The organism is Paracoccus saliphilus (genome assembly GCF_028553805.1).
Lineage (GTDB): Bacteria > Pseudomonadota > Alphaproteobacteria > Rhodobacterales > Rhodobacteraceae > Paracoccus > Paracoccus saliphilus.
In genome coordinates this window covers 4,330,677-4,378,448 of sequence record NZ_CP067140.1, presented here as the reverse complement: position 1 = coordinate 4,378,448, position 47,772 = coordinate 4,330,677, and the positions used below count along the sequence as shown (strand labels likewise).

At 57.8% G+C, this 47,772-nt stretch carries 53 protein-coding genes; 25 read left to right on the top strand and 28 right to left on the bottom strand.

Annotated features, from left to right (window positions below):
• Nucleotides 1–554: 554 nt before the first annotated feature.
• From rpsT to JHX88_RS20985, 8 genes are all read right to left on the bottom strand, one after another.
• A complete protein-coding gene (gene rpsT, locus JHX88_RS21020; protein WP_076522221.1) occupies nt 555–824 on the bottom strand; it encodes a 30S ribosomal protein S20 in 270 nt (89 codons plus the stop codon).
• 137 nt (nt 825–961) lie between these two features.
• Nucleotides 962–1,738, bottom strand: coding sequence for an enoyl-CoA hydratase (locus JHX88_RS21015; RefSeq protein WP_076522220.1), 777 nt, complete (start codon nt 1,736–1,738; stop codon nt 962–964).
• 102 nt (nt 1,739–1,840) lie between these two features.
• Complete coding sequence (locus JHX88_RS21010; protein ID WP_076522219.1) at nt 1,841–2,434, bottom strand: hypothetical protein; 594 nt, start codon at nt 2,432–2,434, stop codon at nt 1,841–1,843.
• Nucleotides 2,431–3,252 (bottom strand): ABC transporter permease, encoded by an 822-nt coding sequence (locus JHX88_RS21005; protein WP_076522218.1) that lies wholly within the window; start codon nt 3,250–3,252, stop codon nt 2,431–2,433. Before JHX88_RS21005 ends, JHX88_RS21010 begins: the two co-directional genes overlap by 4 nt.
• Complete coding sequence (locus JHX88_RS21000; RefSeq protein ID WP_076522812.1) at nt 3,249–3,971, bottom strand: ABC transporter ATP-binding protein; 723 nt, start codon at nt 3,969–3,971, stop codon at nt 3,249–3,251. The genes JHX88_RS21005 and JHX88_RS21000 overlap by 4 nt, the downstream gene beginning before the upstream one ends.
• A gap of 31 nt (nt 3,972–4,002) precedes the next feature.
• Complete coding sequence (locus JHX88_RS20995; protein ID WP_419182374.1) at nt 4,003–4,488, bottom strand: cupredoxin domain-containing protein; 486 nt, start codon at nt 4,486–4,488, stop codon at nt 4,003–4,005.
• Between the two features lie 118 nt (nt 4,489–4,606).
• Entirely contained in the window at nt 4,607–5,566 is a 960-nt protein-coding gene (locus tag JHX88_RS20990) for a YVTN family beta-propeller repeat protein (RefSeq protein ID WP_076522216.1), read from the bottom strand.
• A gap of 8 nt (nt 5,567–5,574) precedes the next feature.
• Nucleotides 5,575–6,765 carry an ABC transporter substrate-binding protein gene (locus JHX88_RS20985; RefSeq protein WP_084202688.1) on the bottom strand — a complete coding sequence of 397 codons (1,191 nt, stop codon included), beginning with the start codon at nt 6,763–6,765 and terminating at the stop codon, nt 5,575–5,577.
• A 189-nt stretch (nt 6,766–6,954) separates the two neighbouring features.
• On the opposite strand from JHX88_RS20985, the gene JHX88_RS20980 reads away from it, so the two are divergent.
• Complete coding sequence (locus JHX88_RS20980; protein WP_076522215.1) at nt 6,955–7,512, top strand: SRPBCC family protein; 558 nt, start codon at nt 6,955–6,957, stop codon at nt 7,510–7,512.
• A 156-nt stretch (nt 7,513–7,668) separates the two neighbouring features.
• Nucleotides 7,669–8,685 (top strand): YncE family protein, encoded by a 1,017-nt coding sequence (locus tag JHX88_RS20975; RefSeq protein WP_084202686.1) that lies wholly within the window; start codon nt 7,669–7,671, stop codon nt 8,683–8,685.
• On the opposite strand, the gene JHX88_RS20970 is transcribed toward JHX88_RS20975, so the two are convergent.
• The 9 genes from JHX88_RS20970 to gfa all read right to left on the bottom strand — a co-directional run bounded on the left by JHX88_RS20970 (nt 8,660) and on the right by gfa (nt 16,840).
• Nucleotides 8,660–9,193, bottom strand: coding sequence for a PQQ-dependent catabolism-associated CXXCW motif protein (locus tag JHX88_RS20970; RefSeq protein WP_076522214.1), 534 nt, complete (start codon nt 9,191–9,193; stop codon nt 8,660–8,662). The two genes, JHX88_RS20975 and JHX88_RS20970, sit on opposite strands and share 26 nt — an antisense overlap.
• Nucleotides 9,190–10,005, bottom strand: coding sequence for a substrate-binding domain-containing protein (locus JHX88_RS20965; protein WP_076522213.1), 816 nt, complete (start codon nt 10,003–10,005; stop codon nt 9,190–9,192). The genes JHX88_RS20970 and JHX88_RS20965 overlap by 4 nt, the downstream gene beginning before the upstream one ends.
• Nucleotide 10,006: 1 nt before the next feature.
• Nucleotides 10,007–10,594: a c-type cytochrome, methanol metabolism-related gene (locus JHX88_RS20960; RefSeq protein ID WP_076522212.1), complete on the bottom strand. Its 588-nt coding sequence runs from the start codon at nt 10,592–10,594 to the stop codon at nt 10,007–10,009.
• 126 nt (nt 10,595–10,720) lie between these two features.
• Nucleotides 10,721–12,628, bottom strand: coding sequence for a methanol/ethanol family PQQ-dependent dehydrogenase (locus JHX88_RS20955; RefSeq protein WP_084202684.1), 1,908 nt, complete (start codon nt 12,626–12,628; stop codon nt 10,721–10,723).
• A gap of 350 nt (nt 12,629–12,978) precedes the next feature.
• Complete coding sequence (gene fghA / locus JHX88_RS20950; RefSeq protein WP_076522211.1) at nt 12,979–13,812, bottom strand: S-formylglutathione hydrolase; 834 nt, start codon at nt 13,810–13,812, stop codon at nt 12,979–12,981.
• Nucleotides 13,802–14,323, bottom strand: a complete 522-nt coding sequence (locus JHX88_RS20945) for a GNAT family N-acetyltransferase (RefSeq protein WP_076522210.1) — start codon at nt 14,321–14,323, stop codon at nt 13,802–13,804. The genes fghA and JHX88_RS20945 overlap by 11 nt, the downstream gene beginning before the upstream one ends.
• A complete protein-coding gene (locus JHX88_RS20940; protein WP_076522209.1) occupies nt 14,320–14,949 on the bottom strand; it encodes an ATP-dependent Clp protease proteolytic subunit in 630 nt (209 codons plus the stop codon). Before JHX88_RS20940 ends, JHX88_RS20945 begins: the two co-directional genes overlap by 4 nt.
• A 79-nt stretch (nt 14,950–15,028) precedes the next feature.
• The gene (locus JHX88_RS20935; RefSeq protein WP_076522208.1) at nt 15,029–16,156 is read right to left on the bottom strand and encodes an S-(hydroxymethyl)glutathione dehydrogenase/class III alcohol dehydrogenase; all 1,128 of its coding nucleotides are present in this window, start codon (nt 16,154–16,156) and stop codon (nt 15,029–15,031) included.
• Nucleotides 16,157–16,255: 99 nt separating this feature from the next.
• The gene (gene gfa, locus JHX88_RS20930; RefSeq protein WP_076522207.1) at nt 16,256–16,840 is read right to left on the bottom strand and encodes an S-(hydroxymethyl)glutathione synthase; all 585 of its coding nucleotides are present in this window, start codon (nt 16,838–16,840) and stop codon (nt 16,256–16,258) included.
• Between the two features lie 427 nt (nt 16,841–17,267).
• Here gfa and JHX88_RS20925 point away from each other — a divergent pair, with 427 nt between their 5' ends.
• The gene (locus JHX88_RS20925; RefSeq protein ID WP_076522206.1) at nt 17,268–17,729 is read left to right on the top strand and encodes a GNAT family N-acetyltransferase; all 462 of its coding nucleotides are present in this window, start codon (nt 17,268–17,270) and stop codon (nt 17,727–17,729) included.
• Nucleotides 17,730–17,802: 73 nt separating this feature from the next.
• On the opposite strand, the gene JHX88_RS20920 is transcribed toward JHX88_RS20925, so the two are convergent.
• Together JHX88_RS20920 and hrcA are read right to left on the bottom strand one after the other, a co-directional pair.
• Nucleotides 17,803–18,345, bottom strand: coding sequence for a nucleotide exchange factor GrpE (locus JHX88_RS20920; RefSeq protein WP_076522205.1), 543 nt, complete (start codon nt 18,343–18,345; stop codon nt 17,803–17,805).
• An 8-nt stretch (nt 18,346–18,353) separates the two neighbouring features.
• Nucleotides 18,354–19,409, bottom strand: coding sequence for a heat-inducible transcriptional repressor HrcA (hrcA, locus tag JHX88_RS20915; protein ID WP_076522204.1), 1,056 nt, complete (start codon nt 19,407–19,409; stop codon nt 18,354–18,356).
• A gap of 72 nt (nt 19,410–19,481) precedes the next feature.
• Here hrcA and rph point away from each other — a divergent pair, with 72 nt between their 5' ends.
• From rph to JHX88_RS20890, 5 genes are read left to right on the top strand one after another with little or no spacing between them, the layout of a single operon-like run.
• On the top strand, nt 19,482–20,195 hold the full coding sequence (gene rph, locus JHX88_RS20910) for a ribonuclease PH (protein WP_076522203.1): 714 nt from the start codon (nt 19,482–19,484) through the stop codon (nt 20,193–20,195).
• A complete protein-coding gene (gene rdgB / locus JHX88_RS20905) occupies nt 20,192–20,800 on the top strand; it encodes an RdgB/HAM1 family non-canonical purine NTP pyrophosphatase (RefSeq protein WP_076522202.1) in 609 nt (202 codons plus the stop codon). The genes rph and rdgB overlap by 4 nt, the downstream gene beginning before the upstream one ends.
• Nucleotides 20,793–21,167 (top strand): RidA family protein, encoded by a 375-nt coding sequence (locus JHX88_RS20900; protein ID WP_076522201.1) that lies wholly within the window; start codon nt 20,793–20,795, stop codon nt 21,165–21,167. The genes rdgB and JHX88_RS20900 overlap by 8 nt, the downstream gene beginning before the upstream one ends.
• On the top strand, nt 21,164–22,360 hold the full coding sequence (gene hemW, locus JHX88_RS20895; RefSeq protein WP_076522200.1) for a radical SAM family heme chaperone HemW: 1,197 nt from the start codon (nt 21,164–21,166) through the stop codon (nt 22,358–22,360). The genes JHX88_RS20900 and hemW overlap by 4 nt, the downstream gene beginning before the upstream one ends.
• Nucleotides 22,361–22,714: a YbaN family protein gene (locus tag JHX88_RS20890; RefSeq protein ID WP_076522199.1), complete on the top strand. Its 354-nt coding sequence runs from the start codon at nt 22,361–22,363 to the stop codon at nt 22,712–22,714.
• Nucleotides 22,715–22,769: 55 nt separating this feature from the next.
• Here the strand turns inward: JHX88_RS20890 and JHX88_RS20885 are convergent, their stop codons facing one another.
• The 7 genes from JHX88_RS20885 to JHX88_RS20855 all read right to left on the bottom strand — a co-directional run bounded on the left by JHX88_RS20885 (nt 22,770) and on the right by JHX88_RS20855 (nt 30,018).
• The gene (locus tag JHX88_RS20885) at nt 22,770–23,651 is read right to left on the bottom strand and encodes a ParB/RepB/Spo0J family partition protein (protein ID WP_076522198.1); all 882 of its coding nucleotides are present in this window, start codon (nt 23,649–23,651) and stop codon (nt 22,770–22,772) included.
• Complete coding sequence (locus JHX88_RS20880) at nt 23,651–24,436, bottom strand: ParA family protein (RefSeq protein ID WP_076522197.1); 786 nt, start codon at nt 24,434–24,436, stop codon at nt 23,651–23,653. Before JHX88_RS20880 ends, JHX88_RS20885 begins: the two co-directional genes overlap by 1 nt.
• Nucleotides 24,429–25,025: a 16S rRNA (guanine(527)-N(7))-methyltransferase RsmG gene (gene rsmG / locus JHX88_RS20875; RefSeq protein WP_076522196.1), complete on the bottom strand. Its 597-nt coding sequence runs from the start codon at nt 25,023–25,025 to the stop codon at nt 24,429–24,431. The genes JHX88_RS20880 and rsmG overlap by 8 nt, the downstream gene beginning before the upstream one ends.
• Nucleotides 25,022–26,890 carry a tRNA uridine-5-carboxymethylaminomethyl(34) synthesis enzyme MnmG gene (gene mnmG, locus JHX88_RS20870; protein ID WP_141225708.1) on the bottom strand — a complete coding sequence of 623 codons (1,869 nt, stop codon included), beginning with the start codon at nt 26,888–26,890 and terminating at the stop codon, nt 25,022–25,024. The genes rsmG and mnmG overlap by 4 nt, the downstream gene beginning before the upstream one ends.
• Nucleotides 26,891–26,892: 2 nt before the next feature.
• Nucleotides 26,893–28,161, bottom strand: a complete 1,269-nt coding sequence (gene mnmE / locus JHX88_RS20865; RefSeq protein WP_076522195.1) for a tRNA uridine-5-carboxymethylaminomethyl(34) synthesis GTPase MnmE — start codon at nt 28,159–28,161, stop codon at nt 26,893–26,895.
• A 10-nt stretch (nt 28,162–28,171) separates the two neighbouring features.
• On the bottom strand, nt 28,172–29,443 hold the full coding sequence (rho, locus tag JHX88_RS20860) for a transcription termination factor Rho (RefSeq protein ID WP_076522194.1): 1,272 nt from the start codon (nt 29,441–29,443) through the stop codon (nt 28,172–28,174).
• Nucleotides 29,444–29,571: 128 nt separating this feature from the next.
• Nucleotides 29,572–30,018, bottom strand: a complete 447-nt coding sequence (locus tag JHX88_RS20855) for a CopD family protein (RefSeq protein ID WP_076522193.1) — start codon at nt 30,016–30,018, stop codon at nt 29,572–29,574.
• 505 nt (nt 30,019–30,523) lie between these two features.
• On the opposite strand from JHX88_RS20855, the gene JHX88_RS20850 reads away from it, so the two are divergent.
• The 4 genes from JHX88_RS20850 to JHX88_RS20835 are packed head-to-tail and all read left to right on the top strand — an operon-like array spanning nt 30,524 to nt 33,572.
• Nucleotides 30,524–31,366 (top strand): shikimate dehydrogenase, encoded by an 843-nt coding sequence (locus tag JHX88_RS20850; RefSeq protein ID WP_141225732.1) that lies wholly within the window; start codon nt 30,524–30,526, stop codon nt 31,364–31,366.
• Nucleotides 31,363–31,950: a dephospho-CoA kinase gene (coaE, locus tag JHX88_RS20845; protein ID WP_076522191.1), complete on the top strand. Its 588-nt coding sequence runs from the start codon at nt 31,363–31,365 to the stop codon at nt 31,948–31,950. The genes JHX88_RS20850 and coaE overlap by 4 nt, the downstream gene beginning before the upstream one ends.
• On the top strand, nt 31,943–32,644 hold the full coding sequence (gene dnaQ, locus JHX88_RS20840; RefSeq protein WP_076522190.1) for a DNA polymerase III subunit epsilon: 702 nt from the start codon (nt 31,943–31,945) through the stop codon (nt 32,642–32,644). The genes coaE and dnaQ overlap by 8 nt, the downstream gene beginning before the upstream one ends.
• 55 nt (nt 32,645–32,699) lie before the next feature.
• Nucleotides 32,700–33,572: a YihY/virulence factor BrkB family protein gene (locus tag JHX88_RS20835; RefSeq protein ID WP_076522189.1), complete on the top strand. Its 873-nt coding sequence runs from the start codon at nt 32,700–32,702 to the stop codon at nt 33,570–33,572.
• Between the two features lie 60 nt (nt 33,573–33,632).
• Here the strand turns inward: JHX88_RS20835 and JHX88_RS20830 are convergent, their stop codons facing one another.
• Entirely contained in the window at nt 33,633–34,436 is an 804-nt protein-coding gene (locus tag JHX88_RS20830) for a response regulator (RefSeq protein ID WP_076522188.1), read from the bottom strand.
• Here JHX88_RS20830 and JHX88_RS20825 point away from each other — a divergent pair.
• From JHX88_RS20825 to JHX88_RS20775, 11 genes are all read left to right on the top strand, one after another.
• Entirely contained in the window at nt 34,435–34,680 is a 246-nt protein-coding gene (locus tag JHX88_RS20825) for a NepR family anti-sigma factor (RefSeq protein ID WP_272848137.1), read from the top strand. The two genes, JHX88_RS20830 and JHX88_RS20825, sit on opposite strands and share 2 nt — an antisense overlap.
• 3 nt (nt 34,681–34,683) lie before the next feature.
• Complete coding sequence (locus JHX88_RS20820; protein WP_076522187.1) at nt 34,684–35,283, top strand: RNA polymerase sigma factor; 600 nt, start codon at nt 34,684–34,686, stop codon at nt 35,281–35,283.
• Between the two features lie 13 nt (nt 35,284–35,296).
• Complete coding sequence (locus tag JHX88_RS20815) at nt 35,297–37,093, top strand: sensor histidine kinase (RefSeq protein WP_272848136.1); 1,797 nt, start codon at nt 35,297–35,299, stop codon at nt 37,091–37,093.
• An 80-nt stretch (nt 37,094–37,173) separates the two neighbouring features.
• Nucleotides 37,174–37,875, top strand: coding sequence for a paraquat-inducible protein A (locus JHX88_RS20810; protein ID WP_076522802.1), 702 nt, complete (start codon nt 37,174–37,176; stop codon nt 37,873–37,875).
• On the top strand, nt 37,872–38,564 hold the full coding sequence (locus JHX88_RS20805) for a paraquat-inducible protein A (protein WP_076522185.1): 693 nt from the start codon (nt 37,872–37,874) through the stop codon (nt 38,562–38,564). The genes JHX88_RS20810 and JHX88_RS20805 overlap by 4 nt, the downstream gene beginning before the upstream one ends.
• A complete protein-coding gene (locus JHX88_RS20800; RefSeq protein WP_076522184.1) occupies nt 38,561–40,918 on the top strand; it encodes an MlaD family protein in 2,358 nt (785 codons plus the stop codon). The genes JHX88_RS20805 and JHX88_RS20800 overlap by 4 nt, the downstream gene beginning before the upstream one ends.
• A 7-nt stretch (nt 40,919–40,925) precedes the next feature.
• A complete protein-coding gene (locus tag JHX88_RS20795) occupies nt 40,926–41,570 on the top strand; it encodes a PqiC family protein (protein WP_272848135.1) in 645 nt (214 codons plus the stop codon).
• Between the two features lie 86 nt (nt 41,571–41,656).
• The gene (locus tag JHX88_RS20790) at nt 41,657–42,571 is read left to right on the top strand and encodes a thioredoxin family protein (protein WP_084202680.1); all 915 of its coding nucleotides are present in this window, start codon (nt 41,657–41,659) and stop codon (nt 42,569–42,571) included.
• The gene (locus JHX88_RS20785; protein WP_076522181.1) at nt 42,571–43,197 is read left to right on the top strand and encodes an LON peptidase substrate-binding domain-containing protein; all 627 of its coding nucleotides are present in this window, start codon (nt 42,571–42,573) and stop codon (nt 43,195–43,197) included. Before JHX88_RS20790 ends, JHX88_RS20785 begins: the two co-directional genes overlap by 1 nt.
• Nucleotides 43,194–43,388 carry a Trm112 family protein gene (locus JHX88_RS20780; RefSeq protein ID WP_076522180.1) on the top strand — a complete coding sequence of 65 codons (195 nt, stop codon included), beginning with the start codon at nt 43,194–43,196 and terminating at the stop codon, nt 43,386–43,388. The genes JHX88_RS20785 and JHX88_RS20780 overlap by 4 nt, the downstream gene beginning before the upstream one ends.
• Before the next feature lie 7 nt (nt 43,389–43,395).
• Nucleotides 43,396–44,037 carry a rhomboid family intramembrane serine protease gene (locus tag JHX88_RS20775; protein ID WP_176011371.1) on the top strand — a complete coding sequence of 214 codons (642 nt, stop codon included), beginning with the start codon at nt 43,396–43,398 and terminating at the stop codon, nt 44,035–44,037.
• Nucleotides 44,038–44,091: 54 nt separating this feature from the next.
• On the opposite strand, the gene JHX88_RS20770 is transcribed toward JHX88_RS20775, so the two are convergent.
• Complete coding sequence (locus tag JHX88_RS20770; RefSeq protein ID WP_272848134.1) at nt 44,092–45,441, bottom strand: MFS transporter; 1,350 nt, start codon at nt 45,439–45,441, stop codon at nt 44,092–44,094.
• Between the two features lie 123 nt (nt 45,442–45,564).
• Between JHX88_RS20770 and JHX88_RS20765 the strand changes: the two genes are divergently transcribed.
• Together JHX88_RS20765 and JHX88_RS20760 are read left to right on the top strand one after the other, a co-directional pair.
• Nucleotides 45,565–46,350: an exodeoxyribonuclease III gene (locus JHX88_RS20765; protein ID WP_076522178.1), complete on the top strand. Its 786-nt coding sequence runs from the start codon at nt 45,565–45,567 to the stop codon at nt 46,348–46,350.
• Nucleotides 46,351–46,863: 513 nt separating this feature from the next.
• Nucleotides 46,864–47,715, top strand: coding sequence for a flagellin (locus tag JHX88_RS20760; protein WP_076522798.1), 852 nt, complete (start codon nt 46,864–46,866; stop codon nt 47,713–47,715).
• Nucleotides 47,716–47,772 lie beyond the last annotated feature (57 nt).

Sequence of the window (47,772 nt, the reverse complement as noted above, 5' to 3'; positions counted from 1 at the left end):
CTCGTCGCCCAGCCTTTATCCTGTCTTGTTCCCCACCACATCGAGTGGCAAGAACCCCCTGCTTTTCCTTGAGGGATTTGACAGGCAACAGAACACCGAGCGACCGCGCTGCGGTCGCTGCACCGGGTTCTGACCCGTACCAATCAAACGACAAGGACATACAGAGGCCGGTGGCAGCCGACCGCCGTAGGTCCGAGGGCAGAAGAGGTGGTCTCTTTCAGCGCCCGATCACACAAGAAACACCGAATCAATTTCCGGCTTTCAGTGCGACCTGTCCCCCAAAGTGCGATGTGAATCGCAGGCTAAAATTTGCATCAGTGAAGCCGATCGTGCAACTGAACTATGCGCTTGACAGACATTGTTCGTCAGCGAATCTGCAAGGCCTTTGACTCATAAGTGAAAAATTCAAAACCGTTCAAAATGAACGATTTAGTCATTTTCTGCAGGTGCACAAGCGAACAACGGGCGCGCAGGAGAACTGCGCGCCCGTTGTTGGAAACAGGGTCTTACTGTGCCGTATCAAAGCGTTTTTTGCGTATCGTGCAACGCACGATTCAGGCAGCAGAAAGCGCCTTCACACGGGCTGACAAGCGCGACATTTTCCGCGATGCAGTATTCTTGTGGTAGACACCCTTGGTGACACCCCGCATCAGTTCAGGCTGAGCGGTTTTCAGGGCTTCGCGAGCGCCTTCGGCATTGCCAGTGGCAATTGCCTCTTCGACCTTGCGCACAAAAGTACGAATGCGCGACCGGCGGGCTTTGTTGACCTCGGTGCTGCGCAGGGTCTGGCGTGCGCGCTTTTTGGATTGGGGCGTATTGGCCATGTGTATGCGGTTCCGACTGTTTTCGGGTAAATTCTTGAAGCCGCGCTTCTACGCCCGGCCCCGTTTCAAGTCAACAGTTGCTGGCTGATTCTTTTACCTGTCCCGACTACCTGGCCAACCCCTTCGTGAAATGCGACTTATTTGTCGCGGAATTGCGCTTCGCGTTTTTCCATGAAGGCGGCCATGCCCTCTTTCTGATCTTCGGTCGCGAACATCGAATGGAAAGTGCGGCGCTCGAACAAGAGCCCTTCGCGCAACGTGGTTTCATAAGACCGATTGACCGATTCCTTGACGGCTTTGATCGTGACGGCAGATTTCTCGGCAATCTTATGCGCCGCCGCCATGGCCTCGGGAATCAGTTTCGGCGTCGGCACGACGCGGCTGACAAGGCCGGAACGTTCGGCCTCGGCGGCATCCATGAAACGCCCGGTCAAGTTCATATCCATCGCCTTGGCCTTGCCAACGAATCGGGTCAGCCTTTGAGTGCCGCCGATTCCCGCGACAACACCGAGATTGATCTCCGGCTGCCCGAACTTGGCGTTCTCGGCACAGATGATGAAGTCACAGATCATGGCCAATTCGCAGCCACCGCCCAAGGCGTATCCACTGACTGCAGCGATGATCGGTTTGCGCACACGCTGAATCGCATCGATCTTTTCGCCAAAGAGATCTTCGCCATAGGCTTCGACAAAGGTTTTCTCGGACATTTCCTTGATATCGGCGCCGGCAGCGAAAGCCTTTTCACTGCCGGTCAGCACGATGCAGCGCACCTTGTCGTTTCGGTCGGCCTTGGTCAGCGCCTCGGACAGCTCGTCAAGCAGCTGACTGTTAAGCGCATTGCGAGCCTCGGGACGATTGAGCCGAATCAGGGCAATCTCGTCCTCGATTTCCACGATAATCGTTTCGTAAGCCATTTGAGTGGCCCTCGTTGCTGATGAGCATTGCTGCGAGTCCTAGCAGGAGGTTAACCACGAGGCCAGTATTTGAATTCCTTTCGCCACGCTGGAATGATCTTGTCAGTCGAGATGGCTGGCGATTGCGCGTGCGATAGCGAAGGCTCGTTGTTCGAGAATCACCGGCGTTTCACAAACATAGGTCAGCGATTGCTGACGCTCGGTAAAGATGCGCTGATCCCAATCGAGGGCCTCCTCCTCGGCATCGATTGCATCGAAATCCGGATTGTCGGCAGCTTCCAATTCAGCCATCTTCGCGCGGTGGTTCTCGATCCTGTCGGACAGTTCGACTTGTTTCTGTCCATAGCGCGCGATACCCGCGATGAGCGCACTCCGATCCGGTTCAATCCGGTTGAAGATCGCCAGCATCAGCGCTGTCAGCTGCGCGGAATCGGCCTCCTCGGCGAATTCGGCAATTTCAGCCTCGGCCTCTTCCAGCGGAAGTCGTCGCTGTTCCAGCCGATCTGCCAGGGTGGCGATTTCCGGATCGCTGGCCAGTTTCTCGGTCGTCTCATCTGGAACCGGGCCAGACCAGACCTGACCCAGGGACAGGTGAGGCTGCTTGCGCTGGATGCAAGGCCAGGTCGGATCGGTCCCGCTTGCGGCCAGCGCCGGTCCCGCTGCCAGAAGGACAATCAGTGTCAGAATATGTTTCATGCCACTCCCTTTCTTCGGGCCCATAGACCCTTGGCCGGATCATACATGAACACGGCTGCCCCGAAGAACCCCGCCAAACAGCCTAGGACCACTGCCAGGGATAGCCAATTCACCTGCATGTAGAGTCCGAAACGGATCAGTTCGACGGCATGGGTGAACGGATTCGCGGCGCAGATATCATGCAAAAGCGTCGAACTTTCCTGCATCCGCCAGAGCGGATAGAGCGCGGAAGAGGCGAAAAACATCGGGAAGATGACGAAATTCATAACTCCCGCAAAGTTTTCCAGTTGCCTGATGGCCGAGGACAGGAACAGTCCCATCGCGCCAAGCATGAGTCCTGACAGGATCATCGCGGGCAGGACGGCCAGGTAGCCCAGGGCAGGCGGACGCACACCCCAGAACCAAGCGATTGCAAGAAAGGTATAGACCTGAATGATCGACACGACGACCCCGGCCACAAGCTTGGACCCCAACAGGAACCAGCGTGGGAAGGGACTTACCAGAAGCGTTCTCATGGCCCCTGTTTCACGGTCGTAAACCATCGAGAGCGAGGACTGCATGCCGTTAAAAAGCTGGATCATCGCGCAAAGGCCGGGCGTCACATAGACTTCGTACAAGACATAGGTCTGGTAGGGTTCGGTAATCGACAGCCCTAGGACCGCACGGAAACCAGCAGCGAAGATGAACAACCAGACCAGCGGGCGGACCAGCGCGGCAAGAAACCGGCCGCGCTGATTGACGAAGCGCAAAGTCTCACGGTGAGCGATCCCGAGAAACGCCGTTATCCAGGCGCGCGAGGGGAAGGCGATATCGCTCATACCGCAACCCCCGTCAGGTCCAGAAATGCCTGGGTCAGCCCCTGCCCTGAAGCGATCTCCGACGCCCGCCCCTGCCGCAACACCTGCCCCTGATGCAGAATCACGAGGTCGTCGGCGGGCTGGATCTCGTCCATGATGTGGGTGGCCCAAAGAGCCGAAACCCCATTTTCAGCGATCAGCCGTCGGGTCAGGTCCAATACCTCGGCGCGTGATTTCACATCCAGCCCCACGGTCGCCTCGTCTAGAAGCAGGATGTCGGGGCTGTGGATCAGGGCACGGGCGATCTCGGCCCGGCGCTGTTGCCCACCCGAAAGAGCCGAGACGCGATCACCCGATTTCTCGCTTAGCCCGACCTGCGCCAACACATCTTCGATCCGCGCAGCTGAATCCCGGCGAGAGATGCCGTGCAGACTGGCGTGATAGGCAAGATTCTGGCGCACAGTCAGATCGGCATCCAGGGCGCGGCTTTGAAAAACTACGCCTAAGCGGGCCAGTGCCTGCGCAGGCTGACGACGCAGATCATAGCCCGCGACCCGGATACTGCCCGAACTGTTGTTGTAAAGCCGGGTAATCAACGAAAATAGCGTTGTCTTGCCCGCCCCGTTCACCCCCAGAAGCGCCGTGAACCCGCCGCGTGGCACGGTCAGCGTTACATCCTTCAGCGCCTCGATGCGTCCGAAACTGTGGCTGACCTGATCTATTTCCAGTGCGGTTGTCACGACTTCTTCTTTGTCCAAATACCTGCTTCACCTATTGAATGTTGAACACGGCTTGCTGTGTTTCGCCAGAGGATCCTGGGATCGACAAGATGTAGCGGCCCGGAACGATGGCGATAAAGCTCATGCTGGCGGTGCCGGCATCGTCGAATTCAAGGCTGTGCACACCCACGGGCCGCACTTCGATATCGTTGATGACGATCTCGTTGACCCAAACCGCGCGGAAGAAATCGCCCCCCGAAAGCGCCAGCTCCTGGCTGCCATCCGCATTGATATCGATGCGATAATAACCGCCCGATTTCAGCGTGTATTCACCGCCCGCGACCGGCTGTCCAGAGGCCAGAGTCAGTGGTGCCAGATCGCTCCGGTTATCATGCGCGAGCACGCCCGCAAAACCAAAGTCATATTTTCCCGTGGCTTCGTAAACACCTTCTCCGCCGCCGGATTCTTCCTCCTCGTCGTCGTCGTCGTCACCCTCTTCGGCTGCGATGGCCTCGGTTTCCGCGGTCTCGGATGCCACCGAATCGTCGGTAGCCGTGTCTTGCGCGGCGGCCGGCACAGTCAGACCAGCCATGATCATCAGGATCGTCAACAAACGGGTCATGTTTTTTCCTCCTCGATTTCTTGCAGGCCGTCGATCACTCCGGTGCGACGACAACACCCCATGGCTGTTGGCCCACGGGTACGGATTTCACCACTTCGTTGCCCTCGACATCGATCACCGAGACGTCGTTCGAATTACCATTCGTGGTGAATAGATATTTCTCGTCCGGAGTGAAGGCCATCTGCCAGACACGCTGTCCGACCAGAAGATAATCAAGCACCTCGTCCGTTTCTCCATCGATAACGGCGACGCGGTTCGAGGGGCCGAGGGCCACGAACACCTTCTTGCCGTCCGAAGTCACACGAACCCCCACGGGTTGGATGGCCTCGGGCAGGACACCGGCAATCTCGAAGTTGATCTTGTGGACGATTTCTTGCGTCGCCGGATCGATCACACTGACCGTTCCGCCAATCTCGGAACTGACGTAAAGCTTGCTGCCATCGTGGTTGTATTCGGCAAAGCGCGGACGGGAATCGACCAGCACATTGGCAAAGATCTCGAAGGTTTCACTGTCGATGAAATGTGCCATATTGGTGGTTTCCGAAGTGTTGATGACCACCTTGCCATCTGGGCTGACCCCCATACCCTCTGGCTCTACCCCCACGGGGATCTCGGCCAGAACCTGGTGGGTTTCCGTATCCACCACGGTCACCAGGTTGTCGTCCTCATTGGCGATATAGAGCGGATTGCCCGACGGATGCAGCACGAACAACTCCGGGTCGGGGCCGGATGGCAGTGTATGCAGCTCTTCCATTGTTTCAGGATCAAATACCCGCACCAGGTCATCATCCGATGCGCAGACATAAAGCTCCTTGCCATCGGGGCTGATAGTGATGCCGCGCGGACGGTTGCCAACTGGATAGGCACCAATCACTTCCAGCGTTTTGCTGTCCAGAACGGTGACGTCATTGCCTTTCTCGTTGGTCACAAAGACACGATTGGCCAGCACGGGCGTGGCGGCAAGGCACAGGACAAGGGTCAGGATATGTTTCATGTTGCCTCTCAGAATTCGCATTCGGTTTCGGGGCGATCGATTCCCAGGGTGTCAAGCTGGCTGACCCGATGCAGATATTGCTCCTGCGGGCTGACAGACGCCATCAGAAGTCCCGTGGTCAGCAAGATCGGCTGACGAAGTTGATGGTCCCAGTCACGCATGGTCAGCTTTTGACCCTTGAAGCCTGCCACCTCGAAATTCTCGGACAGCATGAACTCCTTCAGTTCCTCTGGATCGGCGGACTGGCTGCGCGTCGCAGCTTCGCCAATCATGCGCAGTGCCAGCCATGTCTGGTAATCCTCTTCCCGCATCGGACGGTTCGCCAACTCTTCAAATCGGTTCTGGAATTGACTGGCACCCCAAGCCTCCATCGCCGGATGCCATGTGCGTGGCACCAACCCGGCCGAACCTGTTATGGGGCGCGGCTCCCATGTCTGATACGGCAAATAGGCGGCAAAGACATCCGTCTCGTCGGCGGCCACGACCACGTCATGATCAGAGGCGCGTTGGGTAAAGACCGGCATCTGCTTTTGTACCTGCACATGGCCGGAATCGGTGCGACGGGCACCGCCGGTATCCTCATAAACGCGTTCTTCGACAATCCGGGCTCCGAATTTCACGGCGGATCGCTTGAGGGCAGCGGCGAAGGCCGTGTCCTCGGGGTGACTGCCTTCGATCAGGAACCAGCGAGACCAGTCTTTCCACATCAGGAATTGGGCCAAACCATCCGCCAGCATCGCATAGCTGGGCGCGACATGAATGGTGTTCGCCCTGCAATCCTCGCCCCGCAAATTGTCACCGCGAGCAGCAGCATTGAACAGCATCGCCCGGTCACCCGCCTGATCGGCAAGCGCCAGCATGATCGGGTCATCGGCCAGGATCACGATGAAAACGACGCCCTCGCCTATCAGGCGTTCCAGTTCATCCGACGCGGTCTCGGGCGTCGCGGCAACCTCTTCGGCCTCGAAATCCTGTCCCATGAACTGCCCGGTCGTATCGTTGTCCTCGATCGCAAGCCGTGCGCCGGCGAAGCCCAGATCCTCCACCGGCAGTTCCAGTCGGGATATCGGCGGCAGGCCGGGATCGTCCACACGAAGAACCGCAGCGCCGATCACTGTCGGCTCTGGCTGTTCCTGCGCCGGGGCCGGGGTGGCGATCAGCCAGACACCAGCCAAAAGTCCTATGATTCCCTTGAACATTTCTTTCCTCTCCCCGCCAGCATGTTGAGTGTCACGACGCCCTTCGGCAACCCGTTTTATCTTCCCGGCCCGACCGGGAAGATTTGTCTACAGCTTTCGTCTGATAGACGCGGCGAAGCGGCGCGGGGCATGGTTGCTCCGTCAAGACACCCGCCCATGGTGCGGGCTTTCGTGGGAGGAATTGGGAATATGAAGTTGAACCTGCTTGCTGTCACCCTTGGCGCGGCCCTGGCCTTGACGGGGATGGCAAACGCGCATGGTCCGTCACGGCAGAAAGCGCAGATGAGCGTTACACTGGATGCCAGCCCCGACGAGGTCTGGGAGGCGATCGGGCATTTCGACGATATGGGCTGGCACCCCGCAGTTGCCTCGACCGAGATGACACCCGAGGGCGCACCCGTTGATATTCCTGACGAATCCACGCGCGTGCTGCATCTGAAGGCCGACGAAGGCGACCCGACGATCACCGAGCAACTGATCGGGTGGGACCCGGAAAAACGCACGTACAAATACATGATCACCGATGTCGCGGTCGAGGTTCTGCCGGTGACGAATTACTCTTCGACGCTGCAGGTCAAGGACAAGGACGGCAAGGCCGAGGTGATCTGGAAAGCGGGCTTTTACCGCGGTTTTCCGAACAACGATCCCCCTGCGGAGCTGAATGACGAAGCCGCGGTCGCAGCGGTAGAGGAGATCTATCAGGCCGGGATGGACGCGCTCACCGAAAGGTTCGGCAAAGTCGAATAGCCCCGGATAGGCGGTGCAACGCCATCGTGCGTTGCACCGTTGCGCCGGATGCAATAGCTGGTCGTTCCTGACAAGCAATTACTGGGAAATCCGGCCGTGACATCCGTACACCGCACGTGCACAACGCGTACACAGCGCGTACACAGGCAACGCGCGTTGCACCGCGATTTGCGGCAGATCGCCGCAAACTGGCCCCCAGCCATCGCGGGGCGCAATCCACTGGCCTTGGCGATGCACGGTGCCGCCATTTTCCTTTTGGCATCACTTTTGCCGATCTCCTCCGCGCTGGCGGCGGATCTCGCCTTCATCACCTCGCAGAACGGCAATGCCGTCTCGATTCTCGATCTTAAAAGCCACGAGATCGTCGCACAGACCCCCGTGGACGGTGCTCCCGCCCCGGTCGCCTATGATCCGAAAACCGGGCGCGCCTATGTTATTTCCGCCGATACCGGGCGATTGAGCGTGTTGGACGAGAAAGCCCGCATCATCGATCGCAGGGAACTGGGCGAAGGAGCTTTCGGTGTCGCCGTCGCACCGAATGGCGGGGTTTTCGTCACCGACTGGTTCAACGGAAAGCTGATGCGGCTGGATGGCGAGCTGAAACAGGTCTGGATCGCCGAAACGGGGACCGCGCCGGCGGGTGTCGCTGTCAGCCATGATGGCCTGCTGGTCGCCACCGCAGATCGCGACGACAATCAGGTCAGCATCTTCGACAGCGGGACGGGACGGCTTATCCGGCGGATCAAGACCGCAGGTGAGCATCCCTTTGCCGTAACCTTTCATGGCGGACGGCTTTGGACAGCGGATGTGATGGGCGATGCCATGTCCGTCATAGATCCGATCGGGGGAAAGCTTGTCGGGCAGATCGAAACCGGCAGTCATCCATATGGCATCGCCTTCGCAGAGGGGCGCGGTTTCGTCACCAATCAATATGACAGCACCCTTACGGTATTCGACCCGGAAAGCCTGGAGGTCCTGGGCGAGGTCGAAACCGGGGACTATCCCGAGGGGATCGCCCCCCTGCCCGATGGCAGCGGTATCGTGGTCGCCAACTGGGATTCCGATACGGTCACGGTGGTGGATGCAAAAAAGCTGGAGGCGACAGCCGAGATCGAGATGCCAGCAGGGCCCCGCGCCTTCGGCCAGTTCACGGGGCGACAGGTCGAGCCCTGACCAGTTCAGGGCCCATCATCGCCGCCTGCCAGTCATCCGTGCCGCCGGGAAACCAGATGACCCGGCTATATCCCATCGAGACGGCCCGCTTCGCCGCGTTCCAGCTCATCCAGCAATCGGCGCGGCAGAAGATGACGACCGCTGCGGCCTGGTCACCGTCAGTCGCCTGTTCCAGACCGTTCCGCAAACGCGCCTGTTCGGCCTGCGATAATTCCTGGTAGCCGGTATCCCATAGCCAGATCGCTCCGGGGATGGTGTCGTGAGGCGGTTCGCGCCAGACCACATCCTCGGGCAGATTATCGGGTTTGCGGGTTCGGGGAAGAACGTCGATGAAGGCGACCCCGTCGGCCTGCAATTCGATGGCACGCTCGGCGCCGATCACCTCCGCCCCCGCAAGCGTATCGGGAACAGGGGCCCTGTAAGGCTCGCCCCGGTACTCCACCGGTTCGGGCACCTCGGCAAGAACCGGGGTGGCCGCAAGCATCAATGCAGCCACCCACCGGATCATTGCAGAAGCTCCTTGCCATAATCATCAACCAACGGCACGCCCGCCCCTTTCAGGATGGCGTTGATCTCGTCCTGGTGGCGGCGGATCAGGCTATTGAGTTCCCGCTTCCATTCCTGTTCGCCGGGCCTCACGCCCATGGTGATGCGGTAGAACATCTTGGGCCCCGACGTCTCTTTCAGAAGCGGCGTGAACTGCAAATCGGGATCGTCCTTGATCCTTGGTCCGGCCATGGGTCCCCACAACACGGCGGCATCCAGTGTTCCGTCCCGGACGCCGTCAAGCAGATCTCCGACCGGATCCTGAACCCGGCGATCGACCATCAGGTCGGCGCCGCGCATATCCTTGGCCAATCCGGCCCGCGCCATGATCGTGGCCGGAGGCGTACCCGCGACCACCCCGATGGGATGATCCTTCAGCGCCGGGTCGGTCAAGTGATCGACCGAGGCAAGATCGCTGTCCTTGCGGGTCACGATCCCGTAGACCGAAGTGTAATAGTGGTTCGTGTTCTGCACCAGCTCGTCGCCCTGCGCATAGCCCATCACCACGTCGCAAGTGCCTGCCCGCAAGGTCTTGGTGATAAAGCCCATGCCCGAGGGAAACCAGCTATAGGTCACTGGCCTGTCCAGAAGCTGGCCGAACAGATCGGCCAACTCGTTCTCGAAGCCGTCGCCATCCTTGACGGACATCGGCGCATTCGCGGGATCCGCACAGACGCGGAACTGCGTCGTCGAACGCAGATCGGCCACCTGTGCGGTTGCCAGCCCGGAAGAACAGAGCCAGGCGATCAGAACATATGAGACAAAGGTCCTCATTCTACATCGACATACAGGAATCTTCGGCTGCGGCAAATTCCTCGGGCTTGTCGGCCTTATCTGCCGGACGCCCCCGCGGGATCGAATCGGTGCCACGCGCCAGCAGGTAGACATAGATATCGTCGATATAGCACCACACGTTCTTGTTGGTGCCAAAGGCGGGCATCACCTGGTTTGCAGAATTGCTCACCTCCTGCTTGCCGGACGCAACGACTTGCTGGAAATCGTAATAGTCCATCCGCAGGACCGAATTCTTCAGCGCCGGCGCATAGGTCGAGCCCTCGCCATCCGGACCGTGGCAGACATGGCATTCCGCATGATAGCGGCGGAAGCCCGAGAAGGTGGCGTAATCGACAGTACCGTCATCCTCGACCTTGAAGGTCGGGATGCCTTCCTCGTTGTACCAGCGCCCGTCCATCATCTCGGACGGGGTGATGTCATGGCCGCTTGGCATGACGGTCTGGTCTTCCTTGATTTCGACTTCCTCATCGGCTGGCGCAGCGTTTTCGCCGGTATCCTCTTGCGCAAAGGCCATGCCGGCCACGGTTGCGCCAAGGACCAGCGCCGCAAGGCTGGTAATGGTTCTCATTGTCGGACTTCCTCCAAATAACAATGTCTGCTCTCCTCAGACAGAACCGCCCCAGTCTATCGCTGGGGCGGTCCTTTCACAGATCACTTTTGCTCAATCGGAACGAAAGTATGAGCCTTTGTCCGATTATTCAGTGGCTGCTTCCTCGGCAGGAGCCTCTTCTTCTGCCGATGCTTCTTCAGCAGGAGCTTCTTCGGCAGATGCCTCTTCGGTTCCCGCGTCAGCCGGGGCAGATCCCGGCACTTCGAACACGGTCAGCTGGCCACCGAGCTCGGTGTAGTCGCTGAGCGAGGCATAGCCACCCACGGCACCCAGACCGTCATTCGGGTTGGTCAGACCAGCCGCAAGACCGATACCGGCCCAGCCACCAACGCCCGACAGGATCGCGATATACTGCTTGCCGTCATGCATGTAGGGGGTGACGTTGCCGATGATGCCCGAAGGGGTCTTGAACTTGTAAAGCTCGTCGCCCGTCTCAGCATCGATTGCCTTCAGGTAGCCTTCCAGCGTGCCATAGAAGACCACGCCGCCAGCAGTTGCCAAAGCACCCGACCACACCGAGAATTGCTCGGGCAGCGACCACTTGATCTCGCCATTGATGTTGTCCCAGGCAATGAAGTTGCCCATGCCGCCATGGCTTTCAGGTGCGGGATACATCGCCAGGGTGGCGCCGACATAGGGCTGTCCGGCGGTGTAGGCCACGCGGAACGGCTCATAATCCATGCAGACGTGGTTGGTCGGCACGTAGAACAGGCCGGTATCGGGCGAATAGGCCGCCGGTTGCTGGTCCTTGGTCCCAAGCGCCGCCGGGCAGACGCCGGTGGTGTTGGTGTCCTCGCCGTTCTGTTCGGTCGAGTATTCGGCAACCACTTCCGGACGCCCGTAGTTCTCGGATTCCGGATCCATGTCGACGCCGGTCGTCCAGTTCACCGCCGGATCGTATTTCTCGGCCACCAGCAGCTCGCCGGATTCGCGGTCAAGCGTATAGGCAAGGCCGTTCCGGTCGAAATGGGTCAGAAGCTTGCGCATCTCGCCATCGACTTCCTGGTCGGTCAGGATCATCTCGTTGACGCCGTCGAAATCCCATTCGTCATGTGGCGTCATCTGGTAGAACCACTTGGCCATACCGGTATCGGCATCGCGGGCCATGATGGTCATCGACCACTTGTTGTCGCCCGGACGCTGAGACGGGTTCCAGGTCGAGGGGTTACCCGTGCCGTAATAGATCAGGTTTAGCTCGGGATCATAGGAATACCAGCCCCAGGTTGTGCCGCCGCCGATCTTCCACTGATCGCCTTCCCAGCTATTGAGCGAGCTGTCAGCGCCGATGGGTTCTCCCAGATGCGTTGTAGCTTCGGGATCGACCAGCATTTCCTCGTCCGGACCGGTCGAATAGGCTTTCCAGACTTCGGAACCGTCAGCAATATTATAGGCCGTCACACGGCCACGTACGCCGTATTCACCGCCGGACACGCCGACAATGACCTTGTCGCCAACCGGCATCACGGTGGCGGTATTGGTTTCGCCGACCGACGGGTCGCCGGTCTTGACCTTCCACTTTTCCTCGCCGGTCTTGGCATCCAGCGCGACCAGCGTGGTATCGGCCTGATGATGCAGGATCATGCCATCGGCATAGGCCACGCCACGGCTGACGGTATCGCAACACATCACCGCGATGACCTCGGGGTCTTGCTCCGGCTGGTATTTCCACAGGATCTTGCCCTCGTCATTCAGATCCAGGGCATAGACATTGTTCGGGAAGGGCGTATGGATATACATGATGTCGTCGATGATCAGCGGACCGCCTTCATGGCCGCGCAGCACGCCGGTCGAGAAGGTCCAGGCGACTCGCATATCGCCGACATTGTCCTTGTTGATCTGATCCAGCTCCGAATAACGGGTATTGGCATAGTCACCGGTCTGGATTGCCCATTGACCGGTATCGCCGGCCTCGGTCGTGACGCTTTCATTCGCATAGGCCGCTGCGCCCGAAAGCAGCAGCGCGACCGCAGCGCTGTTCAACAGTTGTTTCATGGATGTGTTCCTCCGCTTCTGGATCATCCGCTACGGTCAAGTCCTCCCCCGCAGCTCGTCCATGAAGCCAGTTTTGGACGCGCACCCGCCTGCGTCAATCTGCCGCCCTGCCACTTGCCCCTAAAGTCTGATGGTTATTCGGCAGGATGATCGGGAACGATCGGCAATCGCGTAAATCACTCCGGTTTCTGCCAGAATCGCCCGTCCCCAACCGGCACAGCTTCTTCTTCATGGAAATATCCCACGGGGGCCCGGGGGGTGTGAAACCCCCCGGCCATCGCGGGACGCAATCATCAACGGTTTCCATCCGGATCGGAACAAATCAGGACGAATCCTGAGAAACCAAGCCTTCAGATCAACCGTTCCGCATGCCACATGACATGATCGGCCATGAAGCTTTGAACGAAGAAATAGCTATGGTCGTAGCCCGGCTGCATTCGAAACTGCCCTGGCTGTCGGCGGGCCATCATCGCATGGGCCAGTGATTCCGGCTTGAGCAGGTCGAGGAACTGGTCGCTGCTGCCCTGGTCGATCAGGATCTCGCCGGGGAACCCCCTTTCCGTCATCAGGATGGTCGAATCATGCGCGCGCCACGCGTCGCGATCATCCCCCAGATAGGCGGTCAGTTGTTTCTTGCCCCAATCCGACTCGGTCGGGTTCGCGATCGGCGCAAAGGCCGATACGGATTTGTAGCGCTCGGGATGGGTCATTGCGATGGTCAAGGCGCCGTGACCACCCATCGAATGGCCGGTGATGCCCATCGCATCGCGGTCGATGGCAAAATTATCGCTGAGCAGTTCGGGAAGTTCATGCACGACATAATGCCACATCTGGAAATGCGGCTTCCATGGATCCTGCGTGGCATTCACGTAAAAGCCCGCGCCCTTGCCCAGATCGAAAGCCTCGTCATCGGCCACGTCATAGCCACGGGGCGAGGTGTCGGGAAAGACGATGGCGATGCCCGCCTCGGCGCACCATTCCTGCGCGGCGGCCTTGCTCATGGCATTTTCATGGGTGCAAGTCAGGCCCGAGAGATACCACAGCACCGGCACCCGGCCATGCTGAGCCTCTTCCGGCAGGAACAGACCGAAGGTCATCTCGGTCCCGGTGGCCTGCGATTTGTGGCGATATACGCCCTGCGTGCCGCCAAAGCTGCGGTTCTCAGATATGGTCTCAAGGCTCATCTGGCCCTCCCTTCAATTCGTGAAACATAACCAGCGCATCGACCGGCCCCTGCTGCGGGTGAAGAAACGCGCCCGGCAGGCGGCCGACAATCTCGAATCCGACTTTCTGCCACAAATGGACGGCATCGGCATTGGTCGAAACGACAAAGTTGAACTGTATCGCCCGGAAACCCTGTTCCTTCGCCCATCTCTTGGAATGTTCGCCCAATGCGCGGGCAACGCCCCTGCCCCGTGCCCGTTGATGCGTGGCAAAGGAGGCGTTGGCGACATGCGCCCCGCCTCCGGGTCGATTCGCGCCGATATGACTGGTGCCGAGGATATTGCCGTCGATTTCCGCCACGAAAACGGAAAATGGAGAAGCGAACCAATCCGCCAAGGCATCCTCGCGGCCGATATCGCGCGGGATGCAATAAGTCTCTCCCGCGCGATAGACCGGTTCGAGGATCGCCCAGATGGCGTCGCGATCGGCATCATGGGCGGGGCGGATCCTGACCTCCCCGCACAGATTCATTTCAGCTCATCCACGCTGCGGATGATCTTGCCCAGCAATCCGTATTCCAGCGCTTCTTGCGTGTTCAGCCAGAAATCGCGCTTGGTGTCCTGCTCGATCCGCTCGGCCGTCTGGCCGGTGGCATCGGCAAAAATCTCGTTCAGGCGCTGGCGCATCTGGCGGATCTGCTCTGCCTGGATCATCATGTCCGAGGAGGTTCCACCGATCCCGCCCGAAGGCTGATGCAGCAGAAAGCGGGTGTTGGGCAGGCAGAAACGATTTTTCTTCTGCGCACCAACGAAGATCAGCGCCCCGGCACTTGCCACCCAACCCGAGCCGATGGTGCGCACGGTGGGGCGGATGAACTTGATAACATCGTGGATCATGTCGCCAGATTCGACATGCCCGCCGGGAGAGCTGATCAGCATGTTGATCGGATCGTCGCCGTCCTCGGCCAGCGCGAGCAGGTGCGCGACGGTGCGCTGCGCCAGCTTGTCGGTGATCGTGCCCGCGACAATCACGGTGCGCGACTTGAAATACAGCTTGCCGATATTGTCGCCTTCGGGAAGGCCAAGTCCCTCCTTGTCACCCTTTTGCGGTTCGTCCTCTTCCTGATCGTCGTCATCGTCCAGCCACTGGTGCCGCATGGGACTGCTCTCCTTCATTCGCATGGCAACGGCGGGACCGATGGCCCCGCCGTTTCATTACCTAAGCAGCCGTGACGGATCAGTAAAGCACGACCGAACGAATCGACTCGCCGTGATGCATCAGGTCGAAGCCCTTGTTGATGTCATCCAGCGGCATGGTGTGAGTGATCATCGGGTCGATCTCGATCTTGCCGTCCATGTACCAGTCAACGATTTTCGGCACATCGGTACGGCCCCGCGCGCCACCAAATGCGGTGCCTTTCCAGACCCGGCCGGTGACCAGCTGGAACGGACGTGTGCTGATCTCGGCCCCTGCGGGGGCGACACCGATGATGACCGACTGGCCCCAGCCACGATGGGTGCATTCCAGCGCATCGCGCATGACCTGTACATTTCCGGTGGCGTCGAAGCTGTAATCCGCGCCGCCGATCTGGTCGAAGGGAGTTTTCGTCAGCTCGACGATTTCCTGTACAGTATTCTCGACATTCTTCGGGTTGACGAAGTGAGTCATGCCGAAACGCTCGGCCATTTCCTTCTTGTCGTCATTGAGATCGACGCCGATGATCATGTCGGCACCCGCCAGACGCAGGCCCTGGATGACGTTCAGGCCAATGCCGCCCAGGCCGAAGACCACGGCTTTCGCGCCGATCTCGACCTTGGCGGTGTTGATCACCGCACCGATGCCGGTAGTCACGCCGCAGCCGATATAGCAAATCTTGTCGAAAGGTGCGTCGTCGCGGACCTTGGCGACAGCGATTTCGGGCAGCACAGTATGGTTCGCGAAGGTCGAGCAGCCCATGTAGTGGTGGATCTTCGTCCCGTCATCGAGACTGAAGCGAGACGTTCCATCAGGCATCAGCCCCTGCCCCTGAGTGGCGCGAATCCGGGTGCAAAGATTGGTCTTGCCCGACAGGCAGGACGCGCATTCGCGGCATTCCGGCGTGTAAAGCGGGATGACGTGATCGCCGGGTTTCACGGATGTCACGCCGGGTCCGACCTCGACCACCACGCCTGCGCCCTCATGGCCCAGGATCGCCGGGAAGATGCCTTCCGGATCGGCGCCCGAGCGGGTGAATTCGTCAGTATGGCAGATGCCGGTCGCCTTAATCTCGACCATGACCTCGCCTTCTTTCGGCCCTTCGAGATTGACCTCCATCACTTCCAGCGGTTTGCCAGCCTCCATGGCTACGGCGGCACGGGTTTTCATCGCAATTCTCCTATCAATCTCAACAGGTTCATATCATGTTCGAAAGGGCCGCCTTTTCGCAGCCCCTCCGAATTTCGGGTTCAACCGGCACGGATTCCGTCAAGCGGGAAGCGCACCGGATCGTTTCGCCACATGAGTCGCAATCGCATCCATCAGGGGTGGAGACAATGCGTCATAAGGTTCTAGTCCCAGCTCGCGCAGGCGCGACCGGATGGCGTCCATCTCCGACGGATCGACGCCCGATTCGATGATCGAACTGACGAAGGCCGCGAATTCCGGCGCGGACCAGCCGTCTTCCGACGAAAGCTCGGTATGCACGAAATCGAGGCCGTAGAACGGATGGTCCTTGTTCTCGATGCGGCCATACATATGCACGCCGCAATCGCGGCAACGATAGCGCTGGATCGGCGCCTCGGCATTGACGACTTCCAGTTTATCGGCGTTTTCAAGAACTTCGACCGCATCGCGCGACACGACAGCGATCTGGCTGAAGGTCGCGCCGTCAGGTTTCCAACATTTGGTGCAGCCGCAGACATGGTTATGCGCGGTCTGCGCACCAACCCGCACCTTGACCGGATTGCTAGCGCAGCGACAACTGAGCGTACCACCGGAAAAATTCGGGTTTCCTGATTTGACGCCGCTATCGACGGCGGGATGAATTTTCACCCCTGCTGTATTTGTCATGGTCCCCTCCTCCGATGACCGAGTCTCTTACCAAGCGTCGCGCGGACGGGAAGAATCGGCAAGTCAGCGGAAGGTTGTAGCGTCGCGGAGTTGGGGGGCGCAGAACGGAGCGGCAACGGCTGCGCGCGTTGCATCGGTGACAGTGCGCAACAGAAAGGCGCCTTGACACAGCGGATGCTGGGTTTTCGGATGCACAAGGCGTACACCGAACGTGCACAACCCGTACACAGGGCGTACACAGGCAACGCACGCCGCCAAGGTGACCTAACGTCATGCATGAATCCATGCTTAAGCCTTCGTTTCATTAAGGTTAACGCGGGAGGATATCGGAGAGGTTGAAGCGGCGCCGGGATGAGAAAGAATCGGGCTTAGAGGCCTCACAGACATGTGCTAGACAATCGAGAACAGTCACCGCTAATCTAGCGGCATGAGCGACATCATATCCCGGCCCTACCTGCCCGGCGATTTTTCTGCCTGTTTGGCCATATTCGATAGCAACCTGCCGACCCTCTTTGCACCGGAAGAGCGCGCGCAGTTTTCCGAGTTCCTGGAAAATCTGAACGCCAGGGGCAGCACCTACCTGGTTCTCACGCGCGAGGATTCTGTGATCGCTTGCGGAGGGCTGCTTGCCGACGAAGTGACGGGGAAAGCATCGCTCGAATGGGGAATGGTCGAACATGCTCTGCATGGGCAGGGGTTTGGTGCCAAGCTGACAGAGGCCAGACTGACATTGGCGCGCGCCATTCCAACTATCGTCGAGTTAACGATAGAAACGAGCCAACATTCCCGTGGTTTCTATGAGCGACTTGGCTTCACCGTCTCGAAGATCATACCTGACGGGTTCGGTCCGGGGCTGGATCGCTGGGATATGACATTGCCTCTGAGATAGGCGCAGTCAACACTCGCCCGGTGAGCCTGCGGCCCCCGGTTCCGGGCAAGTGCGTGGTGTGGCTGAGAACGCCTCAGCTTTCCTGTGTCGAGGAAACGCCGACCTTGGCCGGGCGCAGCAGGCGGTCATGCAGGCGGAAACCGTTATCCATGACCTGGATGATCTCTCCGGCCTTGGTGCCGGGGACGGCGGCCTCGAACATCGCCTCGTGGTAGGTCGGGTCGAATTTCTCGCCGGGTTCCGGCCGGATCACGGTGATTCCATGCTTGCTGAAGACATTCGACAATTCGCGCAGGGTCAGATCCACCCCTTCGATCAGCGCCTTGGCGGCCTCTTGCTGTTCATCCCCGACAGCGTCGAGGGCACGGGTCAACGCGTCATGGACGGGCAGCAGATCGCGGGCCAGGCGCGAGCCGCCATATTGTTCGGCGTCGCGGCGGTCCTTGTCGGCACGCTTGCGCGAATTTTCCGCGTCGGCCAGCGCACGCATGAACTTGTCGCGGAATTCATCCCGTTCGGCGGTAAGCCGCGCTATCTCGTCGGCCAGTTCCTCGATTTCGGCCAGCTGATCCTCTTCGGTGATGTCTTCGGTCGGCTGTTCGTTCTGCTCGTTCATTCCAAATCTCATCCTTTCCGGCCGGACAGCGCCCGCCCGACCAGCTGCGCGGTATAATCGACAATCGGCACGATGCGGCCATAATTCAGCCGAGTCGGTCCGATGACGCCAACCGCGCCTACAATCTTTCGGTCGGCATTCATATAGGGTGAAACCACCAGAGCGGAACCCGAAAGTGAAAAAAGCTTGTTTTCGGCGCCAATAAAAATGCGCACACCGTCACCATGTTCGGCCAGTTCGAGAAATTCGACGATATCACGTTTGCGTTCGAGGTCGTCGAACAGCACGCGGATGCGGTCGAGATCGGCGGCCTCGCTGTCCAGCAGATTCGCCCTGCCCCGCACGATCAGGCGTGGATCGGTTTCCTCGCTGTCCCATAGGGCGAGACCGGACTGGACCAGCTCGGCGGCCAGGATATCCAGTTCGCGCCGCCTTTCCGCGAGTTGCCGGGTCATGTGGCCGCGCAACTCGGCTAATGTCTTGCCTTCGGCCATGGCGTTCAGGAAATTCCCCGCCTCGCGCATCGAGGACGGGGTCTGCCCTTCTGGCGGGATGAAGATGCGATTCTCGACATGGCCATCGGCGAAGACCAGCACGACAAGGGCACGGTCCGGAGCAAGGCTGACAAATTCGATATGGCGGATCGGGGCCTCGTGTTTGGGCATCAGGACAAGGGATGCCCCATGTGTAATCGAACTTAGCGCCGTACTGACCCGGCCAAGCAACGCGCCGGTATCCGAATCGTCATTGCCAAGCGTGCGGTCCATCATCGCCTGATCGTTGGGATTGACAGTATCTACCTCCATCATCCCGTCCACGAAAAGCCGCAAGCCCATATGCGACGGCAGGCGCCCCGCCGAGATATGTGGACTATCCAGCAGGCCCATGAATTCGAGGTCCTGCATGACATTGCGGACAGTGGCGGCGCTTACCCTTTCGGACAATGCCCGCGTTAGGGTACGCGAGCCCACCGGTTCGCCGGTTTCAAGATAGGTCTCGACCACCCGGCGAAAGATTTCGCGGGAGCGGTCGTTCAGTTCTGACAGCAGCGTTTCCTGACTCATGACCTTCACGGGCTTGCGTGACCGGGGCGCGGGGCGGTATTGGGCAGCCAATCATCATTGAAAGGATAGCCCATGCGCCCTTCTGGCCGAAACTTAAGCCAAATGCGCCCGATTTCAATCGAAACCGGAGTAATGCGGCACGCCGAGGGGTCGTGCCTGATCCGTTGCGGCAACACCCACGTGCTGTGCAGCGCCTCGATCGAGGATAATCCGCCGCGATTCCTGAAGGGCTCGGGCCTTGGATGGGTGACGGCGGAATACGGGATGTTGCCGCGCGCGACCAATACCCGCAACCGGCGCGAAGCGGCGCAGGGCAAGCAATCGGGGCGGACGCAAGAGATCCAGCGGCTGATCGGGCGCAGCCTTCGTGCCGGTGTCGACCGGGTCGCACTGGGCGAGCGGCAGATCACCGTGGATTGCGATGTGATCCAGGCGGATGGCGGCACGCGCTGCGCCTCGATCACCGGGGGCTGGGTGGCTCTGCGGCTCGCGGTGAACAAGTTGCTGGAAGCCGGGGCACTGACCAGCGACCCAATCGTGGATCACGTGGCGGCAGTGAGTTGCGGCATCTATGCGGGCCAGCCCGTGGTCGATCTGGATTATGCCGAGGATAGCGAGGCGGGAACGGATGGCAATTTCGTCATGACCGGTGCAGGCCACATGATCGAGGTGCAGATGTCGGCGGAGGGCGCCACATTTTCACGCGATGAGATGGGGCAGCTTGTCGATCTTGCCGAGGCAGGCGTAGCCGAGTTGGTGGCGGCGCAGAAGGCTGCATTGGAATGAGGAAGTTCGCTGAAAAGCGCCTGCTGGTGGCGACGCATAACGCCGGAAAATTGGCCGAGATGCGGGCGCTACTGGCCCCTTATGGCGTCGAGGTCGTGGGCGCTGCCGAGCAGGGCTTGGGCGAGCCGGTCGAGACCGAGGATAATTTCCTGGGCAATGCGCGGATCAAAGCGCGGGCTGCGGTCGAGGCGACCGGCTTGCCGGTGCTGGCGGATGACAGCGGCATCAGTGTCGATGCACTGGACGGTGCACCGGGGGTTTATACGGCAGACTGGGCCGAGACCGACAATGGCCGGGATTTCGGAATGGCCATGGCGAAGACCTGGCAGGCATTGGAAGAACGGCAGGCGCCCGAGCCACGCAGCGCACAGTTTCGCTGCACGCTCGTCCTGATGTGGCCTGACGGGCATGAGGAGGTTTTCGAGGGGGTGTTGCCGGGACGTGTCGTCTGGCCTCCTCGCGGGGCTGAGGGGCATGGCTATGACCCGATCTTCATGCCGGATGGGCATGAGATCACGTTGGGGGAAATGGCTCCGGAGATGAAGAATCGCCTCAGCCATCGGGCCCTGGCGGTCGAGAACATGATAGGAGATTGTTTTGAATAGAATTTCTACCGGGTCACCCTTTGAGGCCTCGATGGGTTACAGCCGTGCCGTGGTGAAGGGAAACTGGTGCTTCGTGTCGGGCGTCACCGGATACGACTATACCACGATGACCATTCCGGAGGATGCGGCCGAGCAGGCGCAGAACTGCTTTGACACGATCTTCGGGGTTCTGGATGAAGCCGGCTTTTCCGCCGACGACATCGTTCGGGTGCAGTACACGGTCACCGACGCGGCACTGGTCGAGCAAATTGCACCGGTTCTGGGAAAAGCCTTGGACGAGGTTCGCCCGGCAGCAACCATGGTGGTTTGCGGTTTGATCCGACCGGAAATGAAGGTCGAGATCGAAGTTACCGCAATGCGCGAATGAGCGATGTGGCGCTGACACGGTCATATTTGGCCCCGGAGGAAGAAGACTGGCGGGCCGGAGGTTTCGGCCTGTATGTCCATTGGCCGTTCTGCGCCGCCAAGTGCCCCTATTGTGATTTCAACAGCCATGTTGTCGAGCGGGTCGATCAGGCGCGTTGGGCCAAGGCACTCTGCGCTGAAATCGCCCGTTTGGCCGAGGAGTTACCAAACCGGCATCTGGGCAGCATCTTTTTCGGTGGTGGCACGCCTTCATTGATGCAGCCCGAAACCGTGGATGCGGTGATCCGTGCCGCACGGACGGGCTGGAGCTTTGCAAACGATATCGAGATCAGCCTTGAGGCCAACCCGACCAGCGTCGAGAAGGAGCGATTTCGGGGTTATGCCCAAGCGGGGGTCAACCGTCTCTCGATGGGCATACAGGCACTGAATGACGAAGATCTGCAGCGCTTGGGACGGCTGCATTCCGTTGCCGAAGCCCGAGCGGCCTTTGACGTGGCCCGGGATTGCTTTGGCCGGGTCAGTTTCGATCTGATTTATGCGCGGCAGGGTCAAAGCATCAAGGCATGGCGAACCGAGCTGCGCGAAGCACTGGGCATGGCTGTCGATCATCTGTCGCTTTACCAATTGACGATAGAGCCCGGCACGGCTTTCGGGGCGCGGGCCGAGGCGGGCAAGCTGCGGAACCTGCCCGATGACGATCTGGCCGCCGACATGTATCTGGAAACGCAGGAAGTCTGTGCCACCGCCGGAATGGCTGGCTACGAGATCTCCAATCATGCAGCTACAGGATCGGAAAGCCGCCACAACCTGGTTTACTGGCGGCAGGGAGATTGGGCCGCGGTCGGTCCCGGCGCGCATGGCCGGATCACCCTGCCCCATGGCCGAATGGCAACCGAGGCACATCGCGCGCCCGGCGCGTGGCTGGATGCCGTTGAACGGAATGGAACAGGGGAACTGCCAAGGGCGTTGCTTTCTTCCGAGGATCGAGCGGTGGAGTATCTGTTGATGGCAATGCGACTAGCTGAGGGCTTGGATGAAGCGCGATATGCGCGGCTTTCCGGGAAGCCTCTGGATGCCGGGGCGCTGATCCGGTTGGAGGATTGGGGTATGGTTGAACGGTCGGATGGCCGACTTCGTGCCAGTTCTGCCGGACGCCCCGTACTAAATGCAATTCTGCGCGAGTTGGCCGGTTAAATGAACATTATCTGGTATTTTATTGGTCTAGTAGCCCTAGGTTTAGGGGGCGTGGGTGTTGTTCTACCCGTGTTGCCGACTGTGCCATTTCTTTTGATCGCTGCATGGGCATTCGCCAAATCCTCTCCTAGATTGCGGCAGAAGATACTGGATCACGCGACCTATGGCCCTCATGTCCGGGCATGGCAGGAGCGTGGCGCCATAGGCCGAATTGCCAAGCTATGGGCTGTTGGGGCAATGAGCGCCGGAATCGCAATTGCAATATGGATCGGTCTACCGCTTTGGCTGATTGCGATGCAAATTACGATTTGTGCGGCGGTTGGTACCTATGTGGTAACACGTCCCGAGACCTAGCTAATCTGCCGATGTCGTCCGGCACCCCGCATGCGAAATGCCGTACGAAGCTGCGTTATCTGTTTCCGCCCAAAAGCTGGCATAGCTGGTCGAGCTGGTCCAGATCCCGGTATGTGACGGAGAGCTGTCCGCCATCCGTACCAGCGTGTTTGATCGCCACTTTCATCCGCAGATGCGCAGACAAGTCGGATTCCAACGCGCGTGTATCGGCGTCTTTCTCCTGTTTCTGCGCCGCAGTCTTGCTTTCCTTGGTCGCGGGCTCTGATTGTTTGCGCACCAATTCCTCGGTTTCGCGTACAGACAGGCCCTTTTCAACAACTTTGCGTGCAAGCTGTGCCGCATTTGGTGCGGTTATCAGCGCGCGTGCGTGACCGGCACTTAACTGCCCGCCTTTGACCAGTTCTTGCACCGGATCCGGGAGGTTCAGCAAGCGCAGCAAGTTGGCAATATGACTGCGGCTTTTGTTTAGTGCTTCGGCAAGCTTTTCCTGGGTATGTCCGAAACGATCCATCAACTGGCGGAACGATGTCGCCTCTTCAATCGCGTTCAGATCCGCACGCTGGATATTTTCGATGATCGCAACTTCGAGCACTTCAGCATCCGATAGCTCGCGTATGATGACCGGCAGTTCGTGAAGTTGCGCCATTTGCGCCGCTCGCCAGCGACGCTCGCCGGCAACGATCTGATACAGGCCCTGGTCCTTGGGGTGCGGGCGCACGATCAATGGCTGCAGGACCCCACGACTCTTGAGAGAGTCGGCAAGTTCGCTCAGTGCCTCGGGTTTGAACTGGCGCCGTGGCTGATCGGGGTTCGCGGTGATCTGCTCGATCGGGATCATAGAGCGATCATGAGTTTCCGGCGCAGAAAGATCCACATCGGCCATCAAGGCTGAAAGACCGCGGCCGAGACCCCGTTTGGCGGTTTTACTGTCGGACATCAGGCGGCCTCCGGAGTGAGGTTGAGACGAGCGGCGAATTCAGCCGCAAATTGGCGATAGGCGGCACTGCCCTTCGAGTTTGGATCATACATCAGAACGGGCTTTGCATGTGATGGAGCTTCGGAGACGCGAACATTGCGCGGGATGACCGTCGGATAGATCAATTCGCCAAGAGTGGCGCGCGCATCAGCTTCGACCTGTTGGGATAGGTTGTTCCGGTAATCGGACATTGTCAGCAAGACGCCGTTGACGCGAAGTCCCGGATTAGCAGTTTGACGAACCTGACGGACAGAAGTCAACAATTGAGAGAGACCCTCGAGCGCATAGAACTCTGCCTGAAGCGGAACCAGCACACCATTAGCTGCAACCATCGCATTGACGGTAAGCAGACCGAGCGCGGGCGGGCAATCTATGAGAATGATCTTGCCCGGGGCCGCGTTCTGGAGCTTGCTACGTAAAAGACGGGTTCGGTCCGCAGAACTGGACAACTCGACATCGGCGGAAGCGAGATCAGATGTGGCTGGGACAATCTGCAAATTCTCAATATCCGTGTCTTGGATTACAGTCTCAAGGGGTTCTTCTCCGACCAGCAAATCATAGACGGTATGACGGCGCCTATCCGAATCTATACCGAGACCGGTTGATGCATTTCCTTGGGGATCCAGATCTATGAGAATTGTTTGATGCCCTGCCTGGGCCAGCGCCGCACCAAGGTTAATTGCCGTAGTGGTTTTGCCGACCCCTCCTTTTTGGTTTGCAATCGCCACGATATAGTGATCAGGCATCCGAAACCTCGCTTATCTTGAGAATAGCAGCCCCCGTTTGAGTTCTGCTTGCTATCGGTTCTATCCGGAATTTCCAATGCTGTCGCGCTTCATCCACTTCGGCCTGCCATTTTTCGCCTTTCATCAGCCATGCCTGCCCGTTCCTTGCCAAATGCCGATCAAGATATGGCATAAGGCGCGGCAGTGGAGCAAGCGCGCGGGCACTCAGATAGGCGGCATTTAGCGGTTCGACAGCCTCGATACGGCTATTCCTAACCTCAGCATTACTCAAGCCAAGATCGCGAATTGCGGAACGAAGAAAGGTTGCTTTTCGTTGATCGCTTTCCAGAAGGATAAAACGTATCGGGCGGGAGGCGAAGATTATAGAAAGCACTATCCCGGGCAAACCGCCCCCACTCCCCAGATCAGCCCATATTCCCTTATCCGGCTTCGCATATGCGGAAATCTGCAAACAATCATCTATGTGGCGAGATTTCAGTTGTGGAATACTTGAAGGTGAAACGAGATTTATCTTGGTGTTCCAGCGTATCAGGATCTCCTGATACGCATCCAACAGGCCCTGTGTTTCACGTGAAACATCGCCGATCATGCGTGCTTTCGCTCCGCTTGCCTTGCGATCGCCATCAGTAATGTTAACGCGGCAGGTGTTATACCCTCGATTTTTGCCGCTGCTGCCAAAGTGGTCGGACGTAGCTGTGAAAGCTTGCTGCGCAACTCAGATGATAGGCCTGCGATCATCGTGTAATCGATATCAGGAGGTAACGTTATCGCTTCGTCCGCCCTCAGCGCCTCTGCATCCCTACTCTGCCTATCAATGTACTGATGATACAAGGAATCATTCATAAGCTGTTGTATTGTTTCTGGCGCTATATCATCAAGCCAAGGAGCAATATCGAGTATTTTCCGCTTCGGAACATCTCCCATACCTAGCATTGCAAATACAGACCGTGACTGGCCGTCAAGCCGAACCTGGATATCTTTGCGCTTCAGTTCCGTTGGTGAATAGCGCTCTTCTTCAGCGCGCTTTCTGGCGTTGTCATAACATTGCTGCCGAACTGTAAATGACGCTCTACGAGTATCTCCGACGCATCCAATTGCTATGCCAAGTGGAGTAAGCCGTTGATCTGCATTATCAGCCCTAAGTGTAAGCCGGAACTCCGCCCGTGATGTAAACATCCGATAGGGCTCGCTGACACCACGCGTGACCAAATCGTCAATCATTACACCGATATAGCTATTGGTTCGGCTAAATGTGATCGGAGCTTCTTTTCTTGCGGCCAGCGCTGCATTGACGCCCGCCACCAAGCCTTGAGCACCGGCTTCTTCATAGCCCGTGGTGCCGTTGATCTGCCCCGCCAGATAGAGGCCTTCAACGGTTTTCAGACGTAATGTTGCATCAAGCGCTCGTGGATCTACGTAGTCATACTCCACCGCGTAGCCTGGCTGAATAATATCAGCGCGTTCCAAACCGCGAATGGACCGCACATATTCCAGCTGAATTTCAGTCGGTAAAGACGTTGAAATACCATTGGGATAGACTGTGTAATCGTCCAGGCCTTCTGGCTCAAGAAATATCTGATGGGAGTCCTTGTCCGAGAACCGTACCACCTTGTCTTCTATCGAAGGGCAGTAGCGCGGCCCTTTGCCAGATATACTTCCTCCATACATGGCGGATCGGTTCAGATTTGCGCGAATGATATCATGCGTTTTTTGATTAGTATGTGTAATGGCGCAGCATACTTGGTGTAGCGAAGGCGCCTTGCTAAGATATGAGAACATAACAGGATTGTCGTCACCAGGCTGCTGCTCCAATAGCCTCCAGTCTATGGTTCGACCGTCAATTCGCGGTGGTGTTCCGGTTTTGAGACGTCCAAGCGGAAGTTCGAATCGTTGAAGTGACTTCGCAAGATCCGTTGAAGCATCATCACCCCAACGGCCGGCGACACGTGTCTCATCACCAATATGGATCTTCCCATTCAAAAACGTACCCGTGGTCAAGATCACAGCAGATGCACTGATCTCAGTTCCGTCGGCTAACTGCACGCCGTTAGCCTGTCGTGAATCTCCTGAAAGAGCCATGACTTCACCGAAGATCAATTCTAGGCCGTCAGTTTCTGAGACTTCGCGATAGGCGGTTTCGCGATAAACCCGTCGGTCCATCTGAGCCCGGGGACCTTGTACCGCTGGCCCTTTACGGCGATTCAAGAGACGAAACTGAATCCCAGCCCTATCGGCTAGCCGTCCCATCAGCCCATCCAGTGCGTCGATTTCTCGCACGAGATGCCCTTTTCCAAGACCGCCGATTGCGGGGTTGCAAGAAAGCGTACCAATATCCTCCTTGCGCATTGTCACCAATGCCGTCCGCACACCCATTCTAGCGGCGACCGCAGCAGCCTCTACCCCAGCGTGTCCGCCTCCGATAACAACTACATCGAAATGTTTCACGTGAAACATCCTCATTTTCCAATACAGAATGACGTAAAGATTACATCCAAATACTCTTCTGCGCCGATTCTGCCAACTAGTCTGTCCAAAGAAGCAGCCGTTTGCCTGATCGCTTCAGCCAATAGTTCCGGTGGAATTTGCTCTGTATCGGAAAGAGCCTTTCGCGCCTCCACCAAAGCACTCAACTGACGTTCATGGCTGACAATACCTGCCCCGGCAACTCGTAACGACAGCCTATCATGTATATGTGAGAGAAGCTCATCTATTCCTTCACCTGTAACAGAAGAAACGGAATTTCCGCTTACCTTATAGAGCTCCAAGTCCATCTTGGTTGCGACGGATAAATCACCATCCCGCCATAGTTCCTGGTCGATTTCATTGGTTTCTGACAGGTGTAGCCTCATGTCCGCAGCCAAGGCTCTTCGTTTAGCTCGATCAACCCCCATTTGCTCAATTTCATCGGTGGATGATCGCAATCCCGCAGTATCAAGAAATGTCACCGCCAAGCCGTTAAGATCCAGCCGCACCTCTATAATATCGCGCGTCGTACCGGCAATATTTGAAACCAGCGCAACATCTCGACGTGCAATTCGGTTTATGAGACTTGATTTTCCCGCATTTGGAGGTCCAATAACAGCAATTTCAAATCCCTTCCGCAAACGTTCGGCTGCAGGAAACCCGCCGATTTCATTATCAAGATGAGTTCTCAGTTCCGCGAGTATGGAATAAACATCCTCAGGAACCTCTTCGGGAACCTCTTCATCGGCAAAATCGACACTGGCCTCAACCAAGGCGCCAGCACGTATCAACAATCCTCGCCAGATTTCGGCTTTTTTTCCAAGCTCTCCATTCGCTGCGCGAATAGCCAACTGCCTCTGCGTCTCAGTTTCAGCTTCCAGAAGATCGCCAAGACCTTCAACTTCAGCCAAATCCATACGGCCTGATTGGAATGCTCGGCGTGTAAACTCGCCAGCCTCAGCCTGTCGTGCCCCACATCGAGTCAGCGTTTGTGTGACACGCCGTACAACAACCGGAGCACCATGCAAATGAAATTCTGTAACCTCTTCGCCGGTAAAACTATGTCCCTCCTGAAACCAAATTACCAGCGCCCGGTCGAGCACTTCCTCACCATCCCGGATAGAACGAAAATATCCATTACGAGCAATAGGCAATGGTCCGGCCAATTGCTCAGCAACTCGCCTAGCTTTATGACCGCTTAGTCTAATGACTGAAACACCACTCCGCCCAGGCGGGGTGGCTTCAGCAAAAATCAGATCCATAATAGCCTCGTCAGGCGTTCATCGAATCGAAGAATTCTGAATTTGTCTTCGTTTGCTTCAGTTTTGAGATCAGGAATTCGACAGCATCGGTCGTCCCCATAGGGTTGAGAATCCGCCGAAGAAGATAAGTCTTCTGCAGATCCCGCGTCTCAACCAGAAGCTCTTCCTTCCTGGTACCGGATTTCAGGATATCCATCGCCGGGAACACGCGCTTGTCAGCGACTTTACGATCCAACACAATCTCGCTGTTGCCGGTACCCTTGAACTCTTCAAAGATCACTTCGTCCATCCTCGAACCTGTATCTATCAAGGCGGTGGCAATGATCGTCAGCGAGCCGCCTTCTTCTATATTCCGCGCCGCACCAAAGAATCGCTTGGGTCTTTGTAATGCATTCGCATCAACACCACCCGTAAGAACTTTACCTGAACTTGGAACCGTAGTGTTAAATGCTCTACCAAGTCTAGTTATCGAATCCAGAAGAATAACAACATCTCGTTTATGCTCAACCAGACGCTTGGCTTTTTCAATCACCATCTCACTTACGGCAACATGTCGGCTCGCCGGTTCATCGAAAGTTGAAGAAATCACCTCTCCGCGCACGCTTCGTTGCATGTCGGTCACTTCTTCAGGACGCTCGTCAATCAACAAGACGATCAGATAACATTCAGGATGATTGCGTTCGATGGAATGGGCAATGTTTTGCAACAGCACGGTTTTACCGGTCCGGGGAGGTGCCACGATCAAGGATCGCTGCCCTTTACCGATCGGAGCAACCAGATCAATTATTCTCGCACTGCGATCCTTGATTGTCGGATCCTCGATTTCCATGTTCAATCGTTGATTGGGGTAAAGCGGCGTCAGGTTATCGAAGGCAACCTTGTGTCGAGCCTTTTCTGGATCAGAGAAATTGATCTGCTCGACCTTCGTCAAGGCAAAGTAACGCTCATTGTCTCCTGGCGCACGAATCACACCCTCTACGGTATCACCGGTTCGCAAGGAAAACTGCCGGATCATATCCGGGCTTACATAGATATCGTCGGGGCCGGGAAGATAATTGGCCTCGGTGGAACGCAAAAAACCGAACCCGTCCTGTACCACCTCCAGAACGCCCTCTCCGCCGATATCCCAGCCTTCCTCGGCATGCTCCTTCAGGATCGAGAACATCATCTCGCCCTTGCGCATGGTCGAGGCGTTCTCGATCTCCCACTCCTCCGCCATAGAAAGCAGATCAGCTGGGCTCTTGGCTTTAAGCTCGGACAGATTAAGTCGCTCTTCACTCATCTTAAGACCTCGTGAACGCCAATGGAGGAGTGCTTGGCGCAATCATGGATGTAATGGAGGATCCCGTACCGGACGGCCGGGTTTGAGCGTCAGATAAGCTGCAATAAACTTCGAGTCAATCGCCGAGGTCAGTATTTCACGATTACCGATAGAACAATCAGGATCATCAGCAATGTCGGGACCTCGTTCATGATGCGATAGCGGCGTCCACCAAGAGAATTTCCGCGCAGCAATGAGCGCCTTTGACCTGCACACCAGCCATGAAACCACGTCATTGCCAAGACACACCCTGCCTTGACCCAAGGCCAAGCCAGAGACCAATCCACAATTCCGGGTGTAAAGACAAGACATAGCCCGCTGATCCATACCACGATCATTGCTGGACGCATGATCACGCGCAGAAGCTTATCTTCCATAATGGCAAAGCTGCGGCCTGGTTCGCCGTTATCCATTCCTCGTTCCGCATGATGGACGAACAAGCGCGGCAGGTAGAACAGACCAGCCATCCAGGACAGCACAGCCATCACGTGGATTGCTTTCACATAAGGATAGATGGTGGAGAGTAGCTCAATCACGAAAATTCTCCTGTTCTCTCTGCTCTAAATAATAAGAAGATAAAAAGGAATGTTGTTATTGTAGGGGCTGGGGAGAACGGGAACACTTCGTTATCTACACATCTTTCCCCTACTTCCATTGTTGTGGAAAAACAGAAGCAGAACTCACCAAAAAGAGTAAATATCATTTAAATACAACATGTTAAATTGTGGATGAATCTGGGGAATCTATTCTGATCGGGATGTTATCAACAGATATGAAATTTGCACAATCGCATTGTCCACCTGTGGACAAGCGAGCCTCGTTCACTTTTGGTTCCAGGCAGGACAAGGGAATTCCGTGATGGGATAAGCCTTATCAACGGATTCTCCCGAAGATATCCGTATGTTTCATCCACAGGGGTGAGTCCATCAGGCCACAACTCTAGCCAGACTCCGATAGAAGCCCTTTTTTCCCACGATAACCAACCATACTCTGTTACAAGCCCGACTAGTGGAACAGACGCAGCGAGCAATGACTGAAGATATGCCTATCAGCCAGATCCAGCATGCCCCCTTGGCGGGTGTGATCGGGCTGCCGATTGTGCATTCACGATCGCCCAGATTGCATACACACTGGCTGAAGCGCTACTTGATCGACGGGCATTACATTCCGATGCCTGTTATGCCTGAAAACTTGGCCGAGGTGTTACGAGCGCTTCCCAGGTTGGGATTTGTCGGCATCAATGTGACCATTCCGCATAAGGAGGCGGTTCTGACGCTGGCGGATGTGGTCACGGACCGTGCCGCGTTGATCGGCGCTGCTAACACACTGATTTTTCGTCCCGACGGCAAGATCCATGCCGACAACACGGACGGTTACGGCTTCATCGCCAATCTACGTCAATCCGCGCCCGATTGGACGCCTGATCATGGACCCGCAGCGGTTATCGGTGCTGGCGGTGCGGCCCGGGCAGTCGTCGCTTCCCTGCTGGACAGCGGCGTGGGTGAACTCCGTATCACCAACCGAACCAGGGTCCGGTCTGAACAAATTCGGTCAGAATTCGGCGCACGTGTGATCGTCTATGATTGGGCACAGGCAGGCAACATGCTTGAAGGGTCTGCGACGGTGGTGAACGCGACATCTCTGGGAATGCAGGGCAAGCAACCATTGCGAATACCACTTGATGCATTGTCGCCAGACGCCTTGGTGACCGATCTTGTCTATACGCCGCTGATCACGCCATTTTTGGCCGAAGCTCAGGCACGTGGATGTCGGACTGTTGATGGTCTGGGAATGCTGCTGCATCAGGCGGCCCCGGGATTCGAGCGTTGGTTCGGTCATCGCCCGGTTATCGATGACGAAACTCGTCGGATCGTTCTTGAATGACTTACAAGCTTGGCCTGACCGGCAGTATTGGCATGGGGAAAACGACCACCGCCAGGATGTTCCTCGAACTCGGGTTTCCGGTCTGGGATGCAGATGAGGCCGTGCATCGTCTTTATGCCCCGGGAGGAGCAGCTGTGGTGCCGATCGCGGCTGCATTTCCAGAGACCCTCAATGATGGCGGCATAGACCGTAAAATCTTGAAACAAACCTTGGCCGGGAATTCCGATGCATTGAAGCGCTTGGAAAAGATTGTTCATCCTCTGGTTGCCGAAGATCGAGAGAAATTTGTTCGGGAACATCACAGTAGTCAGATCGTGGTGCTGGATATCCCACTGCTTTTCGAAGGTAAATCGGAGCAGCAGGTGGATGGCGTGGCCGTTGTTTCGACGGATTCAAGGACCCAACATGATCGTGTACTCTCGCGGCCCGGTATGACAAAAGAACATTTCCAGATGGTCCTTTCGCGCCAGATGCCGGATGCGGAAAAACGTGCTCGTGCCGATTGGATCATTCCGACCGATACGCTGGAAGGCGCGCGCGCCGCAGTCGAACGAATTTGCAGAGAGATTGTAACAAATGCGTGAGATTGTTCTGGATACCGAAACCACGGGCTTCGATGCGGAAAAGGATGACCGCATCGTCGAGATAGGTGCGCTCGAACTGCTGAACCATATGCCGACGGGCCAGACCTTTCATGTCTATATCAATCCGGAACGTTCCGTGCCGACCGAGGCATTTGAGGTACACGGCCTTGGTGACGATTTCCTGAGAGACAAGCCAAAATTCGCAGAAATTGCCGGGGATTTTCTCGATTTCATAGGCGATGATGCCAAGCTGGTGATCCATAACGCCAGTTTTGACATGAAGTTCCTGAATGCAGAGCTTAAACGCGCAGGTTTCCCTACCCTGCCATGGAGCCGTGCGCTCGATTCACTGGCCCTGGCACGAGAGAAGTATCCTGGTGCACCCGCCTCGCTGGATGCGCTTTGTAGGCGTTTTCGAGTGGACAATTCCGGGCGCGAGCTGCACGGAGCCCTGCTCGACTCTGAGCTCCTGGCAGAGGTATATCTTGAACTGATCGGAGGGCGGCAGCCCGATCTGGTGCTCGACCAGCCTAGCCAGAAGCAACCCGTGGATCAGGCAACCCCGATAACGGTTCGCCCCTTGTCGCGGCCAAGACCGCTGCCTTCTCGACTGACTGAAGCTGAAGCAGCCGCGCATGCCGAACTCGTTGCAGAAATGGGTGACGTATCAATCTGGGCGCGCTACTCCGATTGAAATCCTGACGAACTTGGAGCCGAGCGTAACTTTATGTGATTTGAGAAAGGACCCTATGTTCTATGCGTTCCGAGAGTTTTGGTCATTCTGGCAAGCGGTCTTCGACAGGATGGAGAAGATCCATATGGGTCTTATTGCCGCTGGTGTGGCCTTTTATGCGATGTTTGCGGTATTTCCCGGCCTCGCCGCGATTATTGCGCTCTGGAGCCTGTGGTTCGATCCCAATGCCATCATGGCCTATGTAGAGGTCGCCCATGAATTTCTTCCGGATGGTGCAGCGGGGATCATAGACACGCAGATCAGATCTTTGACCGCTGCCGGACGAACCTCGATTGGCTGGGCGTCCTTCATTTCCTTCATGGTCGCGACAATTTCGGCTCGCGCGGGCGTCGATGCGCTGATCAATGGGCTGAACGCAGCTCATGGAGCGCGCCGGCGTTCCACGATCTTTCGCTTCATCACAGCTTATATGCTTACATTGGCAATTGTCGGCGTATCGCTGGCGGGAATGGCCACGATCGTTATCGTGCCAATCGTGTTGAACTTTGTAATTATTGGAGAAGTCCGGGCGTGGTTTCTTACAGCACTCCCATGGGCGGGGATGTTCGTGCTGGTCATCCTAGGGATCGGCATCCTGTATCGCTACGGCCCGAATGTGAAAGCATCGCGAACCCCACTGCTGACATGGGGTGGATTGTTTGCCACGCTTCTATGGGCTGCGGCGTCTATCGGCTTCTCTGCATATCTCGGCAGCTTCAACAGCTATAACCGTATATATGGGTCCATCGGTACGGTTGTAGCACTTCTGATGTGGTTTTATCTCGCCGGTTTCTCCGTGCTTCTGGGTGCAGTGATCAATATCGAACTTGCGCACCGGAAACGTTTAAAGGCTGTGCGCGAGGTGCGACAGCCTTTAAACGCAGAGTAAGGCAACCTGCTTTTCAGCGATTTTTCTGCCGAGACGGTTTCCGTGACTGTTGGAAACGCGCTAAACCTCCAACCCTTCGGTCGTGGCAAAGAACATTGCCTGCGACACGGCCGAACGGACCTGCTCTTCGTTATAGGGTTTGGAGATCAGGAAAGCGGGCTCGGGCCGATCACCGGTCAAGAGCCGGTCCGGGAATGCCGTGATGAAGATGACCGGGATCTCTCCCAAGTCATGCAACAAGTCGTTGACTGCATCGATTCCTGAAGATCCGTCGGCAAGCTGGATGTCGGCAAGGATCAGATCAGGACGCTCGCTGTCGGCCAGTTCGATAGCGGCGGAATGGGTCCGGGCGACGCCAGTAACATTGTGTCCCATCGCTTGCACGATGCCCTTGAGATCCATGGCGATGATGGTTTCATCCTCGATCACCATGATCCGGCCTGCAATCGAGTCGCTCATCTCATTCAGGGCGATCTGGATCAGCTCTTCCGCCTCAGGCTGGCTGATCTCCATGATGTGGGCGATCTGATCATAACGCAGCTCTTCTATGGTGCGCAGAAGCAGGGCTTCACGCGAATTCGGCGTGAGCTTGCGCAGACGATCCTGAGCGCCTTTTTCCCTGGCAGACAACTCGATCTCCTCGACCGGCTCGCCAGAGCTCTGCCAGATCGCGTGAAAGGCACGGAACAGGCCGATACGGGTGTCATTCTCTCCGTCCAGTACCGAGCGATCGGAAAGGATGGCCTCCAGAGTCGCGGCGGCGTAATTGTCGCCTGCCTTCTGACTACCGGTCAATGCGCGCGCGTAGCGACGCAGATACGGAAGCTCGCGCCCGACGGATTGGGCAAGATTAGCAGCGGACATGACAGTCTATCCTCAAATTTCGCAGGTTGCACGGAACCATCACCCACCCCTACATGTTGGAAAGGTGGCGCACAAGATTACCGGGGCTAACGAAACGATGACACCTAAGCGAGAAGAGAACCACAGGGACGCGATCCAGAAACAGATCGATGAGAACCTGCGGCGGGTGTATGAACAGGATAGCTCCGACGAAATTCCCGACCGTTTTCTTGAATTGCTGCAAAAACTGCGCGAGCAGGAGTAACATATGGAACCTGCCGACAAATCCGGCGGTGAGCGCAACGACGCCACCGCCCAAGCCAATCCGCGTGATGAACTGGTCGATCACCTTCCCGCGCTGCGCGCCTTTGCGTTGTCTCTGACGCGTGAGGGCGCATCCGCCGACGATCTGGTGCAGGACACCATCGTCAAGGCATGGACGAATATGGACAAGTTCCAGACCGGGACCAACCTGCGCGCATGGCTGTTCACAATTTTGCGAAATACATTCTATTCCGCCCGTCGCAAGACCAAGCGAGAGGTCAGCGACAGTGATGGCCTTCACGCCGCACGTCTGTCGACTCGTCCGGAACATGACGGACGTTTGGCATTGCGGGATTTCCGCGTCGCGTTCGAGCAGCTACCGGACGAACAAAGAGAGGCATTGATTCTCGTGGGCGCATCGGGTTTCTCGTATGAGGAAGTCGCCGATATGACCGGGGTGGCTATCGGAACCGTGAAGTCGCGCGCCAATCGTGGCCGCCGTAAACTGGCAGAACTGCTACATTTGGAAGAGAATGAAGAGTTGAGCATGAATGATCAGGTCACTCTTGCCGTGATGGCACCGAATCACCCCGTGCGACGTTGATCTTGTTCACGTGGTGTTTCTACGACGTCTGACCGAACGATTGGATTTTACCAAGCGGCTTGGCTTCCGCCTTGGGATGCTGCTTTCGGTCGCGATTTTGCCGGTCGGCCTGATGTCGTTGATCCAAAACCTGAACCTGTCACGTGAAGCGGAACGCAGTGCAGAGATCGCACTTCTTGGCCGGACCGCTTCTGCCGCCTCGGGTGAGAGGGCGCTTCTGCAAAGTGCGCTAGGTTCGGCTGACGCGTTGGGTCCGGGCGTTCTGGATGCGATGGATCAGCAGCGGAACTGCTCTGATCTCATGCGGAATTTCATCGAGCGCAGTGCAACCTATGTCTATGCCGGCTTCGTGCCGCTGAATGGGATGAGCACCTGTCATTCAGGACCCCGGTCCACCGCTGTCGTCGATATGCGCGAATCCCCCGCCTACGAGAAATTCGTCAACGAACCCGGTACGTTGGTCACTTCCCTGGATAGCGGTTCCGACGGAGACCCCTCTGTAATCCAGGTCATGCAACCGCTTTATCGAGACCGGGAACTGCTCGGATATATCGCTGTGGCGCTGACGCATGAGTTGTTACGCTCGACGCATTCGATCAGCTTCGGCACGGAAGGCGCAAAGATAGCGACCTTCAATCACAGGGGCGAGATTCTGACAGCGGATAGCGGCTCCGGCGATAGCGCGACCGATATCCTGCCGCAGGGAACCGAGCTGGTCAGCCTTTTGTCCAGGACCGAGACAACTTTTCGCGACTACTCCAACACCGGAGAGTTGCGTGTCTTTACCGTGGTTCCGGTTGTTCCGGGACTAGTCTATGCGCTTGGAAGCTGGAATCCCAAGATAGCCGGCGTAGGCGTCCTGCAATTGTCGCGTTTCGGGGCCGTGCTATTTCCTGTTGCCTTGTGGCTGGTGTCTTTGGCCGTCGCCTATTTTGCCGTGTTCCGCCTTGTCTTGCGCCACATAGGCGAACTCCGTGGTCAGATGCGCCGCTTCGCCATCGGTAATCGAGATATCGCTCCTCCGGTCCTATCCGACGCACCGACGGAAATCGCCGATGTCAGTCAGACTTTTCACAACATGGCTCGCATCCTGATCCGGGACGAGGAAGCAATGGAGGCGGCGGTCGCCGAAAAAACCGTGCTTCTGAAAGAACTTCATCATCGTGTGAAGAATAATCTCCAGTTGATCGGTTCGATCATCAACATGCAAAGCCGTGTTATCGAGGACAACGACGCCAAGCGCGTTCTGCGCTCGGTTCAGGACCGGGTGGCCGCTCTCGCAACGATTTATCGGAATCTCTATCAGGCCGAGCATCTCGATGCGGTCGAAGCCGACCGTTTGCTGGGCGACATCATAAACCAGATGGTAAATGTATCCGTCGAACCTGGATCGAACCTGAAGGTTGTTACAAAGCTCGAACCGTTGACGCTGTTACCCGATCAGGCGGTTCCGCTATCGTTGCTGGCAACCGAAGCCTTCACCAATGCATTGAAATATGCGGGGAAACCGGAAGGCGAGGACGCGGCATGGGTGCGTGTAAGCTTGACCAAGGCGGAAAACGACACCGGTATTCTGGAAATCGTCAACTCTATTGGCGAACAAGAAAATGAAGTTGAGGGCACCGGCCTCGGCAGTCAGTTGATCGAGGCATTCTCGACCCAACTCGAAGGCGAAGCAAGCTTTGGCATCGAAGGCAAAACCTTCGTCATGTGTCTGCCATTCCGGATAGAGGTGCCGAAGCCAAGTGTTCAGCCGGATATTACGAATGTTGTGTTGACCTCGGCCGCGCGGGGCGGTGCGCGGCATTGATGTGAAAAAACAAAAAGACTTGGGTCATCTGCCAACGTATGCTTGCGCCGATGGATCGCGAGTATATTTTGAAGAGTGTGATGGAAAACGAGGGCAGATACGATCTTCAGACCGGCGAGGGGCTCATGGCCTGCCCGCGCTGCGATGCATTGCATGTCGAAGAAGAGCTGACTGCCGGTGAAAGAGCCCGTTGCATACGGTGCGGAACGGTTCTGGCAAACCCCCGCAGCGGGGCGTTCGTGCAGCTTATCGCATTGGCATTCACCACGATGGTATTGATGATCGGTGCGGTCTTTTTTCCCTTCCTGGAAATTTCCCGGATGGGTATCGGCAATGCCACCTCGCTATTCGGCGTGGCCCTGGCCTTTGCAGATGGGATTTTGCTGCCCTTGGTTCTCGCGGTTCTGATCATGATTGTTGGGCTTCCGGTGCTGCGCTCTTTCCTGCTGCTGTACACGTTGGTGCCGCTTGCCCAGGGCAGACCCGCCCGCCTTCATGCCGCGAGGGCTTTCCGCATATCCGAGCATCTGCGCCCATGGTCGATGGCGGAGATTTTCGTGATCGGCACGTCGGTTGCGCTGGTAAAGGTGGCGGGGCTCGCAAATGTGCATCTTGGCCCGGCTTTCTGGGCCTTCTGTGCACTGATATTCGTCAATCTCGCTTCACGGGGTTTCATGTGCCAGACGACGATCTGGGATGCGATAGAGGATAGCGGTGGCCAGACGGATGGCCGGGAAATGGTCGAGGCACCCAAACCCAAGCCCGAAACGGTGCAGTCATGAGCAGCGCGCCGGAGCTGCATGATGACGGACCTGTCCTGACTGCCCATCGCGCCGGCCTGATCGGCTGCCGCAGCTGTGGCCGGGTCTGGCCCGTCGAACAGACTGTTTGCAAACGTTGTGGCGAACATCTGAGTCCGCCTGACCGGCGGCGGCTGCAATATGTCTGGGCGTGGTTATTTGCGGGGATCATCACCTATATCCCGGCAAATGTCTTCCCGATGATGAGCACCCAGACCTTCGCAGGGCTTCAGGGAAATTCCGAAGCGACCATTCTCGAAGGTGTGCTGGAACTTATTCATCACGGTAGTTACGATATCGCTGCGATCGTGTTCGTCGCCTCGATCATTGTGCCGATCGCGAAATTCGTGGCAATCACCTGGCTGGCACTGGTTGCGGGCAGACCTGCCACGATTGATCAGGCGCATACCAGGCTCAAGGTGTACGAGATTGTCGAGTTTATCGGACGATGGTCCATGATTGACGTTTTCGTGGTGGCGATCCTGTCGGCCCTGGTGCAATTGGGCTTTGTTGCCTCAATTCATCCGGGTCCCGCTGCGGTTTCCTTTGCACTGTCAGTTGCTTTCACGATGCTTTCCGCGCAAAGCTTCGATCCAAGGCTGATCTGGCGGGGGCTTCCGCTGCGTAGCCGCGGTAAAAGTAACGATGATCAGGAAACACAGGCAGAATGAGCGAAACCCAACCGCCGTTGAAACCGGCAAGCCCGGTCCGTAAGACTGCCGTCAGGGCGGCGCAAGCCGGAGTCAATGTGATCTGGCTGGTGCCCATTCTGGCGCTGGTCGTGACACTCGGCGTGGCATGGAATTCCTATTCCAATCGCGGGACCTTGATCGAGGTGGAATTTGCTGATGCGACCGGCATCACGCCAGGTGAAACGGCACTGCGCTTTCGCGAGATCACGGTCGGGCAGGTCGAGTCGGTGAAATTCACATCCGATCTTTCCAGGGTCAGTGTCGAATTGCGTGTCGATCCCGATGTCGCGAAATACATTGATGACGAAGCCAGTTTCTGGATCGTGCGCCCGCAGGTCACGGCACAAGGGGTCACCCGGCTGGATACTGTGCTGAGCGGCGCGTTCATCGAAGGCTATTGGGATTCCAAGGTCAGCAGAAGGCAGACCGAATTTGTCGGCCTGGACCGCCCTCCACTTGTCCGGAGCGATGCCAAGGGCAGTTGGATCATATTGTCGATGGATAGTGCCGACGGTCTGAGCGAAGGTGCCCCTGTATTGTATCGCGGCGTGCAGGTTGGCAGGATGGATAATATTCGTCTGTCCGAAACGGACGACAGGGTAATCGCCAATGCCTTTATCGAGGCGCCGCATGACAAGCGCCTGTCCAGCGCGACCGTATTCTGGGATACATCCGGCTTCTCCCTGTCACTCGGAACGCGAGGGGTTTCGTTTAACGTGAACTCCCTCTCATCGCTCTTGCAGGGCGGTGTCGCTTTCGACACGCTCGTCAGCGGCGGAAAGCCGGTCGAAACGGGTCAAGTCTTCACGGTTCAGCCGGATGAAGATACCGCCCGAAGCAATCTGTTTGTCGAAGACGAATCCAAGCAACTGCATCTGAATGTTCTGGTCGACAATTCCGTAGGTGGATTGGCCAAGGGTTCGGATGTTGAGTTTCTGGGCTTGAAGGTCGGCACGGTCACGGATCTCGCCGTCTATGTGGAGGAGCCGGGCGAGGAAGGGCTTGAACCCGTCACGCTGCAGCAAGTCACGATCGCGGTTTCTCCGAGCCGCATGGGGCTGCCGACAGATGCCACGCCAGAAGATGCGCTGGCATTCCTTCAGGATTCGGTTAGATCTGGGCTACGGGCGCGAGTTGCCAGCACTGGTTTCTTCGGCAGCGCGTTGATGATCGAACTGGTCAATGTTCCAACCGCTCCCGCTGCGGAAATCGATACGGACGCTGAGCCTTATCCAATCATCCCGGCGGTCGAGGGTGACATCTCGGATTTCACGGAAACGGCCGAAGGCTTCATGAGCCGCATCGGGGAACTCCCGATCGAGGAGGTGCTGAAATCCGCGACCGACATGATGAACAGTGTCACCGCCTTGACCAGCTCGCAAGACACGCGGGCGATACCGGAAAGCCTGCGCAAAACCGTCGACGAGGCCCAGACGACACTGACCGATATTCGGGAAATGGTTCAGGAGCTTCGCGATGCGGGCGCGGTTGACAATGCAGGTACGGCGCTCGCCTCGGCCAGTGCGATTACCGATAAGCTGAACACGGCTGCGGACCGCCTGCCGACGATCCTGGAATCGCTGGAAAAAGCGTCGAACTCCGTGCAGGACGTGGATTTCGCTTCGATCGGTGCGCAGCTCGATGCGACCTTGCAGGATCTGCGTGACGTGATCGGAACTCCAGAGGCCGAGGCGCTGCCTGCCAAGATCAGCACCTTGGTGGATACCTTGGACAGTGCCGCGACTCAGATCGATACGCTCGCAGGCGAGATCCAGCAGTCCGGGGCAGGCGCGAACATGGGCAAGATGATCGACGAGGCGACAGCTGCCTTTGAATCGGTCCAGGTAGCGGCCGAGGATGTCCCCGCCATGGTCGATGATATCGAGGAAGTTGCCGCCAAGGCGAATGAGATCGATTTTGCCGCGATAGGGACACAGGTAGAGGGGATACTGACCGATCTGCGTGCCATGCTGGGCAGCGAGGATGCCGAGGCGTTGCCACGCAACCTGTCTGATACGCTGGAGGCTGCGGCGGGCCTGCTGAACGATCTGCGTGACGGAAATGCGGCTGGCAGTCTGAACAACGCGCTGGATTCTGCCAGCGTTGCGGCTGACGAGATTGCAGAAGCGGTGCAGGACCTGCCCGACTTGATCACGCGGCTACAGACAACGGCAGCGCGGGCCGATGCGGTGCTGGCTGCCTATGGCAACCGCTCGGCTTTCAACAGCGAGGCTGTAAACATGTTGCGCGAACTGCGCCGTGCGACGGAATCCTTCGGATCTCTGGCAAGGATGATCGAACGTAATCCGCGCGCCTTTATCTTGGGACGATGATATGACCATGAGACGCATTTCCTCTCGCCAAATTCCCGCCATGCTGTTTCTGGGCGTTGTGCTGGTCCTGTCGGCCTGCTCGAATCCAGAAAAAACAGGCCGGTTCTTGATCGACCCGCCCTCTGTGCAGGCGCAGTTGCCGAACCGGCTAGGAACGGCGGAACTCAAAGACGTATCGCTGCCCGACTATGCCGCCGATCAAGAGGTGATGTGGCAAACCGAAGATGGCGCGGTCCGGTCCAACCCGGACAGTCTGTGGGCGAACAGCCCCAAGCGTGGTTTCACCTTGGCGCTTGCACGCGAGATATCCGATGTCTCGGGCGCAACGGTGATCGGAGAGCCCTGGCCGCTGGCCGAGCCTCCTCAACGCGTGCTGGAGGTCAGGGTAGAGAAGGCGCTGGCGCAGGCGGATGGAATTTATCGGCTGAGCGGACGCTATTTCGTCTCGGACGAAGGCAGCGGGGGCACTAATCACGCCCGCAGCTTCGACATTTCCGTCCCGATGGCCAGCAACCAACCTTCTGCCATCGCCCAGGCGATGTCGCAGGCGATAAGTCAGCTTGCGCAACAGATCGCAGCACTTGGCGGACCAGGGCGGACAATCGCCACCCAGACCCCCGCCGATCCATTCGCGCTGGATCCGATCTTCTGACCGATCGGGGCAATCAACTCTTTTGTTTGCGGCCTTGACCCCCCATATTGCGACCAAACCTAGATACGAGCCGTTTTGGGGGCAAAATGACGATGCTTTTCGATGGTGCGCAGGACGTGCCGCAGACTGGCGATTTCATCCGTGACGTGACCGAAGCCGATTTCATGGCCGAGGTGGTCGAGAAATCCATGGAGGTCCCGGTCGTCGTGGATTTCTGGGCACCGTGGTGCGGTCCATGCAAGACATTGGGGCCTCAGCTCGAGGCCGAGGTGGCGCGGCATAAGGGGCGCGTCCGGATGGCCAAGGTCAATATCGACGAGAACCAGATGATCGCGTCGCAGTTGCGGGTGCAATCCGTTCCAACGGTCTATGCCTTCTTTCAGGGTCGCCCGGTGGATGCCTTTCAGGGTGCAGTTCCACAAAGCCAGATCAAGCAATTCGTTGACAAGCTTGCCGAGCTTGGCGGCGATGATGGCGGGCTGACCGAAGCTTTGGCAGCCGCCGAAACCATGCTCGAGGAAGGTGCCGCTTCCGACGCGATCGAAACCTTCGCCGCCATCATCGGCGAAGAGGCCGAGAATGCCGAGGCATGGGGAGGCTTGATCCGTTCTCATCTGGCGGCAGGCGATGCCGCCGCTGCCGCCTCGACCCTGCAACAGGTTCCGGCCTCGATTGCAGAGGCCGCGCCTATCGAGGCCGCACGGGCGCAACTGCAACTGGCTCAGCAGGCCGAGAGTGCGGGTCCATTGGGCGATCTGCAGGCCAAGGTCGAAGCGAATCCCGACGATCAACAGGCGCGCCTTGAATATGCGCAGGCGCTTCATGCCGCTGGAGAGGTCGAAGAGGCGGTCGAGATCCTGCTGGACAGTTTCCGTCGTGATCGCGACTGGAATGATGGCGCTGCTAAGGCTCAGCTTCTGACGATTTTCGACAGTCTCAAGCCGAATGATCCGATCGGCCAGAAAGGCCGCCGGAGGCTGTCCTCGCTGATCTTTGCGTGATGGGCTTTCGCTTTGATCTGCCCTCGCGGATCGCGCTGTTTCCGCTGTCCGAGGTGGTGATGCTGCCTCGCGCCAAGCTGCCTTTGCATATTTTCGAACCGCGTTATCTGCAGTTGCTGGATGACGCGCTCAAGACCGATCACCGCCTGATCGGCATGATCCAGCCGGACGGAAACGGGCTTGCCGCCATTGGCAGCGCTGGACGTGTCATCGCCTTCTCGGAAAGCGAGGATGGCCGGATGATGATCTCGCTTCGCGCAGTGTCGCGCTTTCGTCTGACGGGGGTAGAGGACGGCTTCACCCCTTATCAACAGGGTCAGGTGGACTGGGCGGGCTTCGAAAGGGATCTCGAGGGGCCCGAAACGGATTCCGAGCTTGACCGTTCCGCATTGCTGGACAAGTTGCGCCGCTATGCCGAAGCATTACAGCTTTCGGCCGACCTGGAATCCGCAGGCAAGGCTACCGACGAAATCCTGATCAACGCATTTTCAATGATGCTCCCCTTTTCATCCGGTGAAAAGCAGGCCTTACTGGAGGTCCGAACCCTGACCGAACGCCGTGTGCTGTTGGAAGGGCTGATCGACTATGCGCTGCATGGCGGCGAAAACGAAGAACCTATGCAATGACTGACACCCCCACCCCTCAATTCGACCGCCATATGCTGGAGGCGCTGGTCTGTCCGGTCACCCATGCGGCGCTGCATTACGATGCCGAGCGGCAGGAACTGGTGTCGAAAACCGCCGGCCTCGCCTTTCCGATTCATGCGGGTATCCCGGTCATGCTGATCGATGAGGCTCGGCAGATCAAGGCGGACTGACGGCACGATGACTCAGGCTCGACCCAGCCTTCCTTACTGGATGATCGCGCTCATCCTTGTCTGTTGCGTGATCGAGGCGGGCCTCTGGCTCGCCCCGATGCTGGGATATGGCGGGGCGCGGGTCGCGGTGAACCTCGCAGGGGGATTCTGGTCGCCGCTGCTCTGGCGCGGTGGCGGGCTTTATTCCGGCCAGCCGGTGCTGATGTTCCTGACATATGGCCTGCTGCATGGCGGTCTGGCCCATCTGGCCATGAACATGTTCTCGCTTGCCGCTGTAGGGCGAGAGCTGGCACGTTTCCTGCGGCCCTTGCCAATGTTTGTCGTCTACCTCGTTTCGCAAATCGCCGCAGGCCTGCTTTTCGCCCTGATGTCCCCGTCGCCGGGTCCGATGGTCGGCGCGTCGGGGGCGATCTTCGGCATTGCCGGCGCGCTGATCGGGCAGGCCATCAAGTGGCGGCGCGGCCGCGGCATGTCGATGCGACCGATCTGGCGGGCCGTGCTGATCATCGGCGGGCTGAATATCGCCCTGACCCTGCTGGTTCCGCAAATCGCCTGGCAGGCCCATCTGGGCGGAATTATCGCCGGATTCGCGATGGGACTGCTTTTGCCACTCAAACGTGATCGTTTTGGGCTGGGCGCGTTTCGCTAGACAGGTCCCGGCAGGCGGACCTGTTTGCCACCTGCCGCAACGATCGAAGCTTGCCTACCCGATGGCCTGATCCCGAGTTTCCGTCTTGATCAGCATCAGCGCCGCAGCGCCCAGAAGCAGCAGGACGGCGAATACCCCGATGGCAAAGCCGAAGCCGCGGGCAAAGGCTACGGCCAGCAGGCTTGGCGCAAGGATACCCCCCAACCTCGCCATGGCGCTCGCGGTTCCCATGCCGGTGCCGCGCAGATTGGTCGGGTAGAGTTCTGGCGTGAAGGCGTAAAGCGCGCCCCATGTTCCCAGCAACGCAAAGCTCATCAGGATCAGCGAGGCGGCGATCAGTCCGGTCGAATCCGCGATGGTGAACAGAAAGCACCCCACCGCGCTGAGCAGCAGGAAACCCATCAATGTGCTGCGGCGGCCGATTGCCTCGACTCCCCAGGCGGCCAGCGCGTAGCCGGGGATCTGCGCAAGGGCGAGGACCACCAGAAAGCCAAAGCCCCGTACGAAGCCGAAGCCTTCGGTTGCCAACTGCCCCGGCACCCAGATGAAAACGCCGTAATAGGATAGCGAGACAAGGAACCAGACCGCCAGTACGCCAAGGGTACGGCTGCGCAAGGCAGGCGCGAAGATCGAGCGCTCCGCCGAGGCCGGAACCGGTGCCGGAACGATCTGAACATCGTCACCAAGCGTCTCTGCGCCATTGGCCGTCAAGACACGGTTGATCACCCGCCGTGCTTCTGGCTGACGCTTGTTTCGGATCAGAAACATCGGAGATTCAGGCACCCACAGGCGTAACCAGAACCCGATCAGCGCCGGTAGCGCCGCGATGGCGAATATCCAGCGCCATGCCGCGGGCGCCCCCATCGTGACAGCGATCCATGCCGTCAATGCGATCACTATGGTGCCGACCGCCCAGAAGCCCTCCAGCCAGACCAGCCAACGGCCACGGTTTCTGGGCGGCAGGAACTCGGCCATCATGGCGTAGTCGACGGGCAATGTGCCGCCGACCGCGATGCCGGTCAGAAAACGCAGTGCCAGCAGGAAGGTGAAATCATTCGCGAAGACCGAGGCGAGGCCGAACACCGCATCCATCGCCACGGTAAACAGAAGGACATTGCGCCGTCCGATCCGGTCGGCCAGCCGCCCAAAGCCGAATGCTCCGACGAACATGCCCAGGAAGAACAATGTGCCGATCTGTAGCGCGGTGACCCGATCAAGCCCGAACGTGGCCGCGACGCTTGGTGCAGCAAAGCCGACCGCGATCACCTGCATCGCATCCGCCGCCCAGACCAGCCCAAAGATCGCCAGTAGCCGCCATTGAAAGCGCCCGATTCCGCCCTGCGCCAGAGCGTCGTCCACGGTCATTTGCATAATCTGCTCTCCGGCCTCGATAACGTCACGCATGCTTAGCCGCAGCGCCCGCTTTCACCAAGAGTGCATCTTGCCGAAAAACCGGAATCCGTCAGGTCAGTGCGGCTCGACATGCCTTGGCGTCACGGCTAGGCTCTGTCGCAAAGGAGCCTGCCCATGTTCACACTCGCCACCTGGAACATCAATTCGGTCCGCCTGCGTGAGGGCCTTGTCGCAAGGCTGCTGCGCGAGGAAAGCCCCGATGTCCTTTGCCTGCAAGAGTGCAAATCCCCGGTCGAGAAAATCCCGTTGGAGGCATTCCGGGAACTGGGCTACGAACATATTGTCGCGCGCGGGCAAAAGGGTTACAACGGCGTCGCCATACTGTCGCGCCTGCCGATCGAGGATGCAGGTGATCGCGACTACGCGGGGCTCGGACATGCACGGCACGTTGCGGCCCGGATGGAGAATGGGGTGGTCATCCACAACATGTATATCCCGGCGGGTGGCGACATCCCCGACCGCGAGCAGAACGAGAAATTCGGGCAGAAGCTGGATTTCGTGGCCGAGATGCGGGACGTCTTTCACGCCGACCGGCCAAAGCGTTCGATCATGGTCGGCGATTTCAACATCGCCCCGCGCGAGGATGACGTCTGGTCGCACAAGCAGCTTCTCAAGGTCGTCAGCCACACGCCGATCGAGGTCGAGCATCTTCTGGAGGCGCAGGCCGCGGGCGAATGGGTCGATATCACCCGCAAGGACATTCCCGAAGGGCAGCTCTATTCCTGGTGGAGCTATCGTGCCCGGGACTGGGATGCCGCCGATAAGGGCCGACGGCTGGACCACATCTGGGCCAGCGGCGATATTGCCAATGCGGGGCATGGCAGCCGGGTGCTGCGGGATGTGCGGGGCTGGGAAAAGCCCAGTGACCACGCGCCGGTCTTCGCCAGTTTCGATCTGTAAATTCGATCAATTTTGAATCGAATGACGGCTACTTTCCTGCCCGATCACGCCTGCGGCCGGTCGGGACGATTTCAGGAAATTTGCCGCGCAACGCACGCTGCCTGTGTACGCTCTGTGTACAGGTTGTGCACATTCCGTGCACGGGCTGTGCAGCCAAAAACCCAGTAATTACAGGCCACTTCGCATGTCGCATCATGCTTGCTGCGCAACGGCGGCGCGCGTTGCCGTTGCGTTGAAATATTGTTCGCCCAGTCGGGGGGAACTTTTTTGCGCCTGATATTCGCATGAGTAAAATTCTGCGTTCCGTTTCGGACGCGCCGACGCATTGGAATTGAGTAAAATCTTAGACGAAGGATGTTTGTAACTCGCCGCCCATTTGGCTTTTATAAACCTCGCGCAGTCAGAAATATATCCACACGAAACTGCGTGTGAGTAGAAATTCCATGCCGGTCAGAAGACCACTTCAAAATGAACCCGCGGCGAAAAAATCGCCGCAATCAAATGGAGGTCCATATGACCAGCATTCTGACCAATAACGGTGCTATTGTCGCACTGCAAACCCTGAAGATGACCAACAAGAATCTGGAAATGACCCAGAATGAGATTTCGACCGGAAAAAAGGTTGGATCTGCAAAGGACAGCTCTTCTGTCTGGGCGATCTCGAAGATCATGGAATCGGATGAATCCTCGTTTCGCGCCATTCAGGACAGCCTGAATGTCGCTGCCACCACGGTGGGCACGGCGCTCGCCGGTGCGGAAGAAATCGAAAAAACCCTCAAGGAGATGAAGGATCTTCTGTCGCGGGCGGGTAGCACCGGCTTCGATTTTGTAAAGACCGAAGAGGAACTTGCTCAGAAAACGACGCACATCACGAACATTATCGCTAGCTCTCAGCAGAGCGGTGTGAATCTTCTGAAGGATACAGTTGACGGCACCAACAAAGAGTTCGTGGTTATCTCGGCCTTGGATCGTACTTCGGGGACCGTGGCGACAACGGCCTCGAAAATTACGGTATCCGCGATCGATTTCACGACTAATCTCGATGTTTCGGGTCGCACGAAACTCACGGCGAACTCTACAGCTGATAATGTTGCCACCGCAATCGGGGAACTTGACGCCTTCATCGATACCGCGACGAAAGGAGCTGCCACTCTTGGCGCGGCAGCGAAGCGGATCGAATCTCAGTCGAACTTTGTCGGCAAGCTGGCGGATTCGCTACAAGCCGGTGTAGGGTCGCTGGTCGATGCGAACCTCGAAGAAGCTTCGGCGCGCCTGCAGGCCCTTCAGGCCCAGCAGCAGCTTGGCATTCAGGCTCTTTCGGTCGCCAACCAGGCGCCGCAATCGGTCTTGTCCTTGTTCCGCTAAGTCCATCCACAATAACAATTTTCGGGGCGCTCGTGTATATCTGCGCCCCGGATTCTC

Bases quoted from the DNA above. Each gene is read 5' to 3' on its own strand.
- hemW (WP_076522200.1), top strand. From the start codon at position 21,164: ATGAGCGATGTGGCGCTGACACGGTCATATTTGGCCCCGGAGGAAGAA.
- JHX88_RS20785 (WP_076522181.1), top strand. From the start codon at position 42,571: ATGGGCTTTCGCTTTGATCTGCCCTCGCGGATCGCGCTGTTTCCGCTG.
- JHX88_RS20940 (WP_076522209.1), bottom strand. From the start codon at position 14,949: ATGCGGCACCAGTGGCTGGACGATGACGACGATCAGGAAGAGGACGAA.
- JHX88_RS20960 (WP_076522212.1), bottom strand. From the start codon at position 10,594: ATGAGAACCATTACCAGCCTTGCGGCGCTGGTCCTTGGCGCAACCGTG.
- JHX88_RS20835 (WP_076522189.1), top strand. From the start codon at position 32,700: ATGTTCTATGCGTTCCGAGAGTTTTGGTCATTCTGGCAAGCGGTCTTC.
- JHX88_RS21010 (WP_076522219.1), bottom strand. From the start codon at position 2,434: ATGAAACATATTCTGACACTGATTGTCCTTCTGGCAGCGGGACCGGCG.
- JHX88_RS20935 (WP_076522208.1), bottom strand. From the start codon at position 16,156: ATGAAAACCCGTGCCGCCGTAGCCATGGAGGCTGGCAAACCGCTGGAA.
- JHX88_RS20825 (WP_272848137.1), top strand. From the start codon at position 34,435: ATGACAGTCTATCCTCAAATTTCGCAGGTTGCACGGAACCATCACCCA.
- JHX88_RS20955 (WP_084202684.1), bottom strand. From the start codon at position 12,628: ATGAAACAACTGTTGAACAGCGCTGCGGTCGCGCTGCTGCTTTCGGGC.
- dnaQ (WP_076522190.1), top strand. From the start codon at position 31,943: ATGCGTGAGATTGTTCTGGATACCGAAACCACGGGCTTCGATGCGGAA.
- JHX88_RS20970 (WP_076522214.1), bottom strand. From the start codon at position 9,193: ATGATCCGGTGGGTGGCTGCATTGATGCTTGCGGCCACCCCGGTTCTT.
- gfa (WP_076522207.1), bottom strand. From the start codon at position 16,840: ATGACAAATACAGCAGGGGTGAAAATTCATCCCGCCGTCGATAGCGGC.
- JHX88_RS20965 (WP_076522213.1), bottom strand. From the start codon at position 10,005: ATGAGGACCTTTGTCTCATATGTTCTGATCGCCTGGCTCTGTTCTTCC.
- JHX88_RS20850 (WP_141225732.1), top strand. From the start codon at position 30,524: ATGCCTATCAGCCAGATCCAGCATGCCCCCTTGGCGGGTGTGATCGGG.
- JHX88_RS20760 (WP_076522798.1), top strand. From the start codon at position 46,864: ATGACCAGCATTCTGACCAATAACGGTGCTATTGTCGCACTGCAAACC.
- JHX88_RS20795 (WP_272848135.1), top strand. From the start codon at position 40,926: ATGAGACGCATTTCCTCTCGCCAAATTCCCGCCATGCTGTTTCTGGGC.
- JHX88_RS21015 (WP_076522220.1), bottom strand. From the start codon at position 1,738: ATGGCTTACGAAACGATTATCGTGGAAATCGAGGACGAGATTGCCCTG.
- rsmG (WP_076522196.1), bottom strand. From the start codon at position 25,025: ATGATCGGCGATGTTTCACGTGAAACACAGGGCCTGTTGGATGCGTAT.
- JHX88_RS20790 (WP_084202680.1), top strand. From the start codon at position 41,657: ATGACGATGCTTTTCGATGGTGCGCAGGACGTGCCGCAGACTGGCGAT.
- coaE (WP_076522191.1), top strand. From the start codon at position 31,363: ATGACTTACAAGCTTGGCCTGACCGGCAGTATTGGCATGGGGAAAACG.
- rho (WP_076522194.1), bottom strand. From the start codon at position 29,443: ATGAGTGAAGAGCGACTTAATCTGTCCGAGCTTAAAGCCAAGAGCCCA.
- JHX88_RS20890 (WP_076522199.1), top strand. From the start codon at position 22,361: ATGAACATTATCTGGTATTTTATTGGTCTAGTAGCCCTAGGTTTAGGG.
- mnmE (WP_076522195.1), bottom strand. From the start codon at position 28,161: ATGGATCTGATTTTTGCTGAAGCCACCCCGCCTGGGCGGAGTGGTGTT.
- JHX88_RS20985 (WP_084202688.1), bottom strand. From the start codon at position 6,765: ATGTTCAAGGGAATCATAGGACTTTTGGCTGGTGTCTGGCTGATCGCC.
- JHX88_RS20920 (WP_076522205.1), bottom strand. From the start codon at position 18,345: ATGAACGAGCAGAACGAACAGCCGACCGAAGACATCACCGAAGAGGAT.
- JHX88_RS20830 (WP_076522188.1), bottom strand. From the start codon at position 34,436: ATGTCCGCTGCTAATCTTGCCCAATCCGTCGGGCGCGAGCTTCCGTAT.
- rdgB (WP_076522202.1), top strand. From the start codon at position 20,192: ATGAGGAAGTTCGCTGAAAAGCGCCTGCTGGTGGCGACGCATAACGCC.
- JHX88_RS20775 (WP_176011371.1), top strand. From the start codon at position 43,396: ATGACTCAGGCTCGACCCAGCCTTCCTTACTGGATGATCGCGCTCATC.
- JHX88_RS20945 (WP_076522210.1), bottom strand. From the start codon at position 14,323: ATGAATCTGTGCGGGGAGGTCAGGATCCGCCCCGCCCATGATGCCGAT.
- rph (WP_076522203.1), top strand. From the start codon at position 19,482: ATGCGCCCTTCTGGCCGAAACTTAAGCCAAATGCGCCCGATTTCAATC.
- JHX88_RS20820 (WP_076522187.1), top strand. From the start codon at position 34,684: ATGGAACCTGCCGACAAATCCGGCGGTGAGCGCAACGACGCCACCGCC.
- rpsT (WP_076522221.1), bottom strand. From the start codon at position 824: ATGGCCAATACGCCCCAATCCAAAAAGCGCGCACGCCAGACCCTGCGC.
- JHX88_RS20925 (WP_076522206.1), top strand. From the start codon at position 17,268: ATGAGCGACATCATATCCCGGCCCTACCTGCCCGGCGATTTTTCTGCC.
- JHX88_RS20810 (WP_076522802.1), top strand. From the start codon at position 37,174: ATGGAAAACGAGGGCAGATACGATCTTCAGACCGGCGAGGGGCTCATG.
- JHX88_RS20805 (WP_076522185.1), top strand. From the start codon at position 37,872: ATGAGCAGCGCGCCGGAGCTGCATGATGACGGACCTGTCCTGACTGCC.
- JHX88_RS20880 (WP_076522197.1), bottom strand. From the start codon at position 24,436: ATGCCTGATCACTATATCGTGGCGATTGCAAACCAAAAAGGAGGGGTC.
- JHX88_RS21005 (WP_076522218.1), bottom strand. From the start codon at position 3,252: ATGAGCGATATCGCCTTCCCCTCGCGCGCCTGGATAACGGCGTTTCTC.
- JHX88_RS20780 (WP_076522180.1), top strand. From the start codon at position 43,194: ATGACTGACACCCCCACCCCTCAATTCGACCGCCATATGCTGGAGGCG.
- JHX88_RS20770 (WP_272848134.1), bottom strand. From the start codon at position 45,441: ATGCGTGACGTTATCGAGGCCGGAGAGCAGATTATGCAAATGACCGTG.
- JHX88_RS20765 (WP_076522178.1), top strand. From the start codon at position 45,565: ATGTTCACACTCGCCACCTGGAACATCAATTCGGTCCGCCTGCGTGAG.
- mnmG (WP_141225708.1), bottom strand. From the start codon at position 26,890: ATGTTTCACGTGAAACATTTCGATGTAGTTGTTATCGGAGGCGGACAC.
- JHX88_RS20800 (WP_076522184.1), top strand. From the start codon at position 38,561: ATGAGCGAAACCCAACCGCCGTTGAAACCGGCAAGCCCGGTCCGTAAG.
- hrcA (WP_076522204.1), bottom strand. From the start codon at position 19,409: ATGAGTCAGGAAACGCTGCTGTCAGAACTGAACGACCGCTCCCGCGAA.
- fghA (WP_076522211.1), bottom strand. From the start codon at position 13,812: ATGAGCCTTGAGACCATATCTGAGAACCGCAGCTTTGGCGGCACGCAG.
- JHX88_RS20885 (WP_076522198.1), bottom strand. From the start codon at position 23,651: ATGTCCGACAGTAAAACCGCCAAACGGGGTCTCGGCCGCGGTCTTTCA.
- JHX88_RS20980 (WP_076522215.1), top strand. From the start codon at position 6,955: ATGAAGTTGAACCTGCTTGCTGTCACCCTTGGCGCGGCCCTGGCCTTG.
- JHX88_RS20990 (WP_076522216.1), bottom strand. From the start codon at position 5,566: ATGAAACATATCCTGACCCTTGTCCTGTGCCTTGCCGCCACGCCCGTG.